Annotated in this window: 52 protein-coding genes (2 of these 52 running past the window's edge); 25 read left to right on the top strand and 27 right to left on the bottom strand. The window is 63.1% G+C overall.

The window, feature by feature from the left end; all coding sequences use genetic code 11:
- The 3 genes in view from BTHE68_RS27505 to BTHE68_RS27495 are tightly spaced (each overlapping or abutting the next) and all read left to right on the top strand, a layout consistent with a single transcriptional unit that may run on beyond the window.
- Window positions 1-615 carry the end of a sodium:solute symporter family protein gene (locus BTHE68_RS27505; RefSeq protein ID WP_162069470.1) on the top strand. The gene continues 789 nt to the left of window position 1, outside the view, so only the last 615 of its 1404 coding nucleotides appear in the window; its start codon lies beyond the left edge, outside the window; the stop codon is at window positions 613-615.
- Window positions 612-2264 (top strand): amidohydrolase, encoded by a 1653-nt coding sequence (locus BTHE68_RS27500; RefSeq protein WP_162069469.1) that lies wholly within the window; start codon window positions 612-614, stop codon window positions 2262-2264. Before BTHE68_RS27505 ends, BTHE68_RS27500 begins: the two co-directional genes overlap by 4 nt.
- Window positions 2261-3229: a CobW family GTP-binding protein gene (locus BTHE68_RS27495; protein WP_232078111.1), complete on the top strand. Its 969-nt coding sequence runs from the start codon at window positions 2261-2263 to the stop codon at window positions 3227-3229. The genes BTHE68_RS27500 and BTHE68_RS27495 overlap by 4 nt, the downstream gene beginning before the upstream one ends.
- On the opposite strand, the gene BTHE68_RS27490 is transcribed toward BTHE68_RS27495, so the two are convergent.
- Window positions 3152-4885: a cobaltochelatase CobT-related protein gene (locus BTHE68_RS27490; protein WP_162069468.1), complete on the bottom strand. Its 1734-nt coding sequence runs from the start codon at window positions 4883-4885 to the stop codon at window positions 3152-3154. The two genes, BTHE68_RS27495 and BTHE68_RS27490, sit on opposite strands and share 78 nt — an antisense overlap.
- The gene (locus BTHE68_RS27485; protein WP_174258124.1) at window positions 4882-5868 is read right to left on the bottom strand and encodes an AAA family ATPase; all 987 of its coding nucleotides are present in this window, start codon (window positions 5866-5868) and stop codon (window positions 4882-4884) included. Before BTHE68_RS27485 ends, BTHE68_RS27490 begins: the two co-directional genes overlap by 4 nt.
- Window positions 5869-6020: 152 nt before the next feature.
- Between BTHE68_RS27485 and BTHE68_RS27480 the strand changes: the two genes are divergently transcribed.
- From BTHE68_RS27480 to pdxR, 8 genes are all read left to right on the top strand, one after another.
- Window positions 6021-6773: an IclR family transcriptional regulator gene (locus BTHE68_RS27480; protein ID WP_162069467.1), complete on the top strand. Its 753-nt coding sequence runs from the start codon at window positions 6021-6023 to the stop codon at window positions 6771-6773.
- Window positions 6774-6890: 117 nt separating this feature from the next.
- The gene (locus BTHE68_RS27475; RefSeq protein ID WP_162069466.1) at window positions 6891-7742 is read left to right on the top strand and encodes an IclR family transcriptional regulator; all 852 of its coding nucleotides are present in this window, start codon (window positions 6891-6893) and stop codon (window positions 7740-7742) included.
- Window positions 7743-8036: 294 nt separating this feature from the next.
- A complete protein-coding gene (gene xsc, locus BTHE68_RS27470; RefSeq protein ID WP_162069717.1) occupies window positions 8037-9803 on the top strand; it encodes a sulfoacetaldehyde acetyltransferase in 1767 nt (588 codons plus the stop codon).
- A 61-nt stretch (window positions 9804-9864) separates the two neighbouring features.
- The gene (pta, locus tag BTHE68_RS27465; protein WP_162069465.1) at window positions 9865-10878 is read left to right on the top strand and encodes a phosphate acetyltransferase; all 1014 of its coding nucleotides are present in this window, start codon (window positions 9865-9867) and stop codon (window positions 10876-10878) included.
- Between the two features lie 9 nt (window positions 10879-10887).
- The gene (locus BTHE68_RS27460) at window positions 10888-11712 is read left to right on the top strand and encodes an IclR family transcriptional regulator (protein ID WP_232078110.1); all 825 of its coding nucleotides are present in this window, start codon (window positions 10888-10890) and stop codon (window positions 11710-11712) included.
- Window positions 11713-11929: 217 nt separating this feature from the next.
- Window positions 11930-13603, top strand: a complete 1674-nt coding sequence (locus BTHE68_RS27455) for a GMC family oxidoreductase (RefSeq protein WP_162069464.1) — start codon at window positions 11930-11932, stop codon at window positions 13601-13603.
- A gap of 31 nt (window positions 13604-13634) precedes the next feature.
- Window positions 13635-14948, top strand: a complete 1314-nt coding sequence (locus BTHE68_RS27450; protein WP_162069463.1) for an MFS transporter — start codon at window positions 13635-13637, stop codon at window positions 14946-14948.
- Between the two features lie 73 nt (window positions 14949-15021).
- Window positions 15022-16539: a MocR-like pyridoxine biosynthesis transcription factor PdxR gene (pdxR, locus tag BTHE68_RS27445; protein ID WP_162069462.1), complete on the top strand. Its 1518-nt coding sequence runs from the start codon at window positions 15022-15024 to the stop codon at window positions 16537-16539.
- Window positions 16540-16549: 10 nt separating this feature from the next.
- Here pdxR and BTHE68_RS27440 read toward each other — a convergent pair whose 3' ends face one another.
- Together BTHE68_RS27440 and BTHE68_RS27435 are read right to left on the bottom strand one after the other, a co-directional pair.
- Complete coding sequence (locus BTHE68_RS27440) at window positions 16550-17083, bottom strand: cytochrome b (RefSeq protein WP_162069461.1); 534 nt, start codon at window positions 17081-17083, stop codon at window positions 16550-16552.
- Window positions 17080-18141 carry a catalase family peroxidase gene (locus BTHE68_RS27435; protein WP_162069460.1) on the bottom strand — a complete coding sequence of 354 codons (1062 nt, stop codon included), beginning with the start codon at window positions 18139-18141 and terminating at the stop codon, window positions 17080-17082. Before BTHE68_RS27435 ends, BTHE68_RS27440 begins: the two co-directional genes overlap by 4 nt.
- Window positions 18142-18292: 151 nt before the next feature.
- Here BTHE68_RS27435 and BTHE68_RS27430 point away from each other — a divergent pair, with 151 nt between their 5' ends.
- Complete coding sequence (locus BTHE68_RS27430; protein ID WP_162069459.1) at window positions 18293-19213, top strand: alpha/beta fold hydrolase; 921 nt, start codon at window positions 18293-18295, stop codon at window positions 19211-19213.
- A 195-nt stretch (window positions 19214-19408) separates the two neighbouring features.
- Window positions 19409-20497 (top strand): acyltransferase family protein, encoded by a 1089-nt coding sequence (locus BTHE68_RS27425; RefSeq protein ID WP_162069458.1) that lies wholly within the window; start codon window positions 19409-19411, stop codon window positions 20495-20497.
- Between the two features lie 49 nt (window positions 20498-20546).
- On the opposite strand, the gene BTHE68_RS27420 is transcribed toward BTHE68_RS27425, so the two are convergent.
- Both BTHE68_RS27420 and BTHE68_RS27415 read right to left on the bottom strand, forming a co-directional pair.
- Window positions 20547-20864 (bottom strand): hypothetical protein, encoded by a 318-nt coding sequence (locus BTHE68_RS27420; RefSeq protein ID WP_162069457.1) that lies wholly within the window; start codon window positions 20862-20864, stop codon window positions 20547-20549.
- Between the two features lie 116 nt (window positions 20865-20980).
- Window positions 20981-21898: a LysR family transcriptional regulator gene (locus BTHE68_RS27415; protein ID WP_162069456.1), complete on the bottom strand. Its 918-nt coding sequence runs from the start codon at window positions 21896-21898 to the stop codon at window positions 20981-20983.
- Between the two features lie 175 nt (window positions 21899-22073).
- Between BTHE68_RS27415 and BTHE68_RS27410 the strand changes: the two genes are divergently transcribed.
- Window positions 22074-22823, top strand: coding sequence for an SDR family oxidoreductase (locus BTHE68_RS27410; protein ID WP_162069455.1), 750 nt, complete (start codon window positions 22074-22076; stop codon window positions 22821-22823).
- A gap of 6 nt (window positions 22824-22829) precedes the next feature.
- Here the strand turns inward: BTHE68_RS27410 and BTHE68_RS27405 are convergent, their stop codons facing one another.
- From BTHE68_RS27405 to BTHE68_RS27380, 6 genes are all read right to left on the bottom strand, one after another.
- Window positions 22830-23918 (bottom strand): ABC transporter ATP-binding protein, encoded by a 1089-nt coding sequence (locus BTHE68_RS27405; RefSeq protein ID WP_162069454.1) that lies wholly within the window; start codon window positions 23916-23918, stop codon window positions 22830-22832.
- 16 nt (window positions 23919-23934) lie between these two features.
- Window positions 23935-24726: an ABC transporter permease gene (locus tag BTHE68_RS27400; RefSeq protein ID WP_162069453.1), complete on the bottom strand. Its 792-nt coding sequence runs from the start codon at window positions 24724-24726 to the stop codon at window positions 23935-23937.
- Complete coding sequence (locus BTHE68_RS27395) at window positions 24723-25661, bottom strand: ABC transporter permease (protein WP_162069452.1); 939 nt, start codon at window positions 25659-25661, stop codon at window positions 24723-24725. Before BTHE68_RS27395 ends, BTHE68_RS27400 begins: the two co-directional genes overlap by 4 nt.
- Window positions 25662-25678: 17 nt before the next feature.
- Window positions 25679-26797: an ABC transporter substrate-binding protein gene (locus BTHE68_RS27390; RefSeq protein ID WP_162069451.1), complete on the bottom strand. Its 1119-nt coding sequence runs from the start codon at window positions 26795-26797 to the stop codon at window positions 25679-25681.
- Between the two features lie 134 nt (window positions 26798-26931).
- On the bottom strand, window positions 26932-28599 hold the full coding sequence (locus BTHE68_RS27385; protein WP_162069450.1) for a Na/Pi cotransporter family protein: 1668 nt from the start codon (window positions 28597-28599) through the stop codon (window positions 26932-26934).
- A 122-nt stretch (window positions 28600-28721) separates the two neighbouring features.
- Complete coding sequence (locus BTHE68_RS27380) at window positions 28722-29213, bottom strand: Rrf2 family transcriptional regulator (protein WP_232078148.1); 492 nt, start codon at window positions 29211-29213, stop codon at window positions 28722-28724.
- 141 nt (window positions 29214-29354) lie between these two features.
- On the opposite strand from BTHE68_RS27380, the gene BTHE68_RS27375 reads away from it, so the two are divergent.
- On the top strand, window positions 29355-30425 hold the full coding sequence (locus BTHE68_RS27375; protein ID WP_162069449.1) for an alkene reductase: 1071 nt from the start codon (window positions 29355-29357) through the stop codon (window positions 30423-30425).
- A gap of 57 nt (window positions 30426-30482) precedes the next feature.
- Here the strand turns inward: BTHE68_RS27375 and BTHE68_RS27370 are convergent, their stop codons facing one another.
- The 5 genes from BTHE68_RS27370 to BTHE68_RS27350 all read right to left on the bottom strand — a co-directional run bounded on the left by BTHE68_RS27370 (window position 30483) and on the right by BTHE68_RS27350 (window position 34045).
- Window positions 30483-30761 carry a phage tail protein gene (locus tag BTHE68_RS27370; protein WP_162069448.1) on the bottom strand — a complete coding sequence of 93 codons (279 nt, stop codon included), beginning with the start codon at window positions 30759-30761 and terminating at the stop codon, window positions 30483-30485.
- Between the two features lie 140 nt (window positions 30762-30901).
- The gene (locus BTHE68_RS27365; RefSeq protein ID WP_162069447.1) at window positions 30902-31231 is read right to left on the bottom strand and encodes a ribbon-helix-helix domain-containing protein; all 330 of its coding nucleotides are present in this window, start codon (window positions 31229-31231) and stop codon (window positions 30902-30904) included.
- Window positions 31232-31318: 87 nt separating this feature from the next.
- Window positions 31319-32902, bottom strand: a complete 1584-nt coding sequence (locus BTHE68_RS27360; RefSeq protein WP_162069446.1) for a GMC family oxidoreductase — start codon at window positions 32900-32902, stop codon at window positions 31319-31321.
- Between the two features lie 36 nt (window positions 32903-32938).
- Window positions 32939-33583, bottom strand: coding sequence for a twin-arginine translocation signal domain-containing protein (locus BTHE68_RS27355; RefSeq protein WP_162069445.1), 645 nt, complete (start codon window positions 33581-33583; stop codon window positions 32939-32941).
- A gap of 63 nt (window positions 33584-33646) precedes the next feature.
- Entirely contained in the window at window positions 33647-34045 is a 399-nt protein-coding gene (locus BTHE68_RS27350) for a VOC family protein (RefSeq protein ID WP_061176940.1), read from the bottom strand.
- Between the two features lie 301 nt (window positions 34046-34346).
- On the opposite strand from BTHE68_RS27350, the gene BTHE68_RS27345 reads away from it, so the two are divergent.
- The 3 genes from BTHE68_RS27345 to BTHE68_RS27335 are packed head-to-tail and all read left to right on the top strand — an operon-like array spanning window position 34347 to window position 39277.
- The gene (locus BTHE68_RS27345; protein ID WP_162069444.1) at window positions 34347-35633 is read left to right on the top strand and encodes an MFS transporter; all 1287 of its coding nucleotides are present in this window, start codon (window positions 34347-34349) and stop codon (window positions 35631-35633) included.
- 24 nt (window positions 35634-35657) lie between these two features.
- On the top strand, window positions 35658-38072 hold the full coding sequence (locus BTHE68_RS27340; protein ID WP_162069443.1) for a glycoside hydrolase family 31 protein: 2415 nt from the start codon (window positions 35658-35660) through the stop codon (window positions 38070-38072).
- Between the two features lie 20 nt (window positions 38073-38092).
- Window positions 38093-39277 carry a porin gene (locus BTHE68_RS27335; protein ID WP_162069442.1) on the top strand — a complete coding sequence of 395 codons (1185 nt, stop codon included), beginning with the start codon at window positions 38093-38095 and terminating at the stop codon, window positions 39275-39277.
- A 52-nt stretch (window positions 39278-39329) separates the two neighbouring features.
- Here the strand turns inward: BTHE68_RS27335 and BTHE68_RS27330 are convergent, their stop codons facing one another.
- Together BTHE68_RS27330 and glpK are read right to left on the bottom strand one after the other, a co-directional pair.
- Window positions 39330-40892 carry a glycerol-3-phosphate dehydrogenase/oxidase gene (locus BTHE68_RS27330; protein ID WP_162069441.1) on the bottom strand — a complete coding sequence of 521 codons (1563 nt, stop codon included), beginning with the start codon at window positions 40890-40892 and terminating at the stop codon, window positions 39330-39332.
- A gap of 1 nt (window position 40893) precedes the next feature.
- Entirely contained in the window at window positions 40894-42420 is a 1527-nt protein-coding gene (gene glpK / locus BTHE68_RS27325) for a glycerol kinase GlpK (protein ID WP_162069440.1), read from the bottom strand.
- Window positions 42421-42574: 154 nt separating this feature from the next.
- Between glpK and BTHE68_RS27320 the strand changes: the two genes are divergently transcribed.
- Window positions 42575-43348 carry a DeoR/GlpR family DNA-binding transcription regulator gene (locus BTHE68_RS27320; RefSeq protein ID WP_162069439.1) on the top strand — a complete coding sequence of 258 codons (774 nt, stop codon included), beginning with the start codon at window positions 42575-42577 and terminating at the stop codon, window positions 43346-43348.
- Here BTHE68_RS27320 and BTHE68_RS27315 read toward each other — a convergent pair.
- Together BTHE68_RS27315 and BTHE68_RS27310 are read right to left on the bottom strand one after the other, a co-directional pair.
- Window positions 43345-43806 (bottom strand): cupin domain-containing protein, encoded by a 462-nt coding sequence (locus BTHE68_RS27315; protein ID WP_162069438.1) that lies wholly within the window; start codon window positions 43804-43806, stop codon window positions 43345-43347. The two genes, BTHE68_RS27320 and BTHE68_RS27315, sit on opposite strands and share 4 nt — an antisense overlap.
- A gap of 7 nt (window positions 43807-43813) precedes the next feature.
- Entirely contained in the window at window positions 43814-44674 is an 861-nt protein-coding gene (locus BTHE68_RS27310) for a class I SAM-dependent methyltransferase (protein ID WP_162069437.1), read from the bottom strand.
- Between the two features lie 98 nt (window positions 44675-44772).
- On the opposite strand from BTHE68_RS27310, the gene BTHE68_RS27305 reads away from it, so the two are divergent.
- Window positions 44773-45696: a DMT family transporter gene (locus BTHE68_RS27305; RefSeq protein WP_162069436.1), complete on the top strand. Its 924-nt coding sequence runs from the start codon at window positions 44773-44775 to the stop codon at window positions 45694-45696.
- A gap of 4 nt (window positions 45697-45700) precedes the next feature.
- Here the strand turns inward: BTHE68_RS27305 and BTHE68_RS27300 are convergent, their stop codons facing one another.
- The gene (locus BTHE68_RS27300; RefSeq protein WP_162069435.1) at window positions 45701-47443 is read right to left on the bottom strand and encodes an IlvD/Edd family dehydratase; all 1743 of its coding nucleotides are present in this window, start codon (window positions 47441-47443) and stop codon (window positions 45701-45703) included.
- A 323-nt stretch (window positions 47444-47766) separates the two neighbouring features.
- Here BTHE68_RS27300 and BTHE68_RS27295 point away from each other — a divergent pair, with 323 nt between their 5' ends.
- From BTHE68_RS27295 to BTHE68_RS27275, 5 genes are all read left to right on the top strand, one after another.
- A complete protein-coding gene (locus BTHE68_RS27295; RefSeq protein WP_162069434.1) occupies window positions 47767-48879 on the top strand; it encodes a sugar ABC transporter substrate-binding protein in 1113 nt (370 codons plus the stop codon).
- On the top strand, window positions 48879-49889 hold the full coding sequence (locus BTHE68_RS27290; protein WP_162069433.1) for an ABC transporter permease: 1011 nt from the start codon (window positions 48879-48881) through the stop codon (window positions 49887-49889). The genes BTHE68_RS27295 and BTHE68_RS27290 overlap by 1 nt, the downstream gene beginning before the upstream one ends.
- Window positions 49889-50695, top strand: coding sequence for an ATP-binding cassette domain-containing protein (locus BTHE68_RS27285; RefSeq protein ID WP_162069432.1), 807 nt, complete (start codon window positions 49889-49891; stop codon window positions 50693-50695). Before BTHE68_RS27290 ends, BTHE68_RS27285 begins: the two co-directional genes overlap by 1 nt.
- 19 nt (window positions 50696-50714) lie before the next feature.
- A complete protein-coding gene (locus BTHE68_RS27280) occupies window positions 50715-51458 on the top strand; it encodes a FadR/GntR family transcriptional regulator (protein ID WP_162069431.1) in 744 nt (247 codons plus the stop codon).
- A 279-nt stretch (window positions 51459-51737) separates the two neighbouring features.
- Window positions 51738-52979 (top strand): glycoside hydrolase family protein, encoded by a 1242-nt coding sequence (locus BTHE68_RS27275; RefSeq protein ID WP_232078145.1) that lies wholly within the window; start codon window positions 51738-51740, stop codon window positions 52977-52979.
- Here the strand turns inward: BTHE68_RS27275 and BTHE68_RS27270 are convergent.
- The 5 genes from BTHE68_RS27270 to BTHE68_RS27250 all read right to left on the bottom strand — a co-directional run.
- Window positions 52972-53307 (bottom strand): Rieske (2Fe-2S) protein, encoded by a 336-nt coding sequence (locus tag BTHE68_RS27270; RefSeq protein ID WP_061176927.1) that lies wholly within the window; start codon window positions 53305-53307, stop codon window positions 52972-52974. The genes BTHE68_RS27275 and BTHE68_RS27270 overlap by 8 nt on opposite strands.
- The gene (locus BTHE68_RS27265) at window positions 53304-54122 is read right to left on the bottom strand and encodes an intradiol ring-cleavage dioxygenase (protein ID WP_162069430.1); all 819 of its coding nucleotides are present in this window, start codon (window positions 54120-54122) and stop codon (window positions 53304-53306) included. Before BTHE68_RS27265 ends, BTHE68_RS27270 begins: the two co-directional genes overlap by 4 nt.
- Complete coding sequence (locus tag BTHE68_RS27260; RefSeq protein WP_162069429.1) at window positions 54119-55174, bottom strand: maleylacetate reductase; 1056 nt, start codon at window positions 55172-55174, stop codon at window positions 54119-54121. The genes BTHE68_RS27265 and BTHE68_RS27260 overlap by 4 nt, the downstream gene beginning before the upstream one ends.
- Window positions 55175-55188: 14 nt before the next feature.
- A complete protein-coding gene (locus BTHE68_RS27255) occupies window positions 55189-56652 on the bottom strand; it encodes an aldehyde dehydrogenase family protein (protein WP_162069428.1) in 1464 nt (487 codons plus the stop codon).
- An 88-nt stretch (window positions 56653-56740) separates the two neighbouring features.
- Window positions 56741-56797, bottom strand: the final stretch of a protein-coding gene (locus BTHE68_RS27250; RefSeq protein WP_162069427.1) for a hydroxyquinol 1,2-dioxygenase. Its footprint extends 939 nt past the window's final position; only the last 57 of its 996 coding nucleotides appear in the window; its start codon lies beyond the right edge, outside the window; the stop codon is at window positions 56741-56743.

The raw sequence follows: 56797 nt of genomic DNA, 5'->3' as shown, positions 1-56797 counted from the left end.
GTGGTCATGCCGCTTTACATGCTGATGTATCCTTTTCTCGTGGTCGCGTCGTACTACGCGATCGCCCAGAACGTGCCGCTCGCCTCGCCCAACGAAGCGTTCTTCACCGCCGTCGTGCATCTGTTGCCGCCGTGGCTGGTCGGTCTCGTCGCGGCGGGCGCATCGCTTTCGGGCCTGCTCGTGCTCGCGGGCATCTGCCTCGCGATCGGGCCCGTGGTCACGCGCAATCTGCTGCCGAACATGCCGGAGACACGTCAGAAGGCCGGCGCCAAAGTGGTGATCGGGCTTTATCTGCTGCTCTCCATCGTCATGACGCTCGCTACGCCCAACCTGATGCTCACGCTCATCAACATGACGTATTACGGCGTCACGCAGTTCTTTCCCGGCGTCATGGCGATCGTGCTCGGGCTGCGCGTGAGTGCGCGCGCCATCGCAGCGGGGCTGCTCGTGGGGCAGGTGCTCGCGGTCATCCTGTATGCGTTCCATGTCGATATCGCCGGCCTCAATATCGGCCTCATCTGTCTCGCGGCGAACGTGCTCGTGGTGTTTCTCAGCAATCCGAGCGCGGGCCGCAAACATGTTCATGCAGACCTGATCCACTCGAACGACTCATGACCCGAACCAACGACAACGCAGTAAAAGTGCTCGCAGCACGCAAGATTCTGACGATGAATCCGCGTCAGCCGGTCGCGACGCACGTAGCCATCCGCGAAGGCAAAATCCTCGCGGTCGGCACGCTCGACGACATGCGGCAATGGACCGATGCCGAGCCGGACACGTCATTCAGCGACAAGGTGCTGATGCCCGGTCTCGTCGAAGGTCATTCGCATCTGATGGAAGGCGCGATGTGGAGCGCGGTCTATGTCGGCTATTACGAGCGGCGCGGTCCCGACGGCACGCGCTGGCCCGGCCTGCAATCGCTCGACGCGGTGATCGAGCGCCTGCAGGAAGCCGAACGCAAGCTCGATGACGCCAGCGCGCCGCTGCTCGCGTGGGGCTTCGACCCGATCTTCTTCGGCAGCGAGCGTCTGACGGCGGCGCAGCTCGATCGCGTATCGGCGACGCGTCCCATCGCGATCCTGCATGCGAGCGTGCATCTGATGAACGTGAATTCGCCGATGCTCGCACTCGCCGGCATCGACGAAGACACTGACGTCGATGGCATCGTGAAGGACGAGCGCGGCGGGCTCACCGGCGAATTGCAGGAGTTCGCGGCGATGTTCCCGGTGTATCGCGTGATCGGCGCGAGGCTTTCCCTTTCGGCGAGCGATAACCCCGCTGCGATCCGCGATTTCGGCAAGGTCGCGCAACTCGCCGGCGTGACGACGGCCACCGATCTGCTCAACGATCTGTCCGACAAGGGCATGCGCAATCTCGTCGAAGTCACGCGCGATGCGCGTTTTCCGATCCGGCTCGTGCCCGCGTTCGGGCCGCAGCGCAATCCGGAAGGCGGCCCTGCCCGCGTGCTCGAAGCCATGACGCTCAACTCGGAGAAGCTGCGCTTCGGGCCGGTCAAGTTCATCGTCGATGGTTCGATTCAGGGCTTTACCGCGCGCCTGCGCTGGCCGGGCTATGTGAACGGGCGGCCCAACGGGTTATGGCTGATTCCGCCGGAGCAGTTCGTCGATACCTTCTTGCCCTTCCATCTCGCGGGACTGCAACTGCACATCCACACGAACGGCGATGAAGCTACCGAACTGGTGCTGGATGCAATCGAAACGATCCTGAACCGCCACCCACGATCGGATCACCGGCATACGCTGCAGCATTGTCAGATGGCCGACAGACGGCAACTCGAACGCGCCGCCCGCCTCGGCATATGCGTGAACTTCTTCTCGAACCATATCTACTACTGGGGCGACGCGCACTACGCGCAGACGATGGGCGCCGATCGCGCGAACCGCATGAACGCGGCGGGCACGGCGAACGAACTCGGCATCACGTTCGGCCTGCATTCGGATGCACCGATCACGCAGCTCAATCCGCTGTTTACCGCGTGGTGCGCGGTGCAGCGGCGCACCGCATCGGGCCGCGTGCTGGGTGAAGCGGAACGTCTGAACGTTGCCGATGCCCTGCGCGCGATCACGCTCGGCGCGGCCTATACGATCGGCATGGACGATATGATCGGCAGCATCGAGATCGGCAAGTTCGCGGATTTCGCGGTGCTCGATGAAGATCCGCATGACGTGCCGCCGGAGCGTCTCGGTCAATTGCGCGTGTGGGGCACGATTCTCGGCGGCTGCGCGTTTCAGGCGCCTGCATGATGAAGCCGATTCCGCTTGCCGTCATCGGCGGCTATCTGGGCGCGGGCAAGACCACGATGATCAACGCGCTCCTGACCAACACGGATGGCCGGCGCGTCACGGTACTCGTCAACGATTTCGGCTCGATCAATATCGACGCAGCGCTGATTCGCGAACGCAGCGACGACGTGATCGGGCTGGAGAACGGCTGTGTGTGCTGTTCGATCGGCGGCAAGCTGATGGAGACGCTCATCGAGATCAGCGCGCGTGATGTGCGGCCCGACTTGCTGGTGATCGAGGCGAGCGGCGTGTCGGACCCGGTCCGCATTGCGCAGGTCGGCATGCTGGATCGCGCGTTCCGCTTGCAGGGCATCGTGGTTGCGGTCGATGCGGAGTGCATCGAGGCGACGCTCGCCAATGCGTATATCGGCGATATCGCGCGGCGGCAGATCGAAGGCGCGACTTGCATCGTGTTGACGAAGACCGATCTGCTCGGCATCGAGGAATCGCGTGCCGCGCGCGCACGCGTGATGGATATCGCGCACGCGCGCATCGTGTTCGAAGGCAGTCATGGCAACGTGCCGAATGCGATTTTTTTCAACGACGATGCATCATTGAGTGAGCGCGCCGCTGTACCGTCTTTTAGTTATTCGAATCATCTTCCAGCGGAATTGCGTAGCTTTACGTTTCAGTCCAATGAGCGATTCGATCGCATCACGCTTAAAGCCGCGTGCGCATCTTTCAGCGACAGACTGCTGCGCGCGAAAGGATTTGTGCGGCTTCTCGACGGGTCGTGTGCGGAGATTCATGTCGTCGGGAAGCGCTGGCATATCACGCAATGCCGCGACGTGGAGCAGACTCGGATCGTCTTTATCGGGCTCTTCGAACCGGACGATATCGCCTCTGCGTTAAGTGCTGCTTCTGCGCCGCGCGCCGAGCCATCCCGCGAGCCTGGCGAACAAGGTCATATCCGGCGGCACGGATAAATCCACCGCGAAATGATGCCGATAGTACGGGCTCAGATCCAGCCCGACACCGAGCCCAAGCACTTCCACGCTCCGCGCAGCGTCATGTTTCGCGACGACTTCGCGCAAATGCTGATCAAGATAGTTGGGATCGTTGGCCTGCGCGGTGGCGCTGTCCATCGGACTGCCGTCAGAGATGACCACGACGATACGCCGCGCTTCGCTTCGCGCAAGAAGCCGCCCGCACGCCCAATCCACCGCTTCCCCATCGATCCCTTCGCGAAACAGATCGGCCTTGAACAACGCCGCAATATCGCCGCGCGCCGCGCGCCAGCTCGCATCGCCTTCCTTGAAGATCATGTGGCACGCTTCGTTGAGCCGTCCCGGATAGCGCGGCCTGCCTTTCGCCAGCCAGTCGAGCTTCGCGCGTCCGCCATTCCATGCGCCGGTCGTGAAGCCGAGCACTTCGGTCGCCACACCCGCCATGCCGAGCGCGCGCACGAGCACGTCGATCATCACCGCGACCGGCTCGATGCTCGCCTTCATCGACCCGGAGCAATCGATCAGAAAGCTCACCACGCAATCCGCGTGCGGCCGTTCGCGCTCCCGCCTGAAGACGCGACGCTCATCCGGCGATGCGACCACTTGCGCAAGCCGCCGTCCGTCGATGCGTCCGTCCTCCTCGCCGAACGACCAGCCGTCGCGCCGTGGCACGGTCAGCGCGGTCTGCAATAGTCGAGCGAGACGCGGCACGTTGATATGCCGCGCGGCGATCAGATTGTCGAGGCGTTCGCGATAATCACGCAACAACGCGGCGCGTATCAGCGTCGCCGGACGAAGCGTCCTGTCATGGCGCGTGGTGAAGATGCGATAGTCCTCGCCCGACGCCTCTCGCACACTACTGTCCGCACTCGCGGCGAGCGCGAGCCGTTCGATGTCGCCTTCTTCATCGTCGATATCGAACCACGTTCCGAGCATGGTGCGCGCAGCGTCTTCTTCTTCATCGTCGGACGACGCGTTGCTCTCGACAAACGCGTGACGCACGTCGCGCACCATCGCGCCGATCCGCTCGGCGATATCCAGCGCATGAGCCGCGTAAGCTCGCTGGTCGTGACAGTTACGCCGCATGCCCGCGAGCGCATGTCCGAGCGATGGCGCGAGCGCCGCGCGCGTGGCTTCGATGATGCCTTCCGTTGCTTCGAGCACCGCGCGGCCTGAAAGACGCGACGCGGCCATTTGCGCGACCGTGTAGATCAACAAGCCGATGTCGCTGTCGAGCAACCCGGTTTCATAACAAGCGAGCGACCACGCATCGAAACGATGCCGGATGTTCTGGCTCACACCGTGCAGGCCGGCAGGCGCGCGCGTTTCGCAGCGCAATTGTTCGAGCATGTCGAAGACCATGCGCGCCACGGAATCGTCGGGGGCGAGTGCGTGATGCAACGCGGCGTCCGAATACGCGATGCGCAACGCCGAGGCATCGGCGGCGCCGCGCGTCGAATCGATGTCCTCGTCTTCGCTGCGCTCGCCGCGCAAATGCGGCGCACGCAGCGGCACGGGCCGCAAGTGGCGATACAACCTGCCGCCCCGATAGTGCAGCGCGTCATCGCCAGTCAGCGCGCGCACGGTCGCAGCGCACAGCGCATCGCGGCGCGCGAGTTCACGCGAGTTGCTCATCGCGCCGACTCGTCATGCCATTGCGACGGCGTCTCCAGTTCGTCGCCGAACGCGCGCTGAAAATATTCCGCGACGATCGGCCGTTCCGCTTCATCGCATTTGTTCAGGAAAGTGAGACGCAATGCGAGCTTCGGGTCGTTGAAGACCTCGCAATTTTCCGCCCAGTTGATCACGGTACGCGGCGACATCAGCGTCGACAGATCGCCGGCCTGAAAGCCGCGTCGCGTGAGACCGGCCATGCTCACCATCGCATCGACGAGCGCGTGGCCCGCGTCGTGATCGAGTTGCGGCACGCGCGCGAGCACGATGCGCGCCTCTTCCTCGCGCGACAGATAGTTCAGCGTCGCGACCACGTTCCAGCGGTCGATCTGCGCGTGATTCAACATCTGCGTGCCGTGATACATGCCGTTCAGATTGCCGAGGCCGATCGTGTTGGTCGTCGCGAACAGGCGAAAGAAACGATGCGGCTGGATCACGCGGTTCTGGTCGAGCAGCGTGAAACTGCCGTCGCGCTCCAGAATGCGCTGGATCACGAACATCACGTCGGGGCGGCCGGCGTCGTATTCGTCGAACACGAGCGCAATCGGCCGTTGCAGCGCCCATGGCACGATGCCTTCCTGAAACTCGGTGACCTGTACATCGTCGCGCACGACGATCGCATCCTTGCCGACGAGATCGAGCCGGCTCACGTGGCCGTCGAGATTCACGCGCATGCACGGCCAGTTCAGGCGCGCCGCCACCTGCTCGATATGCGTCGACTTGCCGGTGCCGTGCAGGCCCTGCACCATCACGCGCCGGTTGAACGCGAAACCCGCGAGTATCGCCATCGTCACTTCGGGGCTGAAACGATACGCTTCGTCGATTTCCGGAACGTGCGGATCGCGCGTGCTGAACGCCGGCACCTGCAAATCCGAGTCGATGCCAAACAGCGCACGCACGGACACCTTGCGGTCCGGCTCGTCCAACCATGTGTCGCGCATCATGATGCTTCGTCTCCCATAGCAGAGGCTCCAGCATAACAATTATCTTTTTCCGGAACAATTCATTTCGTTTATTTTTATCCGAACGGCCTATACGGCGAGGATCGGCACCTCATTTAAAATAATGTCGAACGAATTCACATGGAAGCATGCCGATGGACAAGCCCGACACGCCCACGCTGCGAGCCTTCGCGCTGCTGGAATACCTGGTGCAGGCGGGCAACCCCGTGTCGCTGACGGACATGGCCGATGACATGGGCATGCCTAAGCCTTCGCTGCACCGCATGCTGGCGTCGCTCGAAGCGGGCGGTCTGGTGATCCGCGAGCCCGGCGACAAGAACGCGTATGTCGTCGGTCCGCGCCTCGCGCAGCTCGGCCTCAACGTGATGACCCATGCGGGCGCGCGGCGTCTGCGGCACGCGATCCTCACGCGGCTCGTCTCCGATCTCGGCGAAACCTGCAATCTCACGATGCTGCACGAGAACGAAGTGCTGTATCTGGATCGCGTCGAGGCGCCGTGGCCGCTCCGGCTGGACCTGAAGCCCGGCTCGCACGTGCCCGTATGGTGCAGCGCGAGCGGCAAGCTGCTGCTCGCGTTGCAGCCCCGCGAGGAGCGCAATGCGCTCGTGCGGGCGATGAAGCTCGAGCGCTACACCACCAACACCATCACCGATACGGAGATGCTGGAAGCGGAACTCGATCGCATCGCGAAGAAAGGTGTCGCGATCGACAACGAGGAGTTCGTGCAGGGCATCGTGTGCGCGGCCGCGCCCATCGTCGATGCCGAAGGCACGTGTATCGCCGCGATCGCGGTTCATGCGCCGGTGTCGCGCACGCCGCTGTCGCGCGCGCTGGAAATGGTGCCGCGCCTGAAGGAAGCTGCGACCGATCTGGGCAAGACGTTCTAAACGAACGCCACGCGGAACAATAAAACTGCAACCGCTTGTTCCGAAAATTGTAGCGCGTCGGCCCCGAATCGCCGTAAAGTGACGTTAATTTGAAACCAAACGTTCCGTTTTCGGCTCATGCGCGACGTCACCCATCCCGATCCCGCCGAGCATTCCGGCGATGAAGCGCGGACGCTCCGTCCGCTTGCCGTGCTCGAACAACTGGCCGCCGCCGGCCACCCCTATACGCTGTCCCAGCTCGCGGCGCGCGTGCGTATTCCGAAGGCGACGCTATTGCGGCTGATCGATTCGCTCGAAGCGCAAGGCTACGTCACCCACATGCCCGACTCGCGCGGCACCGACCGCGGCATCGCGCTCGGTCCCCGCGCCGCCCAACTCGCGCTCGCCACGCTCGCCAACAACTCGTTCACGCGCGCGTGCCGCTCGATCCTGCGTTCGCTCGTCGACGTGATCGGGGAAAGCTGCAATCTCACCGCGCTCGACGGCGATACGGTCCTGTATATCGAACGCGTCGAAACCGCCGAGCCATTGCGATTGCACATGCAGGCCGGCATGCGCGTACCGCTGCATTGCACCGCGAGCGGCAAGCTGTTCCTCTCACAGATGCCGCTCGCCGAGCGCCGGCAGATTCTCACGCGCCTCACGCTCACGAAGCGGACTCATCGCACGCTGATGGACCGGGCGCTGCTCGAAGGCGAACTCGACCGGCTCGCCGCGCGCGGCATCGGCATCGACAACGAAGAGTTCGTGCTCGGGATGGTGGCCGTCGCGGTACCGATCACCGACGCCGCGAGCGGGCGCGTGCTCGCATGCCTGGCCGCGCATGCGCCGACCGCCCGCGCGAACCTCAACGATCTCCTGCAAGCCGTCCCGCAACTGCGCGACACCGCCGTGAAACTCGCCACGCTCATCGATGCGTCGGACGGACTGACGCTCATGACGCGCCATCGCCCGGGCCCGACACGCTAGATCCCGCTCCATTTCGATGTAGCCGTCGACGCCCGCCACGCAGGCCCCGGCGGCGATTCGCCATCGCGTCGCCCGAAAAATTCCGAATTTTTTAGAGACAAAACATTCCATTTATTTGAAAAACAAGTTGACGGCGAATTCGCTCCGTCCTACGATGTCTTCACGATACATATTCCGGAACTAAATGTTCCGTTTTATTTTCACCCGGAGACACTCATGAGCGAGCACGACCAAGCCCGTCCTTCCCAGACCACTCTCGCCGCCGCCAGCGCGGCGCCCGCCGGTCCGCAGTCGATGACCCCGTCCGAAGCATTCGTCGAAACGCTCGCCGCCAATGGCGTGACCGAGATGTTCGGCATCATGGGTTCGGCCTTCATGGACGCGATGGACATCTTCGCGCCCGCCGGCATCCGCCTGATTCCCGTGGTGCACGAACAAGGCGCGGGCCACATGGCCGACGGTTACTCGCGCGTGTCGGGCCGTCACGGCGTCGTGATCGGCCAGAACGGACCGGGCATCAGCAATTGCGTGACGGCCATCGCGGCGGCGTACTGGGCGCACAGCCCGGTCGTGATCGTGACGCCGGAAGCGGGCACGATGGGCATTGGTCTCGGCGGCTTCCAGGAAGCCAAGCAATTGCCGATGTTCCAGGAATTCACGAAGTACCAGGGTCACGTCACGCACCCGGCGCGCATGGCCGAATTCACGGCGCGTTGCTTCGATCGCGCGATGTCGGAAATGGGTCCGACGCAGCTCAATATTCCGCGCGACTACTTCTACGGCCAGGTGAAGGTCGAGATTCCCAAGCCGCAGCGTCTCGATCGCGGCGCTGGCGGCGACCAGAGCCTGAACGAAGCGGCCGATCTCCTCGCGCAGGCCAAATTCCCCGTCATCATTTCGGGCGGCGGCGTGGTGATGTCCGACGCCATCGAGGAATGCAAGGCACTCGCCGAGCGTCTCGGCGCGCCGGTCGTGAACAGCTATCTGCACAACGACTCGTTCCCGGCGAATCATCCGCTGTGGTGCGGTCCGCTTGGCTATCAGGGCTCGAAGGCCGCGATGAAGTTGCTGAGCCAGGCCGATGTCGTGATCGCGCTCGGTTCGCGTCTCGGGCCGTTCGGCACGTTGCCGCAGCACGGTCTCGATTACTGGCCGAAGGAAGCGAAGGTCATCCAGATCGACGCGGATCACAAGATGCTGGGCCTCGTGAAGAAGATTTCCGTCGGCATCTGCGGCGATGCGAAAGCGACCGCGATCGCACTGACGCAACGCCTCGCGGATCGCAAGCTCGACTGCGACGCGAGCAAGGACGCCCGCGCGAAGACCATCGCATCTGAAAAGGCCGCATGGGAGAAGGAGCTCGACGACTGGACCCACGAGCGCGACGCGTACAGCCTCGACATGATCGAAGAGCAGAAGAACGAGAAGCCGTTCAGCGGCGGCCAGTATCTGCATCCGCGCCAGGTATTGCGCGAACTCGAAAAGGCGATGCCGGAAGACGTGATGGTGTCGACCGATATCGGCAACATCAACTCGGTCGCGAACAGTTATCTGCGCTTCAACAAGCCGCGCAGCTTCTTCGCGGCGATGAGCTGGGGCAATTGCGGCTACGCGTTCCCGACGATCATCGGCGCGAAGGTCGCGGCACCGCATCGTCCGGCCGTTTCGTATGCGGGCGACGGCGCGTGGGGCATGAGCCTGATGGAAACCATGACCTGCGTGCGCCATAACATTCCGGTGACGGCAGTCGTGTTCCATAACCGTCAATGGGGCGCGGAGAAGAAGAATCAGGTCGACTTCTATAACCGCCGCTTCGTCGCGGGCGAACTCGATAACCAGAGCTTCGCCGAGATCGCCAAGGCGATGGGCGCGGAAGGCATCGTCGTCGACAAGCTGGAGGATGTCGGTCCGGCACTGAAGAAGGCCATCGATCTGCAGATGAATCACGGCAAGACGACGATCATCGAGATCATGTGCACGCGCGAGCTCGGTGATCCGTTCCGCCGCGATGCGCTCTCGAAGCCGGTGCGCACGCTCGACAAGTACAAGGACTACGTGTAAGTCCCGTCCACGCCGCTCCGAGCCCGGAGCGGCGTTTTCTTTCCGTCACAACAGGCCCGCCATGAAAGCCATGCATCGCATCATCGATCAGGCACGCGACCTGCCGATGCGTATCGTTCTCTCCGAAGCCGAAGACACGCGCGTGCTTCAGGCGGCGGCACGCGCGCAGCAGGAAGGCATCGCGCGCATCGTGCTCGTGGGCGCACGCGCACGCACGTATCAGGTCGCGGATGGCGCGGGCATCGATCTCGAAGGCATCGAGTTGATCGATCCTTCTCATTCATCGCTTGGCGAACGTTTCGCCGGGGAACTCTTCGCGCTGCGCGAGAAAAAAGGCATGACGCCCGAGCAGGCGCGCGCCGCCGTGCTCGATCCGCTGTGCTTCGCGAACCTGATGGTACGCACGGGCGAGGCGGACGGCTCCGTGTCGGGCGCGGTCAACACGACGGCGGATGTGGTGCGCAACGCCATTCAGATCATCGGCGTAAGGCCGTCGTTCAAGCTCGTTTCCAGCTTCTTCCTGATGATGCTGTGCGAGCCTTTTCATACGATGAAAGGCGGCCTCATCTTCTCCGATTGCGCACTCGTCGTCGAGCCGAACGCGGAGCAACTCGCGGAAATCGCGATGGCCGCCGCCGACAGCGCGCGCAACCTGCTGATGGAAGACCCGCGCGTCGCGATGCTGTCGTTCTCGACGAGCGGCAGCGCGCATCACGCGGCCGTCGACAAGGTCATCGACGCGACGCGGCGCGTGCAGGAAGCGCGCCCCGGCCTCGCGATCGACGGCGACGTGCAGCTCGACGCCGCCATCGTCGCTGAAATCGCCATGCGCAAGGTTCATCACTCGAAGGTCGAAGGGCATGCGAATACGCTGATCTTCCCGAGTCTCGAAGCGGGCAATATCGGCTACAAGCTCGCGGAGCGCATCGGCGGCGCGAAGGCCATCGGTCCGCTGCTGCAGGGGCTTGCGAAGCCCGCCAACGATCTGTCGCGCGGCTGCAGCGCCGACGATATCTATCACGTGATCGCCGTGACCTGCGTGCAGGCGCAAGCGGCACGGCATCAGACGATGTGAGAGCACATCATGGATACGCGAGCCGAAACCGAAGCGTTCGTTCAGTCCGAAGCGACGGAAAGCGCGCCGCTCATCGATAGCGCCGCGCGTGCCGACACGCCCACGCTGCGCGCATTCAGCGTGCTCGAACATCTCGTGGCGGCAAAAAGCGCGCTTTCGCTCGCGGAACTCGCGAACATCATCGAGCAGCCGAAGGCGTCGCTGCATCGCATGCTGCAATCGCTCGAAGCGGGCGGCTTCGTCGCGCGCGAGCCGGGCCAGAAGAACGCCTACGTGATCGGCCCGCGCCTCGAACGGCTGGGTGTCGACGTGATGATGCACAGCGGCGCGCGACGGCAGCGTCATGCGATTCTGGAGCGCCTCGTCGCCGATCTCGGCGAGACCTGCAACCTCAGCACGCTGCACGACACGCAGGTGCTCTATCTCGACCGCTGCGAATCGCCGTGGGCGCTGCGGCTGGAACTCAAGCCCGGCTCGCATGTTCCCGCGCATTGCAGCGCGAGCGGCAAGCTGCTGCTCTCGACGATGCCGCGCGAGGAACGCGCCGCGCTGATCCGCGCGATGCGGCTGGAACGCTTCACGCCCAATACCCTCGACGATCCGAACCTGCTGGAAGCGGAACTGGATCGCATTGCGCACAAGGGCATCGCCGTCGATAACGAAGAGTTCGTGCTGGGTATCGCGTGCGTCGCCGTGCCGGTATTCGATTCGCGCGGTAAATGCATCGCGGCCATCGCCGTGCATGGGCCGGTGTCGCGCATGGCGCTGTCGCGCGCGCTCACGTTCGTGCCGCGCCTTCAGGAAGCCGCAGGCGAACTCACGGCCACATTCTGACGCGCCGCAACACCGATCGTTCGGATATCGAATCAATAAAGTAGACTCAGGGACAACCCGAATCACCCTCTCAATTCTGAATCGGAATTCGCATTTTCCGTTTCACTTTCGCGAGCTTCCGCGTTTTTCTCTTGGCATCCTTGCCCGCTTCTTCCACATTGAACGAAACGCAAACGAAGCGATTCGTTCCATAAGAAGACTTCAGGAGACAGGTGTCATGCAGCAGGAAGTCGATTACGTGATCGTCGGTGCGGGCTCGGCAGGATGCGTGCTCGCCAACCGGCTGAGCGCCGATCCGGGCAATACCGTGCTGCTGCTCGAAGCGGGCGGCGCCGATACGAATCCGTGGATTCACATTCCCGTCGGCTACTTCAAGACGATGCACGATCCCGAGCTCGACTGGTGCTATCGCACGGAGCCGGACGACGCTGTCGCCGGACGCAGCATCGACTGGCCGCGCGGCAAGGTGCTGGGCGGCTCCAGTTCGCTCAATGGGCTGCTCTACGTGCGCGGCCAGCGCGAGGACTACGACCGCTGGGCCGAACTCGGCAACGCGGGCTGGAGTTACAGGGATGTGCTGCCCTACTTCAGGAAGTCGGAAGATCAGGAGCACGGCGCGAGCGAATATCACGGCGCGGGCGGGCCGTTGAAGGTATCGGACCTGCGCTTGCGTCGTCCGATCGCCGATCACTTCATCGCGGCGGCGCAGGAGATCGGCATTCCGTTCAACGCGGACTACAACGGCGCGACGCAGGAAGGCGTTGGATACTTTCAGCAGACGGCTTACAAGGGCATGCGCTGGAGCACCGCGAAGGGTTTCCTCAAGCCGGTGCGCGATCGGCGCAATCTGGTCGTGCAGACGCGCGCGCAGACACGCAAGGTGCTGATCGACGGCAAGCAGGCCGTCGGCATCGAATACATGCATGAGGGCGTCGTGAAGACGGTGCGTGCGCGTGTCGAAGTGATTCTCGCAGCCGGTGCGATCGGTTCGCCGCAGATTCTGCAGAATTCGGGCGTGGGACCTTCGAGCGTGCTCAGCGATGCGGGCGTTCAGATCAAACATGAACTGCCAGGTGTCGGCCGAAACCTGCAGGATCATCTGCAAGTGCGACTCGTCTTCAAGACGCGCGAGCGCACCCTGAACGATGAGGTCAACAATCCGCTCAAGAAGGCGCTCATCGGCCTGCAATACGCGATTTCGCGCACCGGACCGCTCACGCTCGCGGCGAGCCAGGTTGCGATCTTCACGCGCTCGTCGCCGGATGTCGCGCGTCCCGACATTCAGTTCCACATGCAACCGCTTTCCGCCGACAAGCCCGGCCAGGGCGCGCATCCGTTTTCGGCGTTCACGTCGTCGGTGTGCCAGTTGCGGCCGCACAGCCGCGGCAGCGTCGAGATTCGTTCGAACGATCCGCTGCACTATCCCGCCATTCACGCGAACTACCTTTCCGACGAACGCGATCATCCTGTCGTGATCGGCGGCATCAAGGTGGCGCGCCGCATTGCCGCTGCGCCGTCGCTTGCGAAGCATATCGTGTCGGAATTCATTCCCGGTTCGGGCTATCAGTCCGACGCCGATCTGCTCGACGTCGCGCGCAAGTTCAGCCAGTCGATCTATCACCCGGCAGGCACCTGCAAGATGGGCAGCGACGCGCTCGCCGTCGTCGATGCGCGCCTGAAAGTGCGCGGCATCGGACGCCTGCGCGTAGTCGATGCGTCGATCATGCCGGAACTCGTATCGGGCAATACGAACGCGCCCGTCATCATGATCGCGGAAAAAGCCGCCGACATGATTCTCGAAGATCAGCGTTATCAGCACGTCACGCGCGTGGAAGACGTGCCCGAAGTCGTTGTGCAAAAGCCCATGGCCCATGCAGGCCACAGAGACTGATCACAAGTCTCACACATCACGGAGACAAACCATGAACGCACTGCCCCGAACCGATGGCAAGCAGATGAGACGTGTCGTCGTCGCGAGTCTGATCGGCGCGACGATCGAGTGGTACGACTTCTTTCTATACGGCGTGGTCGCCGGGATTGTCTTCAACAAGCTGTATTTCCCGAGCGGCGATCCGCTCATCTCGACGATGCTCGCCTATGGCACCTTCGCCGTCGGCTTTCTGAGCAGGCCGCTCGGCGGCGTGATCTTCGGCCACTTCGGCGATCGCGTCGGCAGAAAGAGCATGCTCGTGATGACGCTTTCGATCATGGGCTTCGCGACGGTGTTGATCGGCATGGTGCCGACCTATGCGCAGATCGGCATCTGGGCGCCGTCGCTGCTGCTGTTTTTGCGCGTGCTGCAAGGCATCGGTCTTGGCGGTGAATGGGGCGGCGCGGTGCTGATGGCATTCGAATATGCGCCCGAGAACAAGCGCGGCTTCTACGCGAGCATTCCGCAGATCGGCCTCGCGCTCGGCCTGTGCCTGTCATCGGGCGTGGTCGCGGGCCTGTCGCTCACGCTGACGGATGCGCAGTTCCTCGCCTGGGGCTGGCGGCTCGCGTTCTTCCTGTCGTTCGCGCTCGTCGCAATCGGCATGTATATCCGCCTGAACGTGATGGAAACGCCCGAGTTCGCGCGCATTCAGCGAACCGGCAGCGAATCGCGCATGCCGATCGTCGAAGTGATCTCGAAGTATCCGGGCAACACGATTGCGGGCATGGGCGCGCGTTTCATCGACGGTGTGTTCTTCAACGTGTTCGGCGTGTTTTCGATTTCCTATCTGACGGGCACGCTGCATCTGCAACGCACCGATGCGCTGCTCGGCGTGATGGTCGCGGCCTTCGTGATGATCTTCACGATTCCGTTTTTCGGGCGCCTGTCGGATCGCGTCGGGCGTGCGCGCATCTACTTCTGGGGATCGCTCGCGACGGGGCTTTCCGCGTTCTTCGGCTTCTGGCTCATGAAGAACAGCGGCGGCAATACGATGCTCGCGTGGCTCGCGGTCGTGATTCCGCTGGGCGTGGTGTATGCATCGATCTATGGTCCTGAAGCCGCGCTCTTCTCCGAACTCTTCGATGCGAAAGTGCGCTATTCGGGCATCTCGTTCGTGTATCAGTTCTCGGGCATCTTCGCGAGCGGCATCAGCCCGATCGTCGCAACGTGGCTCTTGCAGCGCAACGGCGGCGATCCGTGGATGATCGCGACGTATTGCCTCGCGGCGGGCATCATCAGCGCGCTGTCGGCGGCGTGGGTCGGGCTGAGGCAGCGGCGCGAGATGGCGTTCTCGGTGGGCTGATCGTCTGCGCTGGCCTTGCGTGCAAGCCGCACGTAATATCTCAACATCGACAGAACTTCAGCAGGAGACATGCATGCCGACCCGCCCAACCGCCACGCTTTGGGCGCAGCTCTTCGAGCGCTCGCGGGTCTCGGGGATGAGCTTGCAGAACCAGATCCGCCAGATGATCGTCAATGCGATCCTGAGCGGTCATATCGCGCCCGATTCCGCTCTGCCTTCGAGCCGCGAGCTTGCCGATCAGCTCAACGTGTCGCGCAATACCGTGGTGCTCGCGTATCAGCAGCTCGTCGAGGAAGGGTATCTCGTCTCGCGCGAGCGCAGCGGTCATTTCGTGAATCCGGCCACGGATGAATTGCAGCGCGGCTTCACCGCGACAGGGCTGTCCGACACGCCGGTCATCGAGACGCAGCAAGGTCATCCCGACTGGAGCGCGCGCATCAGACACGCACCATCGAACCAGCGCAATATCGTCAAGCCGTCGAACTGGCAGAGCTACGAATATCCCTTCATTTACGGGCAATTCGATACCGAGCTCTTCCCGACGAGCGACTGGCGCGAGAGCTGCATGCACGGTTTGTCGGTGATGGAAATCCGCAACTGGGCGCCCGACCTGATCGAGCGCGACGACGAGACACTCGTCGAGCAGATTCGCACGCGCGTGCTGCCACGTCGCGGCGTGTTCGCGATGCCGGACGAGATCGTCGTGACGAACGGCTGTCAGCAGGCGCTGTATCTGATCGGCGACCTGTTATGCGGCGCGCAGACGAAAGTGGGCATGGAGAACCCCGGTTATCCCGATGCGCGCAATATCTTCCAGCATCACAACGCGCAGATCGTGCCGCTGGATATCGATGAAGACGGCGCGGTCATCGACGATGAAAACGCGATCGCGTCGTGCGATTACGTGTATGTCACGCCGAGCCATCAATGCCCCACGACCGTGACGATGCCGATCGAGCGGCGGCGCAGGTTGCTGGATCTTTCGGTGAAGCATGATTTCATCGTCATCGAGGATGACTACGAAAGCGAGAACACGTTTTCGGGCACGCCGCATCCGGCGTTGAAGAGCCTCGATACGGCGGAGCGCGTGGTGTATATCGGCTCGTTGTCGAAGACGCTCGCGCCGGGTTTGCGGCTCGGGTATATCGTCGCGCCGCGCACGTTGATGCGCGAATTGCGCGCGCTGCGCCGCTTGATGATCCGGCATCCGGCAGCGTACATTCAGCGCGCGTTCGCGACTTTTCTCGCGCTCGGTCATCACGACACGCTGTTGCGCAAGCTGGGGCGCGTCTATAAGGAACGCGCGGAAGTACTGATGGATGCGCTCGCAAAGCATTTGCCGGAGTTGCGCGCATCGAAAGTGACGGGCGGCGCTTCGTGCTGGGTGGAAGGCCCGCCCTGGCTCGACGCGACACGGCTCGCCAAGGACGCGCAGGCGCTCGGCGTGCTGATCGAACCGGGCAGCGTGTTCTTCGCCGATCCCGCCGATGGTCAGCGATGCTTTCGCATGGGCTTTTCAGCGATACGCGCGGAGTTGATCGAGCCGGGGGTGCGGGCACTCGCTCAGGTCGTGCAGCAGCGGCGCCCTTGAAGCATCGCGCTTACTTCCACGGCGCCATCGCATGAAAAACGCCGTCGCGCCGCACGAGCGCATGAAACAGCGCAGCGGCAAGATGCACGACGATCAACGCGAAGAAACACAACGCGAGAAAGCGATGCGCGTTCCACAGCAGCGTGTGCAACGCATTGCTATGCGGCAACAGCGAAGGCACGTGCACGCCGAGCAGCACGATCGGATAATCCGCGGCGGACAGCATGCCGTAACCGAGCAGCGGCAACGCGATCATCAGCGCATAGAACGCCAGATGCGACAGGTACGCGGCGAGTTTCATCGGCGCGGGCATGTCGGCGGGCAGCGGCGGCGCGCCGCGCGTGATTCTGACGACGAGACGAATCAACGCAAGCACGAGTATCGCGGCGCCGAGCGGCTTGTGAATCGACACGAGCGTCAGATAATCCGGCCGTACCGTCGACACCATGCCGACGCCGATGAACAGCATCGCGAGGATGCAAATCGCCATGATCCAGTGCAGGGCGCGTTGCAGCGGCGAGAATCGCCCGGTGATCGCGTTCATTGCGTGGCTCCTTGCGCAGGCGTGTGCGGGTAATCCTTGTCCTCTGCGGTGCGCCGGTTGAACGATACCGAGTAGGCGGCCGAGCGCGCGGCGGGGAATGGATCGTCGGAAACGCGCATGCCGGATGGCAACACGGTCGGGTCGAAATTGATATCGCGGCACGGTCCGTCAGGCTCCGGCTCGATGGTCTTGACAACGAGCGTGCCCACTTCCACCGTGTGCCGGTCTTCCGGCCAGGCCTTGCTCGGGTCGGCGGTGGGATCGCCGGGATTCGCGACGGTGACGACCATCGCCCAGCGTTGCGGCGCGCTCTGCACGCGCTGCGTGATCTCGGCATCGAGGAAATTCGCGCCCTTCTGCTTCAGCTCATCCGGCGTCAGGTTCTCAGGCTTCGCAGCCGGAATGAAGGACCAGCGCACCGTCTGGCTCTGCCCTTCCGCGTTCGTGAAGACGAAGCTGTTGAGGCTGTTGTAACGCTCGTCCGCATACGAGGCCGTCCACGGCGCGCTGCCCGCCCACGCGCCGAACGCACCGATCTCCGGGTGCGCGGTGGCGAATTTCTGCATCGACTCGGGATCGTTCTTGTTCGCGAGCGCGCGTTGCAATTCGTAAAAGGCTTGCGGTGTCGCGACGGGAAAGAACGGGGCATCGATCATCGCGGAGCGCCATTCGCTTCCATCGGGCAACGCGATGCGCAGGCTGAGGCCGCGCACGCGCGCCATCGCGTCGGATGCTTTCGGGTCCGGCGTCGCGAGATTGAAGCGGCCCGTGACGGGATACGTGCCCGACGCGAACATTTTGGCCTTGGAAAGCGCTGCGCCCGAGCCATTCGATTCGAAATCGCCGCTGAAGCAGATGCCCTTGGCGTGATTGCGCCTGAAGCCCGGCACCGCGCCGCCGGGCGGCGCAAGACTGCCGACGATTTTCGCGGGCGTGAGACGATGCGGCGTGAGCCAGCCGGCCGTATAGGCAAAGGCCGCAACCAGCGCGGCGACGATGGCCGCGATGAGGATCAGCGCAGGAAAGGGCGACCGCGGGGAAGCATGTTTGTCAGTCATCGTAGTCTCTCGATCAACGATTCTGTTGCACGGTAATCTAACAGCGTGGTTGGAATCGTGCCAGCAATGCGCAAAATTCGCAGATACCCCGGATATTCGCTTACTTCGAATACCCCAGACGATTCGCCTTCGGTCAATTGGAGAACGCCTCGTGATCAAGAGCACGACCACGCGCGGCAGTCAGATAACGCTCTTTTACGATGAGTTTGGAGACAGCGAAGCACCACCGGTCCTGCTCGTGATGGGCAATAGCGCGCCCGGTCTCGTCTGGCCGGATGCCTTTTGCAATCTGCTTTCTTCAACGGGATTGTTCGTCGTCCGCTTCGATGCGCGCGACACCGGGCTGTCGACCTACCTTGATTTCGGCACATCGCCCTATACGCTCGACGATCTGGCTGCAGACGCCTTCGCCGTGCTCGACGGCATTGGAATCGCGAAGGCGCATGTCGTCGGGCTCTCGCAAGGCGGTGTTGTCGGTTACGGGATGGCGCTGTCGAAACCCGAACGGGTAACGACGCTCTGCACCATCATGTCTTCGCCCGACATGCGGCCGAAGAACGATGCCTTCGCGGGAGCACCGGAGAGACCGGGAGAGTTGCCGCGTCCCGCTGCGGATTACATCGCGAATGTCATCGCACTGAACGCACACCCGCCGACAAGCGTCGAAGAAGTCGCGACACGGTTTATCGAAAATTTTCGGTTGGCAGCAGGACCAAGGTCACCTTTCGACGAGAGCGCGTGGCAACGCCTGGGAAAAGCATTTGCCGAGCGTCCGCTGCTGCGCTCCGATGGATTGCAGCCGACACTGGCCAACAACAGCAATCATGCGTTGGCTCAGAAAGCAACGCCGGCGCTGACGAGGGAGCAACTTGGATTGATCGACGCGCCCGTGCTGATCATTCAAGGTAGCGACGATCCGATCTTTCCGGTGGAGCATGGCCGATGGGCCGCGGCCGCCGTGCCGCGTGCGACGCTGCGAGTCATCGATTGCATGGGGCACGCTCTCGACCCGGTTTTCTTCGATTCAATCGTACGGGAGTTGTCCGCGTTCTACTTTGGGGATTCGTATTGAAGCCGCGCCTCCAGTGGAGGCGTCGCGCACTGTTGCCACTACATGCCAATTCCTTGGCGTAATCCGTCAGGAGCGATGCAAGCCTGGCCGCTCGACATAATCTGGAAGGGTACGCGCTAAACGATAGTCATCGGTGCGATCGTCATAACGGCGACGCGAGAAATATCGCACCGGGAATCTGCAAAGAGGTTATCCATGACCAAACTGGATTCTCTGCAAGGACTGAGAGGCATCGCCGCCGGCCTTGTAGTGGCGTTTCACTCTGTCGCCTCCCTGAAAATGTCCGGCTGGGCGCCCGAATATACATCGGGGTTTGCCGTCTGGGGCATGGCGGGCGTCGATATCTTCTTCGTGATTTCCGGCTTCGTGATGGTACTGACTACGGCCAACAGACCGCGAGGCATCGAATCCGCTCAAAAATTCATGCTTGCGCGATTGATGCGCATTGCGCCGATGTACTGGATTCTGACCACGTTGATGGTAATGCTGCTACTGCTCGCGCCTTCGGCATTCAACAAGGAAAAATTCAGCATCGCCCGAACCATTACGTCCTATCTCTTTCTTCCTTACGAAGTCAGGGACGCAGGTCATTCATATCCTGTCCTGTATGTTGGATGGACGCTGACGTATGAAATGTTCTTCTACGTAGTCTTTGCAATTTCATTGTGTTTCGCTGAACGTCCGATGCGCTATTGCGTGGTGGCCATCTTCATGACACTGGGCATTGGATCACTTCTGATTCAGCCGGATGCGTTTTACTTGCGGTTCATCACGAACCCAATGATGCTCGAGTTTGTTTTCGGCTGCATGATCGGCTGGATTTATACGCGTGGAATGAAGTTTCCCAAGCTGCTTTCTGCCGCCTTGGTCGCGGCCGGGATTTTTGGACTCGCCATGTCACCCATTACGGCCGAAATGGAGAACCGATTCATACTCGCCGGCATTCCTTCTGCCTCGCTGGTGGCAGGACTCGTTTTTTGGGAATCGGCAAATGGGTGGATTCCAAAATTCGTTCTTCTTTCCGTCGGAGATGCGTCTTATTCGATATATCTGACTCACACCCTCACAGTACCGATATTTGCTCGCGCCCTCGGACATTTCGACAAATCCAGAGCTTTGCAAGGGGATATCGCATGTCTTTTTCTGGTGATTGCATCGACGCTGGTCGGCTATGTTGTCTATCGCGCGATGGAGCGCCCTCTGAGCAAGGCTCTCCGGGCACTCGTGGGAAGAATGGCGGCCACGCGTCACGATAACAGCGCGACCGCGCTGGTCGAAAGATAATCGGTACGACTGGGACGCAATAGCTTTGCGTCCCTCGTCTTGCAGGCCGCTATTGCGCGGCCGGCGACTTCACGCTCGGCGTCGCCAGCGTGTTATTGCTCGAAGGTGCAGCGGTGGTGCCGGTCACACTGCCGTTGTTATTGCTCGGCAAACCCGAATTGGGCGCCTTCATGCCCATTCCGCTTTCGGAATTGGTGGTGCCCGGCGTGCCGTAGCCGCCCGTCGGGGCTTGCATTTGATTGGACGGACTGGCCGTGCTTCCTGAAGTACCGCCACCGTTCGCGCCGCCAGCCGTCTGTGCGAAAGCGCCGCCCGACAGTGTGAGAGCCGCGACTCCCGCAACGAGTGTGGTGATCAACTTGCTCATGATACGTCCCTCCTTGTTTCGGACTGAAATGGACGCAGACGGACGCCGCCTGCCCACTGACCAGCAGCGCAAACACCGTGCCGCGCCCTTTCATCTACATAAACAAGTGATCTCCGCTAGCGCTCCCCGGCCCCGCGGACTCTGGCGGGAAAACGCTCCAGCAACCAGTCGATAAACACGCGAAGCCGATGCGTCAAATGACGGTTTTGCGGATATACGACATGGAACGGGTACGGCGGCGGTCGCCATTTCTTCAATATCTCGACGAGCGAACCATCGCGCAGAGCGGAATTGGCCGCGTAAGCAAATGTTTGCACGATGCCGAGTCCTGCAATGGCCGCCGCCAGATGCGCGTTGCTTTCGTTGATACCTATGCGATGTTCGGCCTTTATTTCGATCCTGTCGCCGTCGTGCTCGAAACGAAACGGCATCGCCCGGCCGTTTTGCGGCGACATGTAGTTGATCAACCTATGCCCGTTCCTGAGTTCCTCGGGGTAGGCGGGAACGCCGAACTGTTTCAGATATTGCGGCGTGGCGCACGTGACCATCACGGCATCGCCGATATGCCGCGCGATCAGCGACGAGTTATCCAATGGACCGCCGCGAATCACACAGTCGACGTTGTCGCTGATCAGGTCGACCGGGCGATCGGCTACGCCCAGGTCGATCCTCACTTCCGGGTAACGCGCCATGAAGTCCGGGAGCAGCGGGATCAGCACATCCCTTGCGGGCGATCCACCTACATCGATCCGAAGATGACCGCGCGGATTGCCTTGCGCGACGTTGAACGACGAGTCGATGTCTTCGAGGTCTCTGAGAATGCGCGTCGCCTTTGCATAGTAATCCTGACCCTCCGGCGTCACGGTGACGCGTCGTGTCGTGCGTTGCAGAAGCCTTGCGCCCAGATGCGCTTCGAGTTCCTGAACCAGCTTGCTCATCGTGGCGTTGGGCAGGTCGAGCGAGTCCGCTGCGCGCGTGAAGCTGCCCGCTTCCACGACACGTGCAAAAGCGCGCATTGCCAGCAACTGATCCATTGCGTTCGCCCCCGAGATTAACCGGACGATTATACACATGCGTGAATAGTCATTTCATTGAACACTATTTATCAACAAACGACCAGCCACTAAAGTTCACCCATGCCCAACGCGACACGCAGTCCTCGCGGGCAGATTCCAACACTCATCGACCATTCACGATATGGAGCAAGTCATGAACAAGCCACTGAACGGAAAGATCGCACTCGTCACGGGCGGCAGCACGGGCATCGGCCTGGCTGCGGCGAAGGAACTCGCCGAGCAAGGCGCGCGCGTATTCATCACGGGCCGGCGTCAGGCCGAGCTGGACGCGGCCGCGACCGCCATCGGCCCGGCCGCCACGGCGATTCGCGCCGACGCGTCAGTCTTGTCGGATCTCGATGCCGTCTACGCGCAGATCGCCGCGACGGCAGGCAAGCTGGATATCCTGTTCGCCAATGCCGGCGGCGGAGACATGATGCCGCTCGGCGCGATCACGGAAGAGCACTTCGATCGCATCTTCGGCACCAACGTGCGCGGCGTGCTGTTCACCGTGCAGAAGGCGCTGCCGCTGCTGGTCGATGGCGCGTCGGTCATCCTGACTTCGTCCATCACGTCCGTGACGGGAACGGCCAATTTCAGCGTCTACAGCGCGAGCAAGGCGGCGGTGCGCAATTTCGCGCGTTCGTGGTCGCTTGATCTGAAAGACCGTGGCATTCGCGTCAATGTCGTCAGTCCGGGGCCGATCCGTACGCCCGGCCTCGGCGGTCTCGTGCCCGATGAAGCCCGTCAGGGCCTCTACGACGCGCTGGCGTCGCAGGTGCCGCTCGGTCGCCTCGGCGAACCCGAGGAAATCGGCAAGGCGGTAGCGTTCCTCGCGTCCGGGTCGGCCAGTTTCATCAACGGCATCGAGCTGTTCGTCGATGGCGGCATGGCCCAGGTCTGACCGCCCCTAGTTCGTCCGAATCTGCTCGTGGGGGCTCTCGTCCAGCACGAGCAGATTGTCGTGCGAAAAGCCGAGCGCGACCGGCTGGCCGCGTTCCGGCAAGACGCGGCTGGGATCGTTGAAGACATCGAGCGAAACGATCGCCTGATTCACGCGCGCGCGTATGCGTACCACGGCGCCGAGAAAGCTGATCTCCTCCACCGTCGCCGCGAGCGAATTCCGGCCATTCGACGGCGCTTCCAGCAGGATCGCCTCGGGCCGCAGCGCCAGCACGCGATCCTTGCCGGCGTCGTCGGGCGCGAGCGGCCTGGACGTCACGAGTTCCTGTCCGTCCACTGCGATGCGCCCTGTCGCCGGATCGATCACACGCCCGGCGAGGATATTGAGCGTCCCCACGAACGACGCGACGAAGCGTGTGCGCGGCACGTTGTAGATATCGAGCGGCGAGCCGATTTGCTCGACGCGCCCGTCGTTCATCACGACGACACGGTCCGAGATCGACAGCGCCTCTTCCTGATCGTGCGTGACGAAAATCGACGTGATGCCGAGTTCACGTTGCAGCGCGCGGATGTCCTCGCGCAGCGACACGCGGATCTTCGCATCGAGCGCGGAAAGCGGTTCGTCGAGCAACAGCACGTGGGGCTTGCTCGCGAGCGCGCGCGCCAGTGCCACGCGCTGTTGCTGTCCGCCCGACAACTGCCACGGATAACGTCCGGCGAGATGCGGCAGCTTGATGAGTTCGAGCATCTCGGCGACGCGCGCGTCCATTTCCTTCTGCGAGCGCTTTGCGACCTTCAACGCGAAGCCGATGTTTTGCGCCACCGTCATGTTCGGAAACAGCGCATACGATTGAAACACCATGCCCACCGCGCGATCACGCGTACGCATGTGTGTGACGTCACGTCCGCCGAGGCGGATCGTGCCGTGCGTGGGCGTTTCGAATCCGGCGATCATGCGCAGCACGGTGGTCTTTCCGCAGCCCGAAGGCCCGAGGAACGTGATGAACTCGCCTTGCTCGATCTGCATGTCGAACCGGTGCAGCGCGATGTTCGGCCCGAACGCCTTATGGAGATTGTCGATCTCGAGAAATGCCATCGGTCGCGGCCTCGGCTCAGGTTTTATGGCCGGCCAGCGCGCGCGCCGAGCCGAACACCTGGATCAACCCCATCGATGCCCACGTCACGACGAACGCGATGATCGCCAGCGCCGAAGGCTCGTAGGCGCGGTTCGCGCCGATCAGTTGCAGGTACGGTCCGAACGCGGGCCGGTCGAGCAGGCTCGCCAGCGTGAATTCGCCGATGACCACGGCGAACGTCAGAAACGCGCCGGACAGAATCCCCGAGCGCACGTTCGGGAAGATCACGCGCACGAGGATCGTCGCCCAGCCCGCGCCGAGGCATTCGGCGGCCTCGGTCAGCGTGCGGACATCGACGGCGCGCATGCCTGCATCGACGGCGCGATACATGTAGGGCAGCGAGAGCGTGACGTAGCCGAACACGAGCAGCAGATCGGTCGCGCGCTCGTTGCCGGTGAGCGGCAGAATCGAACTGCTGTTGTAGATGCGCAGATAGCCGAAGACGATCACGATCGCCGGTATCACGAGCGGCAGCAAGGTGATGAACTCGACGACAGGCCGCAGCCTCGGAAGACGCAATTGCACCCAGTACGCAGTCGGCACGACGAGCAGCGCGCCGATCACGATGGTGAGCAAGCCCATCAGCACCGAATAGCCGAACGATGCCTGAAAATGCGGATCGCCGAGGACGACACGGTAGGCATCGAAACTGTATGCGTCGCGGCGCATGCGCAGACTGAACTCGAAGGTCGCCGCGAGTGGTATGAGGAAATACAGTGCACCGACGATCATCGCGATCCAGGCGCCCGCGCGCGACTGCGTTTTCATCGGCGTCCCCTTTCGGCTCGCGCGCGCAGCCAGATGTAGCCGCCGTTCGACAGTCCCGTGACCACGATCATGCCGAGCGCGAGCGCGTAACCGAGATTCTGGTTGTGCAGCACGTCGCCGCGAATCTGCGCGTACAGCAGGATCGGCACGATGTTGAGCGAGCTGCCGGTCAATGCATACGCCGTGGCCACCGCGCCGAATGCGTTGGCGAACAGAAGCAGCGTCGCCCCGAGGAGGCTCGGCCACAACACCGGCAAGCCGATATGGCGCCAGTACTGCGCCGCCGTGCCGCCCAGGCAGTCGCACGCTTCGCGCCACTCGCGTTTCAGACCATCGAGCGCTGGCGTGAGAATGAGCACCATCAACGGAATCTGGAAATACAGGTATGTGATGGTCAGCCCGAGGAAACTGAGAATGCTGAAGCCGGTGGAATAGAGGTTGAAGCCGAGGTATTTTCTTGCCAGCACTGTGACAAGCCCCACCCGCCCCAATGTGCAGATGAACGCGAAGGCGAGCGGCACGCCCGCGAAGTTGGACGCGACGCCTGAAAAGGTCATGAGCGTCGGGCGCATCCACGCGGGCAAGCGGCCCTGCACCGCGGCCCACGCGAGCAATGTCCCGAAGAGCGCGCCGCCCGCTGCGGAAGCAACGCTTACTTTCACGCTGATCCAGTAGGCATCCAGCACGGCTGGCTGAAACAGTTCGCGCAGGTTCGCCAGCGTGAAGTGGCCCTGCGCGTCCTGAAACGCGCCGATCATCAGAAAGGCGGTGGGCAGCAAAAGAAACAGCAGCGCGAACGCGAAAAAAGGCAGGACGCCCGCATACGTCAGCCAGCTCGTTTCGGCGCCCGCGCGCGCGGGTCCGGACTTCGGCGCGGGCGCGGCCGGCGTCAGCAAGTCCGGGCCCGACGCGCCCGGTTGCGGCGATGCGCTCATCTCGGCGGTCTCGCGCGCTACTTCACATTCGCGCCTACGACCTGATCCCAGCCTTTGGTCACGGCGTCTTTCGTGGCGTTCTGCTGCTCGAGCGTCGGAAAGACGGCGTTGCTATAGGCCGATGCGGGCGGCAGCTTCGCGAGCAGCGCCTGCGGCACCTTCTTCTGCGCGACGAGTTCGTTGTAGCGCATCGGATGGCAATATCCGGCGAGCCAGCCGAGCTGCCCTTCGTCGGAGTAGAGGAATTCCATCCACAGTTTCGCGGCATTCGGATGAGGCGCATAGGCGCTGATCGCCTGCACATAGACGCCGGCCACGACGCCTGTCTTCGGCACGATCACCTGCACTTTCGGATTGCTCTTGAGCGTGTCCCGATCCGCAAGCGCGTTGTAATCCCAGCGCACGATGACCGGTGTCGTGCCTTGCGCGAGCGACGCCGCCTTGCCGATCACCGGCACGAAGTTGCCGCTCTTGTTCAGATCGGCGAAGAACTTCAGGCCCGCCTGGTCGGCCTTGGTCGCATCGCCCTTGCCTTGCGACAGGCCTGCAGCGTAGACCGCCTGAATGGCCTGATTGGCCGAGCGCGGATCGCCGGCGAGCGAGACCGCATTCTTGTACTCCGGCTTGAGCAGATCGCCCCAATCGGCCGGTGGCTTGTCGATCATGTCGGCGTTGACTTCGAAGGCGAGCACGCCGTAGTAGTCGCCATACCAATAGCCGTCGGCATCCTTGGACGCAGTCGGGATCGAATCCCACGTCGCGACCTTGTAGGGCTGCAACAAGCCGTCCTTCTTGGCGGACGGGCCGAACGACAGACCCACGTCGATTACATCCGGCGCCTGCGGACCCTTGTTGCCCTTGTTCGCCTTGATGGCTTCGATCTCGTCGCCGGAGCCCGCGTCCGGGTTGAGTTCGTTGACGTGAATGCCGTACTTCTTCTCGAATGCGGCGATCAGCGCGCCGTAGCCGCACCAGTCGTGCGGCAATGCGATCGTGGTCAACTGCCCTTCCTGCTTCGCGGCGGCGACGAGCGCGTCGGGTGGGGCAGCCGATGCAGCGTCGATGCCGCCCCCGGTGAGTCCCGCCGCTGTGGTGATCGAAAGGACACGGCACGCCCAGATACGCTTCATCGTCATCGCTGTTCCCGAAAGGAAGATAGTGCGTTGAAGAGATCCGCCGATTGCCGATGCAGGCTAAATTCAATTCCCCGGATTTGCAAGCTGCCAAAAAAGTACGAGCGCGCGTTTTGGCGAATGTAAGCTGGGTGCGGTCACTCCTTGACGTGCAGCGTGTCTAGAGAACGCTTGCGCAGGCGGGTATCGTGCAGCGCGCCGGCTGCTTCGAGCACCGGATACGCCGTCGAGCAGAAGAGCGAATTCAATCGCTTCATATTGCTGATGAGATCGAGGTGCAGCGCGCTGGTCTCGATGCTGCGCAAGGTCTGCCCCGCTAGACGGTCCAGATGCTTGTGCGAATACGCCCGTTCGAGATCGCGGAAGCGCTCCTTTTCCGCCAGCAATTGCTCGGCGCATCGCAGGTCGTTGTTGAGGAACACCGAAAGTCCGAGCCGCAGATTGCTCACGAGTCGCGCATGCAGATCGTCGAGTTCGCCGAGACCCTGCTCCGAGAAGGCGAGACGCTGGGAAATCTTCTTCTCTTCGATATCGCTCACGATTCGTTCGATGATGTCTCCCGCATGTTCGAGATTGATCGTCAGCGAAATGACGTCGGTCCAGCGGCGGCTTTCCGCCTGGTCGAGTTGCTCGCGAGAGATCAGCGTCAGATAGCTTTTCACTTCCGCATAGAGCTGGTCGACGTCGTCGTCCATCCGCATCGTTTCGCGCGCGACGGCGAGATCATTGCTTCTGAAGAGATTCGACACGTTGTCGAGCATGACGCGCACGATGTCGCCGATGCGCAGCACTTCCCGCGACGCGTTCGCGAGCGCGAGGCTCGGCGTCGCAAGCCCGGCAGGATCGAGGTAGAGCGGACGCAGCTCGCCTGTCGCGACTGCGCGATCGGGCAGCAGGCGTCGGCTGATCGCGGCGACGCGATCGACCAGCGTGACGCAGGCGCAGCAGCGCACCACGTTGTAGATCACATGAAATCCGACCACCGCTTCGCGCGGATTCGATATCACGACCGACAGGCCGCGCGCGAGCAGCGATGCGAACGGCAGGATAAGGATCGCGCCCGCCAGTTTGAACGCAAAGCTGCCTGCGGAAAGACGCCGCGCCGCCGCGTTTTGCGGCAAGGCGTTGAGCAGGGCCAGCAGTCCGCTGCCGAGATTCGCGCCGACGACCAGACACAGCGCGACCTTCAGCGAGATCACCCCTGACTGGGCCAGTGTCGCCGTCAGCAAAACGGCGGCGAGACTCGAGTACGAGAGCATCGCGAAACCGGCGCCCACGAGCGCATCGAGCATCGTGTCGCCGGTGAGGGCCCCGAACATCACGCGCACGCCGGCGCCCTGCGTCATCGGCTGCGCTGCCTCGACGATCAGATGAAGCGCGAGAAGAATCAGTCCGAGCCCGATGATCGTGCGCCCGATCTGTCCGGCCCGGGTCTGCTTGCGCGTGAGGAACAAGGGCACGCCGACGAGGATGAGAATCGGCGAAAGCCACGACAGATCGAGCGTGAGCACGCGCGCCATGAGCGCGGTGCCGACATCCGCGCCGAGCATGACGGTCAGTCCGGCCGTCAGCGGAACGAGCCCTTGCGCGGCGAACGACGTGATGATGACGGCCGTGGCATTGCTGCTCTGAACGAGGCTGGTTACGCCGATGCCCGCAAGAAAAGCGCGCATTCTGCTTCGGGTGCTACGCCCGAGAATCGCGCGGAGATCGGCTCCGAGCACCCGGAGAATGCCAGTACGGACGATATGCGAGCCCCACACGAGAAGGGCGACGCCGGAGAGCAGATTGAGAAGAACCAGCACGGCAGATCGATTTCCTCACAACAGGATGTGACGCTGACGCCAGGCGGTTGAAAACTGATGTATGACAGTAGTGTTACATAGTTGAGCGGCTTTTGAGTGAAGTTATCTACCGACCGCGCGTGTTATCGCTCGGATGCAAGCGTCTCGGTCAGAATCGCCTTGATTGTTTTTCTGGCCAGTGTCGTACGCATGCCATGGTCGATGGAGTCATACACACGGCTCAGCGGCGCACCGATGCCCTTTCCCACCGGACATCGTTGACTGGGTTTCGAAGCATGAAGCGCGAACTGCGCGCCCTCTTCGAGTGCATCGAACACATCGAGCAAGGTAATCTCGTCGGCCCGTCTGGCGAGGCGCCACCCCGCGTTGACGCCTCGATAGCTCTCGACCAGACCCGCCCTCGCCAGATAACCGAGCATGCGGCGAATGACCACTGGATTGGTGTTCACACTCGCCGCGATGCGGTCGGACGTGACCGGATCGGTTTCCCTGCGCGCGACGAGCGCCATCCAGGTGAGAATGTGTGTTGCAATCGTCAGGCGGCTATTTGCGCTCATATCGTCATGATCTTCGTCTTCAGATATAACTATATTGGTTACATCTGAAAGCGTCAAACGGGCTCATCGGTGTGACGCTGGCTGTTTGCACAATGCTTTTCGACAATAGAGCATTCCAGCCTCGACATTGTTCGTGAGCCGAGAGATGGCTACGATGTAACTAATCTTGTTACATCACGTACCAGCGAGGATTTTCAGATGTCGACACTCTTTGACCCCGTCCAGATCGGCGCGCTCAGGTTGCGAAACCGTATCGTCATGGCGCCGCTCACGCGCATGCGTGCGTTCGACGAACGCGCTCCGGGCCCGCTCAATGCAGATCACTACGCGCTGCGCGCGACGGCCGGTCTGATCATTACCGAAGCGACGTCGGTGACGCCGCAGGGCGTCGGATATCCGAACACGCCGGGCATCTGGAGCGAGAAGCAGGTTGAAGGATGGACCAAACTCGTTTCCGCCGTTCACGATGCGGGCGGCTTGATCGTGTCGCAACTCTGGCATGTCGGTCGAGTGTCGGACCCGGTCTACCATGACGGGCAGCCGCCGGTTGCGCCGAGCGCAATCGCACCGCAAGGTCATGTCAATCGCGTTCGGCCCGTGCGTCCCTACGCCGTTCCGCGCGCGCTTATGACTGAGGAGATTCCCGGCATCGTCGAGGATTTTCGCCGTGGCGCTGAAAACGCAAAACGGTCCGGCTTCGATGGCGTCGAGCTGCATGCGGCGAACGGCTATCTTTTCGATCAGTTTCTTCACGACGGATCGAACCAGAGAACGGATCGCTATGGCGGATCGATCGAGAACCGCGCACGCTTTCTGCTGGAGGCGGTCGATGCGCTGCTGACCGTCTGGCCCGCCGATCGCATCGGCGTGCATCTGAACTTGATGTCGAGTTCATATTCGATGCATGATTCCAATCCCCGCGCGCTGTTTGCCTATGTGGCGGAGCAGCTCGATAAGCGTCACATTGCTTTTATTTTTGCTCGCGAATCGATTGAGCGCGGGGATGAGCGCATTGGGCGTGAAGTGCGGCGCATCTTCAAGGGTGCGTTCATCCTCAACGAGGGGCTGACGAAGGAGAGTGCCGAACGGGCCATCGCACGCGGAGAAGGAGATGCCGCGGCGTTCGGTCGTCACTTCGTGGCGAATCCGGACCTGGTCGAGCGCTTTAGACGCGGCGCACAGCTCAACGAGGTCGATGTGGAAACGATTTATCGGGACGACGAGGCTGGGTATAACGATTATCCGTTGCTGGGGGAGGTTGCTGCGTGAGCGGAGCAGCAGGTGCGGCGCGACGACTGGGAACATGAATCGCCGGGCCGTATACGCTTAGTCCCTGCTCGGGAAGATGCCGTTTATGCAGATTGCAAAGTTGATCGGCGGGTTGGACTTTTCGTTTGCCCCGCCCCCGCCACCAGCCACCGGCATTGGCGTTAAATTTGGCAAATGGAAGGTGCTTGTCCCGTCGCCACCGTAGAAGTTGCCAATCAAGGAAAACAGCGCCTGGTAATGCGCGATCTGCAGCGTCTGGCCCTGACACAGCATCCAGCCCTTGGGCGCCCAGCTGAAGCTGAACATGCGGATTTCACCGATAAACGCGTCATCCATTGACTTCTCCTCGGTTGTCATTGATAAACGGCGTGTGTCCCTCACGTCGATCGCGAAGGACGGGACTATTTCGACGCACTCATGCACTTTCCCGAGGCACACGCGCTATCGCCCGAAAAGCGGCTGATCGCGCTATCCAGCTACCCCGCCTTCAAAACCCGCAACGCCACCGCCCCCGCCATCTCACTCTCCGCGTTCTGCTTAGCCTCCCGCATCGACAGATATCGCAGACAGCACACACGCAGAAACGATGCGAAGTTGGTCGGCACTTCGCCGCGCAGCGCGATCAACTCATCATAGAGCTTGACGGCGAACTGGCTCGTGGTCAGGTTCTCGCGCCCCGCGATTTCCTGCAGCACGTCCCAGAAGAGATTTTCGAGCCGGACCGTGGTGATCACGCCATGAATGCGCAGCGAGCGCGTGCGCGATTCATAGAGGATCGGATCGGCGTTGATATACACCCCACACATGACGATAGCCTCCGGAAACGGGCCGTCATGCTCGCGCACGACGGCCGTGAACCAAGCTACTTCCCTACGCGCAAGCCGGCAATTGCATCAAACCCTGCGTTGCTTCATCTGCTGCGCGATGTAATCCGCCTGGCGAATCGCGAGCGTGACGATCGTGAGCGTCGGGTTTTCGGCGGCGCCCGTCGTGAACTGGCTGCCATCCGAGATGAACAGGTTCGCCACTTCGTGCGTCTGGCCGTGCGGATTACACACGCCGTCGCCGGCCTTGGCGCTCATGCGCGCAGTGCCCAGATTGTGCGTCGACGGATACGGCGGCACGATATACGTCGTCTTCGCGCCCGCCGCTTCATACACCGCGCTGCCCTGCTTGAACGCGTGCTCGCGCATCGCTTCGTCGTTCGGGTGATCGTCGAAGTGAACGTTCGGCACCGGCAGGCCGTACTGATCCTTCACGCTGGTATTGAGCGTGATGCGGTTCGATTCGCGCGGCATGTCCTCGCCGACGATCCACATGCCCGCCGTGTACTGATACTGATCCAGCGCCGACGTGAAGTTCGGGCCCCACGCGCCCGGATCGAGAAACGCGGCGTAGAACGGCAGTCCGAGCGAGATCGTCTCCATGTGATAGCCGCCCGCGAAGCCGCGCTTGGGCTCGAACACCGCTTCGTCCTCGATGATGCCGGCCATCGTCGTGCCCTTGTACATCTCGACCTTGTCGTTGAACACGCCGTAGACCGAGCCCGTGGTGTGCCGCATATAGTTGCGACCGAGCTGGCCCGAACCGTTCGCGAGTCCATCGGGGAATTTGCTCGACTGCGAATTGAACAAGAGCCGCGGCGTCTCGATCGCATTGCCCGCGACCGCGACGACGCGCGCGCGTTGCCGTTGCAGCTTGCCGCTCGCATCGTAGTAGACGACGCCCGTCACCTTGCCGCGCGCATCGTGCTCGATCTTCACGACGTGCGCCTCGGTGCGCAATTCCATGTGACCCGTCGCCTGCGCGCGCGGCAGCTCGGTATAGAGCGTCGACCACTTCGCGCCCATGCGGCAGCCCTGAAAGCAGAAGCCGCGCTGGAAGCAGTGCGTGCGATCGTCGCGCACCGTGCTGTTGATCGCCATGTGGCCGGTGTTGCAATCCTTGTAGCCGACCTTCGCCGCGCCCGCCGACATCACCTTGAAGTTGTTGTTGCCCGGCAAGCCCGGCAGCCCGTTCGTGCGCGTCACGCCCATCTTCTTTTCGGCGCGGTCGTAGTACGGGTCGAGGTCCGCGCGCGTGATCGGCCAGTCGAGCAGATTGGCGTCCTGCACATCGCCGTAAGTCGTCTTCGCCTTGAACTCGTGCGGCTGGATGCGCAGGCTCGCGCCCGCCCAGTGCGTGGTCGTGCCGCCGACCGTCTTGCAGACCCACGCCGGCAGATTCGGAAAGTCCTTCGCGACGCGCCACGAACCCGAGGTCGTGCGCGTGTCGAGCCACGAAAGCATCTTGAAGGCGTCCCACTCCGATGTAGAGAAATCACCTTGCGTATGCAGCTTGCCCGCTTCGAGCACGACCACGTCGATGCCCTTTTGCGCGAGCTCGTTCGCGAGCGTGCCGCCGCCCGCACCCGATCCGATGACGACGACCACGTTGCCGTCGCTGTGCTTGAACTGCACCTTGTTACCCTGATCCATGTCGGTCTCCGCTTGTCGCTTGATGGGCTCGCTTGCTCAACTGTCGGTCGGAATGGGACCGCTCGCACCCGCGGGCGGATCCGGCAGCCACGACAGGCTGTTGAAGCCCTGATGCAGATAACCGCCATCGCCTCTCGACGCCCCGTAGCCGAAGTGCTCGTAGGCCATCGGATTGCTGTACAGCGAAACGACCGCGGTGCTGCGGACCGTGTTGAAGAACGGCGTGCCCGCGAGCGCGGCGACGTCCTGCGCCTTGTCGTTCGCGCCCCGCCTGGTCCAGTCGGAGCCGGCCTTGGCGTCGAGCTGGGCGACGCCGTCGGCGAGTTGCTGACGCACGGCGGGATCGGCTTTCGCCTTGGCGTCGAGATCCTTGACGACGAGCGCGTAGACGGCGTCATCGAGCGTCGCGTGCGGATAGATCTGCCGCGTCACTTGCAGCAGCACTTCGCCCTGATGCGTGCTCAAGCCCTGCATTTCGAGCGCCCAGACGCGGCTCGGCGCGAGGCTCGCGAAAATCGACGTCGCCGCGATGGTGCCGACCAGCACGCCGGTGCCGCGCAGGAATTCACGCCGGGTCAGTGCGATCTTCGGGGGGGCGGCGGCAATTTCGTCGTGGTCGTGATGATGTCCACCGTCGTGCGCGCGCCGCTGCGCGACGATCGGGATGATCGTGTCTCGCATGTCTCTCTCCTTGTGGGGCACTGCAACCGCTTATTTATGTGGTCCTGCGTGGTGCCGCTGTGACTACTCGTAATGTCCGTGACGTTCGAGCACTTCGACCTTGTAGCCGTCCGGGTCTTGAATAAAGAAGTACCGCGCGATCAGCGAGCCGTCGTCGTTCTTGAATTCGCGCACGTCATTGGGCGTGAGGCCGAGGCCGATCAGGCGCTCGCGCTCGGCCTTCACATCCGGCACGCTCACCGCGACATGACCGTAGCCGTCGCCATGCGTATAGGGCTCGGTGCGCCCCTTGTTCCAGGTGAGTTCGAGTTCGGCATGCGTCTCGTCGTTGCGCAGATAGGCGAGCGTGAAGTCCGGAAAGTCCAGCCGATGCGCGACGCCCAAATCGAAAGCCTTCTGATAGAAATCGAGCGAGCGCTGCAGATCCTGCACGCGAATCATCGTGTGAATGAGTTTTGACATGGGCGCCTCCTCCTGATGAGAGAAGTGTAGGAAGCCGCGCGGGCAAAGGGTAATGGCCGGTTAAATCGGGCCTAGGCATTTCCCCGAGGCGCACGGGTGCATCGTGGTCATCGTGCGCGCAAACGAACATCTATAAACAAAAACGAAATTATTTGTCGCATTTGCGATAAATTCGCGCGCGAGTAGTACGATAAACGACGGTTTCCGATGATCGAATATTCGAATTCGATCATTGAGAAATCCGCTAACGGGGACAGCGCGCTGCCGCTCGTCGCCCGCCAAGAACAACGGAGACTCCATCTTGAAAACAGTCATCGGCTTGCGCTGGTGGATCATCGCGCTCGTCTGCGCGGGCACGATCGTCAACTATCTTTCGCGCAACGCGCTCGGCGTCATGGCCTCCGAGCTGAAAACGCTCATGAACATGAGCACGCAGCAATACTCCTATGTCGTCGCCGCGTTCCAGGTCGGCTATACGATCATGCAGCCGGTGTGCGGGCTCATCATCGACATCATCGGGCTGCGGCTCGGCTTCGCGCTGTTCGCGTGCCTCTGGTCGGCCACGGGCATCGCGCACGCGTTCGCCACGGGCTGGATGTCGCTCGCCGCGATGCGCGGGCTCATGGGCCTGTCGGAGGCCGTCGCGATTCCGGCGGGCATGAAGGTGGTCGCGGAATGGTTTCCGAATCGCGAGAAGTCGGTTGCGGTCGGCTATTTCAACGCGGGCACGTCGTTGGGTTCCCTGTTCGCGCCGCCGCTCGTCGTCTTTCTTTCGCTGCGCTACGGCTGGCAAAGCGCGTTCGTCGTGACCGGCGCGATGGGCTTTGTCTGGGCCGCGTTCTGGTACTGGCTCTATCGCGCGCCGGGCGAACATCCGCGCATCGGCGAGCATGAGCGCAATGCGATCGTCGATGGGCAGACGCCCGTGGCGCAGCGTTCGCAAGGGCAGCGCCGCATCCGCGAAGTGCTCGGCACGCGCCGCTTCTGGGCAATCGCGCAGGCACGCTTCTTCGCCGAGCCCGCGTGGCAGACCTTCAGCTTCTGGATTCCGCTCTATCTCGCCACCGAGCGCCACATGGACCTCAAGCAGATCGCGATGTTCGCGTGGCTGCCGTTCCTCGCCGCCGATCTGGGCGGGCTGTTCGGCGGCTATCTGTCGCCGTTCCTGATGAAGCGCTTTCGCCTGCCGCTCATTGCTTCGCGCATCGCGGGCGTCGTGCTCGGCGCGTTCATGATGATCGGGCCGGCGTGCATCGGGCTCGTCGCGTCGCCGTATGAAGCCATCGCGCTGTTCTGCGTCGGCGGCTTCGCGCATCAGATGATCTCCGCGCTCGTCAACACGCTCGCCGCCGATGTCTTCGAGCCCGGCGAAGTCGGCACCGCCGCCGGCTTCGCGGGCATGGCGGCGTGGATCGGTGGACTGGGCTTCTCGCTCGTGGTCGGCGCGCTCGCCGATTCGATCGGCTATACGCCGCTGTTCGCCGCGCTCGGCGCGTTCGACCTGATCGGCGCGGCGTTGCTCGTCGTGCTGATGCGCGGCGTGAAAAGCGATGCGAATCCGCTAGAAACGGCGCAACGGGCGGCCTGAGATCGAATCAACCGGAGACACATCATGGCAAACTTGAAGAATCGACCGCGTTTCGCGCTATCGGAACGAACGGACAACCGTGTCGCGCTGCGTTGCGCTGAAGGCGCGCGCATCGAACTGTTCGTTCTCGCCGACGACATCATCCGCGTACTGGTGCTGCCGCATGGCGAACTGCGCGGCCCGCGCACATGGGCGATCGCGCCTGGTCAGGAAGACGCGCCGCTCGAAGGACGCGACCGCTACGATACGAGCGGCTTCACGGCCACGCCGTTCACGTTGTCGGAGGAGGCGGGTCGTGTCGTCATCGAAACGTCGCAAATCCGCGTGACGGTCGCGTTCGATGGCGGCTTTTGCGCGTGGCAAATCCGGCGCGACGGACGCTGGCACGACGTGATGAACGATCGCAAAACGCAAGCGTACAACTTCGGCTGGTGGGACGAACGCGTGTACCACTATGTCGAGCGCAAGCCGGACGAAATTTACGTCGGACTCGGCGAGCGCGCGGGCTCGCTCGATCGCGCGAATCAGAGCTACGAAATGCGCAATGTCGATGCCATGGGCTACAGCGCCCGCACGACCGATCCGCTCTACAAGCACATTCCGTTTTACGTGACGTGGCAGCCGCAGACGTCGACAGGCTTCGGCCTCTTCTACGACACGCTCGCCGATTGCCGCTTCGACATGGGCCGCGAACTCGACAACTATCACGGGCACTATCGGCACTTCGTCGCCGAGCATGGCGATCTCGACTACTACTTCATCGCCTCGCCCGATACGCCGCTCAACGCCGTGCGCCGCTTCACGTGGCTGACTGGACGGCCCGCGTGGATGCCGAAGTGGGGCCTCGGCTACTCCGGGTCGACGATGAGCTACACCGACGCTCCCGACGCGCAACAGCGCATGGCCGAATTCATCGAACGATGCCGCGAGCACGACATTTTGTGCGATTCGTTCCATCTGTCGTCGGGCTATACGTCGATCGGCGGCAAGCGCTACGTGTTCAACTGGAATCGCGACAGGTTTCCCGATATCGATGGCTTCGTCGAAAGCTATCTGCGCGAAGGCGTGCGCCTGTGCCCGAACATCAAGCCGTGTCTGTTGCAGGATCATCCGCTGTTCGAATCGGTTGCCGATGCGGGCCTGCTGATCGAAGCGCGCGACGGCGAGCCCGCGTGGGTGCAGTTCTGGGACGAAGTGGGCGCGTATCTCGACTTCACGAATCCGCGAACCATCGACTGGTGGAAGGCGCGCGTGAAGGATAGCCTGCTGCGCCACGGCATCGCCGCGACATGGAACGACAACAACGAATTCGAGATCTGGAGCCCCGACGCCATCGCACGCGGCTTCGGCAAGGCGTTCCCCGCGCGCGAGGCCAAGGTCTTGCAGACGCAACTGATGATGCGTGCATCGCGCGACGCGCAGCTCGAACATGCGCCCAGCGTGCGGCCGTTTCTCGTGTCGCGTTCGGGCGGCGTCGGCATGCATCGCTATGTGCAGACGTGGTCGGGCGACAACTACACGTCGTGGGAAACGCTGCGCTTCAATCTGAAGATGGGCCTCGGTCTCGCGATGTCGGGCGTGTCGAACAGCGGCCATGACATAGGCGGTTTTGCGGGTCCGGCGCCCACGCCCGAGTTGCTGTTGCGCTGGGTCGCATTCGGCATCTTCCTGCCGCGCTTTTCGATTCATTCATGGAATGACGACGGCACCGTCAACGAACCCTGGATGTACCCCGAGACCACGGACGTCATCGCCGGGCTCATCAAGTTGCGTTACCGGCTCATTCCGTACCTGTACGAACTGCTTTGGCAATCGCATCGGGACTATGAACCCGTGTTGCGGCCGATATTCGCGGAGTTTCCGAACGATCCGCTTTGCCTTGCCGATGGCGACGACATGATGCTCGGTGCGTCGCTGCTCGTCGCGCCAGTCGTCGAGGCGGGCCGCACCGAGCGAGAAGTCTATCTTCCGGCGGGCGCGCGCTGGGCGTCGTACTGGAGCGGCGAAGTCTTCGACGGCGGCCAGCACGTGACCTTGCCCGCGCCGCACGATCGCCCCGTCATGCTGATTCGCGAGGGTCATGTGATCGCGCTAAACGTCGCGGGACAGCACTTCGCGCGCCCGGCCGATGAGCGCGCGTTCATCGCGTTGCCGTGTGCGGGCGTCGGCATCGCGCGGGGCGAATGCATCGAGGACGACGGCGAGAGCGAAGCCTGGCGCGACGGCGTGCAAGGGCGCTGGGGCGTCGTCATCGAAAGTGACGCGCAGCATTTGCGCATTGCAATCGAATGGCACGGCGAGATGCCGCGCGCGCAGAACGAAGTCCGCGTGAGCGTGCCCGCGACGGACACGCGAAGCGTGACCTGCGCGACCGGCGAGCTGACCAGCGAGCGCATCGCCGATGGCTGGCGCCATTTCACAGTACGTCTCGTGCACTGACCCAAAGGAAACAACCAGCAATGAAGTCTTTGAATCGCGCCCGGACGCGCGCATGCGTCCTCACGTCTTTTACTCTTGCAACCGGAGCGTTGTGCGGCATGGCGTCGGCGCAAAGCAGCGTTACGCTGTATGGCGTCGTCGATAACGCGTTCGCGTATGTCAGCGATCAACGCGGGCATTCGAACATCTACATGAGCCAGGGCAATCTGCAGGCGAGCAAGTTCGGCCTCGTCGGTAATGAAGACCTTGGCGACGGCACCAAAGCCATCTTCCGTCTCGAAAGCGGTTTCAATTCGCTGACGGGCGCGCAATCCAGCGCAGGCACGATCTTCAACCGGCAAGCCTATATGGGCTTGAGCAACGACCGCTACGGCACGCTGACGCTCGGCCGCCAGTACACGCCCTACTTCAGCATGGTCGGCGCGCTCGGGCCGACGGGCGTGCTCACCGGCGCGACCGGCGCGCATCCCGGCGACGTCGATGCACTCGACACCACGCTGCGTTTCAACAACGCGGTCACGTATGCGTCGCCGGTCATCGCGGGTCTGGCGTTCAGCGCGCAGTACGGGCTCGGCGGCGTGCCGGGCAGCATCGCGAGCGGAAGCAATTTCAGCGCCGCGTTGCGCTACGACTACACGCCGGTGTCGATCGCGGCGGGCTACGTAAAGCTGAAGGACATCGCGACGAGCCCCGCGCTCGGTTCATACGCGATCAACTCGCCGGTGAACAACGGCTATGCGAGCGCGCAGAGCGCCCAACTGATCGCGGCGGCCGCGCGCTACGCGTACCACGATCTGATGGTCGGCCTCAACTACTCCAACGTGCAATACGCGCCGGGCTCGCATTCGCTTTTCGCGGATGAAGCGGTCTTCAACAGTTACGGCGTTGTCGCCACGTATCGGTTCACGCCGGCGGTGAATGTCGCGGCGGGATACAGCTACACGCGCGCGAGCAAGGCGAACGGCATCGCCGATCCGGCGCAGTACCATCAGGTTTCGTTCGAGGAAACGTATAGCGTGTCGGCACGGACCACGTTCTACGCACTGCAGGCTTATCAGCATGCGCGTGGCAAGTCGCTGGTCGCAGCGGGCGGCGGTTTGACTATCGCGAATGCAGTGGCGGTCGTCGGTGATTCGCAGAATGCGTCGCCTTCCTCGGGACCTTCGCAGTTTGTTGCGATGGTGGGCCTGAGGCACGCGTTCTGACTTCAGGTTTTCTCGCCGGATCTCGTTAGCGGGATCCGGCGAAAGCCAGACGTTACGACAACATCCACGTCCGCGCGAAAGCCTCGAAACGCGTTACCTCTTCGGCTTGCCACTGCACAGGTTTCCCAAGCTCTTCCGCCACGATTCTCGCGACTTCCGGCGCCGCGTCGCGCGCAGCAGCGGCATCGAGAAACAGCGCGCGATTGCGCCGCGCCAGCACATCCTCGACACACCGCGCAAGTTCCGCCCGAACCGCAAAACGCGTCTGCGCCTCAGTCAAACCGCTCGCCTTCACCAGCACGTTCTGCGCGCCGGGCAAACGCCCGACCCGCGCCGCATCGGAGCCGTAATAGCCGTGCTGCTCCGCCGTCGCGCCATGCAACGGCAACGACGCCGTCCGGCACGGCGCATCCGGCACCAGGCGCTTCGCCACAGCGAGATCGATGACCTGCTGCGCCATCAGCCGATAAGTCGTCCACTTGCCGCCCGTCACGGTGATCATGCCCGTCGCGTTCATTTCGATCGTATGTTCACGCGATAGCGCCGCCGTCGATGCCTGCCCATCGGCCTTCACGAGCGGACGAAGCCCCGCCCAGACGCTCAGGACGTCATCGCGCGTCGGCTTGACGGACAGATAATCCGACGCCGTCGCGAGAATGAAGTCGATATCCTCGTCGCTTGCGCGCGGGTCGAGCGGCAAGTCCTGACGCGGCGTATCGGTCGTCCCGACGATCGTGTGGCCGTGCCACGGCACCATGAACAGCACGCGGCCGTCTTTCGTCTTCGGCACGAGAATCGCGTCGTTGCTTTGCAGGAAGCGGCCCGGCAACGTCAGATGCACGCCCTGGCTCGGCGCCACGATCGGGCGCACGCCGGGTTCGGCCATTGCGCGGATCGAGTCGACCCAGACGCCCGTCGCGTTGACGAGGCAGCGCGCGCCGACGCTGAAGCTGTCGCCCGTTTCGACATCCGTCACCGACAGCCGATGATGCCCCGCCGCGCGATCAAAACCGATGCCATGCACGGCCGCATTGTTGAGCGCGACGCCGCCGAGATCGAACAGCGTACGCATCAGCGCGATAGCGAGACGCGCGTCGTCGAACTGACCGTCGAGGTAGAGCGTGCCGCCGCGCAACGCGTGGCCGTCGAGGCTGTCGGCGAGCATCGGCGATTTCGCGCGCGTTTGCGCGAGATTGAGGCTGCGGCTCGCGCCGAGATTCAGCGAGCCCGCGAGCCAGTCGTACATTTTGAGTCCCGCGCCGTAGACGAACTTGTCTCCGAAGCGATACGCCGGCACGACGAAGCCAAGCGCATGCACCAGATGCGGCGCGTTGCGCGCAAGCAGGCCGCGTTCGCGCAGCGCCTCGCGAACCAGCGGGATGTTGCCCTGCGCGAGATAACGCACACCGCCATGAACGAGCTTGGTGGCCTTGCTCGATGTGCCTTTGGCGAAGTCGCGCGCCTCGAGCAGCAAGGTTCGATAGCCGCGCGACGCCGCATCGACGGCCGTGCCGAGACCGCTCGCGCCGCCGCCGATCACGACGACATCGAAGAGCGGCGTCTGGTCCACTTCGCGCAGCAGCGATGCGCGGTCGGGAGGAGTGTTGGCGTGCATGTCAGACCGTGACGCGAGTGGATTGAGCAGAGGGTATTTCCCAGCCGCGGGCGCGCTCGATCGCGCGATGCCATCGTTCGATATGCGCTTCGCGTGCGTGCGCGGACATCGTGGGTTCGAAGCGCCGCGCGGCCGGCCATGCGCGCGTGATTTCGTCGAGACCGGACCACAAGCCCGAGCCGAGCCCCGCGAGGCAGGCGGCGCCGAGCGCGGTCGTCTCGGTGACGTGCGGGCGCACGACGGGCCTCGCGAGCAGATCGGCCTGGATCTGCATCAACAGGTCGTTTCGCGACGCGCCGCCGTCCGCGCGAAGCTCGCTCACGGCGATGCCCGCGTCGGCCTCCATCGCGGTGAGGACATCGACGGTCTGAAGCGCGATGGCTTCGAGCGCCGCCCGCGCGATATGTGCGCGCGACGTGCCGCGCGTCATGCCGAGCAGCGTGCCGCGCGCATACGGGTCCCAATACGGCGCGCCGAGTCCGGCGAACGCCGGCGCGAGCACGACGCCCTCGCTCGATTCGCACTGCGCCGCCAGCGCGCCGATATCCTGCGCGCTTTCGATGATGCCGAGGCCATCGCGCAGCCATTGAACGATCGCGCCGCCCATGAAGACCGCGCCTTCCAGCGCATACGTGAGACGCCCGTCGAGTTGCCAGCCGATCGTCGTGAGCAGCCGATGCCGCGATGCGACGGGCTGCGCACCCGTGTTCATCAACATGAAAAGGCCGGTGCCGTACGTGTTCTTGACGAGACCCGGCTCGACGCATCCCTGCCCGAAGGTCGCGGCCTGCTGATCGCCCGCGACGCCCGTGATCGGAATGGCCGCGCCGAACAACGCGGCATCCGTATGCGCGATGAAGCCGCTCGACGGCATCACCTCGGGCAACACGGCGCGCGGGATATCGAAGAGCGCGAGCAGTTCGTCGTCCCATTGGCAGGCGCGGATATCGAAGAGCGCGGTGCGCGCGGCGTTCGATACATCCGTGACGTGGACGCGGCCACCGGTCAGATTCCAGACGAGCCAGCTATCGACGGTGCCGAAAACCAGCTCGCCGCGTTGCGCACGCGCGCGCAGCCCCGGCGCGCTGTCGAGCAGCCACGCGAGCTTGGTCGCGGAAAAATACGGATCGATACGCAGGCCCGTCTTGCGCTCGATCAGCGGCTGCGCGCCGCTTTCGATCAGGCGCGCGCAGTGCGCAGCGGTGCGCCGGTCCTGCCAAACAATGGCGGGCCCGATGGGCGCGCCCGTCCGCCGGTCCCACAAAAGCGTCGTCTCGCGCTGGTTCGCGATGCCGATCGCCGCGATCTCCGAGCCTTGCGCACCGGCCGTCCGCATGGCCTCCCGTGCGACATCGAGCTGCGATTGCCAGATATCGTCAGGATCGTGCTCGACCCAGCCGGGCTGCGGATAATGCTGCGCGAATTCGCGCTGCGCGCTCGCGACGACACTGCCCGAGCGGGCGAAGACTAGCGCGCGGGAACTGGTCGTTCCCTGATCGAGCGCGAGGATGAAACGTTGCTGGCTCATGCCGCCGACTCCCTGCTGCCGGTTGTGATTATGTTCGCAAACGAATGCTTATATTCGTTTTCAATCATCCTAACACCGAGTACGGGCGCGGTATATTTCGTCGTACACTCGCGCATCCGGCAATTTTCATTTTTTTGCGATTCTGCTCACTTCGATGACATCCGATCCAGCACTCAACGGCAGGCAGCGGGCGCTGCTCGACCGTGTCGCACGAGACGGCTTCGCCACCATCGAAGACCTGGCCGCGCAATTCCAGGTCACGCCGCAGACCATCCGCCGCGACGTGAACTGGCTGTCCGACCAGAACCTGCTGCGCCGCTATCACGGCGGCGCGAGCGCGCTGACGAGTTCGGAGAACACCGCCTACACGGCGCGCCAGCACATGTATCTTGAAGAGAAGCGGCGCATCGCGAGGCTCGTCGCGTCCGAGATACCGAATCAGGCGACGCTCTTCATCAACCTCGGCACGACGACCGAGGAAGTCGCCCGCGCGCTGCGTCAGCACACGGGCTTGCGCGTCATCACGAACAACCTGAACGTGGCGAACATTCTCGCGGACGAATCCGACGCCGAGCTGCTGGTCGCGGGCGGAAAGGTGCGCGCGCGCGACAAGGGCGTCGTCGGCGAGCAGGCGGTCGACTTCATCCGGATGTTCAAAGTGGACTTCGGGATCATCGGCATTTCGAGCATCGAAGAGGACGGCACGCTGCGCGACTTCGATATCGCCGAGGTGCGCGTGGCGCAGGCGATCGTCGAGCAGTCGCGCACGGTGTTTCTCGTCGCCGATCACTCGAAGTTTGGCCGCGCCGCGCTCGTGAAGCTCGGTCATCTCAGTCAGATCGATGCGCTTTTCACGGATGCTTCGCCGCCTGAGTGGATGGCAGAGAGTCTTGCTGCGGCGGATGTGGTCGTGCGTGTGGCGGATTAGGGGCGCGGGATCGGCGTGCCGTCCTTGTGGACGAAACGGCCGTCGGCATTGGCGCTTTTCATATCGACATCCGAGCAGGTCGTAAGGTCTTCATACACGCGGCTGCCTACTTCGAGATACACCGCCGCCTTCCCCGACCGGTTGATCATGTGATGACCGTTGCCCGTTCCCTTCCGAAACGCCGCGCAATCGCCCGCGCGCAGGATCGTCTCGCCTTCGTCCTCTATCAGCACGAGTTCGCCTTCGAGCACATGAACGAACTCGTCCTCGTGCGAATGCCAGTGACGCTGGCTCGACCAGCCGCCCGGCGGCAGGCGCATCAGATTCACGCCGAAGTCGCTGAGACCGCCCGCATCGCCGATACGCTGGCGAATGCGATCGGCGCAGGGCGCATCGAACGGCGGCGGATAACCCGAGCCGGTTATCTCCGGCACAGCGGCGAGGTCGATCTTGGGCATGGCAAACCTATGTATTCGCGATCAGCAGTTCTTCGGCATTGTGCGGCGGACGCAGGCCATCGCTTCGATCCGCGAAATAGCGCTGCGTCAGATCCGCCGCGCAAACGTGACGCGCGTCGCTGAAGCCCGCATCGCGCGCGAGTGACTGAATCTCGCCCGGCGTGAAGAAGCTGATGAACGGCGTGCCGCTCGCCCGCGCGCCCTTCTCCGCCATCTCCAGTCCCGGACGCACATCGGGGTCCGCGAGTTCGAACGGCAGCAGAAAGGTCATCGCAAAGATCGATCCCGACGCGAAGCCCGCCACTTCCCGCAACGTGGCCGCGTTCGCTTCCTTCGTGAGATACATGCTGACGCCCGTCGACACGACGATTGCAGGCCTGCTTTCATCGAAGCCGTTGTTCACGAGCTTCTCGCGCCACGATTCTCCCGCTTCGAAATCGACGGGCACGAAACGCAGCCAGTCCGGCACCCCATAGCCGAGCTCGATCAGACGCCGACGCTTCCATGCTTGCGGCCCCGGCGGATCGACTTCGAAAATCTTCAGCCGTGAAGCGATCTCCGGCCTGCGTTGCGCGAAGCTGTCGAGACCCGCGCCGAGGATCACGTATTGCGTCACGCCCCGGCCCGCTTCTTCGACGACGAGATCTTCGATGAAGCACGCACGCGCGACGATCGACGCACGGAAAGGCCGCGTGAACTCCGGATTCATGTCGCCACGTTCGCGCCAGTTCGCATCGGGCGCGAGCAATTCGAGGCCGATCGTGTCCGCGAGCACGTGCGGCGGCGCATCGGCTTCGACATGCAGTGCGCGCCACATCGCGACGCGCGCAGCCGTGCTGTCCGGCGCGGGATTGGTGTTGTCGTTCATGATTCGCAGCGAAGGCAATGGAAGCAAAGAATGTCTCACACTTCGCCCGGCGTCGTCTTGAACACTACAATCAGGTAAAACAAGCAAAGGACGCGAACATGGCGCAAGCGCCGCATATCGACGTTAAAGAAGATACCCGCACGCAAAACGAACGCCGCTGGCTCACGGTCGGCGGGCCGATCCTCTTTCTGCTGCTCTGGTCCGCGGGATTCCCGATTGCGAAGACCGGTCTGCACTACGCGTCGCCATTGACGTTTCTATCGATACGCTTCGCGTTGAGCGTCGGCGTGCTGCTCGCCGTCTGCGCAATCAAACGCCCGCAATGGCCGCGCAACGCGCGCGCGTGGCTGCATCTCGGCGTCGTCGGCTTTCTCGTGCAGGTGATGTACTTCGGCCTCAGCTATCTGTCGATGACGGCGGGCATCGCGACTTCGGTACTCGCGTTGATCGTGTCCTTGCAGCCGATTCTCGTCGGCGTGCTCGCGCCGAAGTTCGTCGGCGAGCGGATAGGCGTTCGACGCTGGATCGGCCTGACGCTCGGGCTCGTGGGCGCGGCGGGCGTGATCGTCGCGCGCGGGCCAATGCACGCGGAATCGCTCGGGCCGGTGCTGCTCGCGATCGGCGCGCTCATCGGCATCACGAGCGCGATGCTGTATGAAAAGCGCCTCGGCACGGCGCAAGACCCGATCACATCGAACCTCGTGCAATACAGCGTCGGCTTCGTGTTTTGCGCGCCGATGGCGCTCGCGTTCGAGCACACGCAAGTGCAATGGACACCCACCTTCATCGCGACGCTAGCCTATCTCGTGATCGGCAATTCGCTGATCGCGATCACGCTGCTGCTCGCGATGACGCGCGCGGGCAAGGTATCGCAAGTGGCGTCGCTGTTCTTTTTCATCCCGCCCGCGGCCGCCGTGCTGTCCTGGTTCTTTCTCGGCGAAGTTCTGCCCGCAGCCGCATGGTGGGCCATGGGCGTCGCGGTGCTCGGCGTCGCGATCGCGACGTGGAGCCCGCGCAAGTGACATCTCAATGCGAATGCTTCGGCACGTCCGCGCCACGGCAGCCGACGAGAAAGTCGAAGTCGCAGCCTTCGTCGGCCTGCAATACGTGATCGACATACAGCTTGCGATAGCCGGTGCGATCCTCGGGAATCTCGCGCTTCGCCGCCGACCACGCATCGAGGCGCGTGCGGATTTCATCATCGTCGATATCGATGCGCAGCAGGCCCTTGTCGCAGTCCAGTTCGATCCAGTCGCCGTCGCGCACGATCGCAAGCGGCCCGCCCGCGCGCGCCTCGGGCGCGACGTGCAGCACCACGGTGCCATACGCCGTGCCGCTCATGCGCGCGTCCGACACGCGCACCATGTCCGTCACGCCTTGCGCCAGCACCTTCGGCGGCAGGCCCATGTTGCCGACCTCCGCCATGCCCGGATAGCCCTTCGGCCCGCAGTTCTTCATCACGAGCACGGAGTCCGCGGTGACATCGAGATCGGGATCGGCGATGCGGCGCTTGTAGTCGTCGAAGTCCTCGAACACGACCGCGCGGCCCCGATGTTTCAGTAACGCGGGCGTCGCCGCCGACGGCTTCAGCACCGCGCCGTTCGGCGCGAGATTGCCGCGCAGCACGCACAATCCGCCATCAGCGACGAGCGGTTTCTCGATCGGACGGATCACTTCGTCGTTGTACAGCGGCGCCTCCTTCACGTTCTCCCAGAGCGTGCGGCCGTTTGCCGTGAGCGCATCCGGATGCGGAATCAGGTTCGCCTCGCCCAGCCGCCGCAGCACCGCCGGCAAACCGCCCGCGTAGTAGAACTCTTCCATCAGGAAGCGCCCCGAGGGCTGCAAATCGACGAGCGTCGGCGTACCGCGCCCGATGCGCGTCCAGTCGTCGAGTTCGAGCTTCACGCCGATACGCCCCGCGATCGCCTTCAAATGAATTGCCGCATTGGTCGAACCGCCGATCGCCGCGTTGGTGCGGATCGCGTTTTCGAACGCCTCGCGCGTGAGCAGCTTCGAGAGCCGCAAGTCTTCCAGAGCCATTTCGACGATACGCATGCCCGACAGATGCGCGAGCACATAGCGGCGCGAATCCACAGCCGGAATCGCCGCATTGTGCGGCAGCGTGACGCCGAGCGATTCCGCCATGCACGCCATCGTCGATGCGGTGCCCATCGTGTTGCAGGTGCCCGTCGAGCGCGACATGCCCGCTTCCGCCGACATGAACTCGTGTATCGATATCTTGCCCGCCTTCACCTGCTCGCTGAGTTGCCACACGACCGTGCCCGAGCCGATATCGCGCCCTTCGTGCTTGCCGTTGAGCATCGGGCCGCCGGAGACGACGATCGCGGGCACGTCGCAACTCGCCGCGCCCATCAGCAGCGCGGGCGTCGTCTTGTCACAGCCGACGAGCAGCACGACCGCATCGACGGGATTGCCGCGTATCGCTTCCTCGACGTCCATGCTCGCGAGATTGCGCGTGAACATCGCGGTGGGCCGCAGATTCGACTCGCCGTTCGAGAACACCGGAAACTCGACCGGGAATCCACCCGCTTCATACACGCCGCGCTTCACGTGCTCCGCGAGCTTGCGAAAGTGCGAATTGCACGGCGTTAGTTCGGACCACGTATTACAAATGCCGATGATCGGCTTGCCCGCGAACTCGTGATCCGGAATGCCCTGATTCTTCATCCAGCTCCGGTACATGAAACCGTTCTTGTCGGCGGTGCCGAACCACGCTGCAGACCGAAGCCTGGATTTTGGGGCGCTCATGGCTTGCTCGTTTGGGGGGAAAACCTATAAATAGCATGACTATATGCAGGGCGCGTACCGGGAAAACGCTAATCGAAACGTCAAAACACTGTGCATATAGTTTGTCTATTGAAGTCAGCGCGCGGGCTTCGCATATCCCAATTACTCGTTCAAAACGCCGCGCTTTCGAATCGCCTCTCGCACACCTCGCATCGTCATTTGCAATGGCGGGCGCTTTCATGCTTGAAAGCCGCGCGCGCATGACGTGCCGTGAAACCCAGTATCTGAACGTGATCGACGATGAGTCGACCCATCGACCAACGAAGAAGAGACCGGAGGAAGACATGGCAGAGAATGAAGAGAATCGGGATGACGACGCACAGCACGGCAGCCTCATCAATGCGGGCCGGCGCGGCATCATGCAGGGCGCGGGACTCGGCGCGGCGCTGTCGCTGCTGGGCGGTGTGACCGGCGGCGGCTTGATTTCGACTGCGCAGGCCGCCGAAGCGGCGTTTCCGCAGCACAAGAAATGGAAGATCGTGTTCGTCAATCACGTGACGACGAATCCGTTTTTCGTGCCGACGCAATACGGCATTCAGGACGCGTGCGCCATGTTCGGCATGGACTATCAATGGACCGGCTCGGCTACGTCCGACGCGGGCGAAATGGTGCGCGCGGTGAACTCCGCGATCGCCGCGAAAGCCGATGCGATCGCCGTGCCGATCGTCGATCCGAACGCCTTCGACAAGCCCATCCAGGCTGCGCTCGACGCCGGCATTCCGGTGTTCGCTTACAACGCCGACGCGCCGCGCGGCAAGAGCAATCCGCGGCTCGCGTATATCGGGCAGGATCTGTATCTGTCGGGCTATCAGATGGGCGAACGCATCGCGAGCCTGATCGACAGCGGCATGGTCGCGCTTTTCATCGCGACGCCGGGGCAGTTGAACATCCAGCCGCGTCTCGATGGCGCAAGCGATGCGATCAAGAAGTCCGGCAAGAAGATCGACATTCAGACCGTCGCGACTGGCGCAACCGTCAACGAAGAGCTTTCGAAGATCAAGTCGTTCTATCTCGGCCACCAGGACCTGAAAGGCATGTTCGCCGTCGATGCGGGCAGCACGCAGGGCGTCGCTCAAGTGATGAAGGAATCGAACCTGCCTTCGAAGGGCGTGCATGGCGGCGGCTTCGATCTGCTGCCGCAGACCATCCAGCTCATCCACGAAGGCTTCCTCGATTTCACCATCGACCAGCAGCCGTACGTGCAGGGCTTCTACACGGTGATGGAAGCGTTCGTGTTCCTCGCGTCAGGCGGGCTCGTCGGGCCGGCGAACATCAACACGGGTCTCAAGTTCGTGACGAAGGACACGGTCGAGCCTTATCTCAACACCTCGACGCGTTATGAAGGCAAGACCACCAAGCCGCAAATCGTGCCGATGAAAGGCGCGATCAAGTCCTGATGAACACGGTGAACGAACCTACTAAAGCAACCACGCCCGCACGGATCGACAGTCCGCGCGGCGCGTGGGCGTCTCACTGGGCGCCCGAGTTGCGCATCCTGCTGGTCGCCGCGCTGCTCGCGGCGTACTTCCAGTTCGTCAATCACGACTTCCTGCTCAGCAACGCGAGCCTCGTCAATCTCTCGCAGTACGTGGCGCCCGTCGCGATCATCGCGTTCGGCGAGATCATGCTGATGATCGGCGGCGACATCGATCTGTCGGCGGGCATGGTGTTCGCGTTCGCGCCGTTCATGATGGTGTTCGCCAACGAGGCGGGCGCGCCGATGTGGCTCGCGGTGATCGCGGGCCTCGTCGCGGCCGCGATCATCGGCTTCATCAACGGCGCGGTGACGGTCTACCTGCGTCTGCCTTCGTTCGTGACGACGCTCGGCACGCTCTTTCTGATCAACGGCATCACGCTCACGGTTTCACGCGGCACGCCCGCCGCGACGCCCGGCTCGCCCGAGTTCGCCGCCGTGATGGGCGCGTGGGGCTATAGCGAGATCATCTGGACCGTGGCGATCGCCTTCGTCATGCATGTGCTGCTGCGGCATACGCGCTGGGGTCTGCACACGCAGGCGGCCGGTGCGAATGCGCTCGGCGCGAGCGAGGCGGGCATCCACGTGAACCGGCTGCGGCTCGGTAACTTCGTGATCGCCGCCGTGCTCGCGGGATTCACCGGCGTCGTCGAAAGCTTTCGCATCACGTCGATCGATCCGCAAGCGGGCGGCAATCAGATCATGTTCCTCGCGGTCGCCGCAGCGGTGATCGGCGGCACGCCGTTGACGGGCGGTTCGGGCACGATCGTCGGCGGCCTGCTCGGCGCGGCGGTGCTCGGCATTCTGAGCGACGGCTTCACGCTCATCGGCATCAACGCGTTCACGTTCAACATCATTCTCGGGGCTGCGATTCTCGCAGCGATGATCTTCAACATCCACGTCGGGCGCATTCGCCGCAGGGGAGCACGGTGATGGCAGAACCGCAAACGGCTCCCGTCGATGCCGCCAGTCTCGCGCTCAGCGGCGACAACCTCGTCAAGCGCTTCGGCGCCGTGACCGCGCTCGACGGCGTCTCGCTCCAGCTCGGCAAGGGCGAGATTCTCGGCATTCTCGGCGACAACGGCGCGGGCAAATCGACGCTCGTCAAGATACTCACGGGCTTTCATCAGCAGACGAGCGGCACGCTGCGCGTACACGGCGAGGAGACGCTGCTCAAGTCCGTCGATCATGCGCGCGCGCTCGGCATCGAATGCGTGTATCAGGATCTCGCGCTCGCGAACTCGCTGTCGATCTATCACAATATGTTCCTCAATCGGGAGATCGTGCGGCGCGGGCCTGCCCGCATCTTGCGTCTCGTCGATCACAAGCAGATGCGCGAGCGCGCCGCGCAATGTCTGGAGGATATCGGCGTGCATGTGCCTTCCGTCGATCTGCCCGTCGAACGTCTGTCGGGCGGTCAGCGTCAGGCCATCGCCGTCGCGCGCGCGGTGCATTCGAACGCGAAGATCCTGCTGCTCGACGAACCGCTCGCCGCGATGGGCGCGCGCGAGGCTGCGCTCATCATCGATCTCGTGATGCGCCTGAAGGAGAAAGGCGGGCTCTCGATCATCATGATCATGCACAACTATGCGCAGACGCTCGATATCGCGGATCGCATCATGTTGATGCAGCGCGGGCGCGTGACGTATGAACAGCGCAGCGCGAATACGTCGGTCGCGGAGTTGATGGATATCGTGAGGCGGGAATATCGGGCGATGCGCGCGACGACCGCAAGTTAGCCGCCGCGCGAGCCGCATCATGGATTACCGCAATCCCAGGCAGCGCAAGAGCATGCACGGACGCATCGTGCAGGAGCTCGGCATGCAGATCGTCAGCGGCCGCATCAAGCCGGGCGAGCGTCTGCCCGCCGAGCCCACGCTCTGCGAAAGCTATGGCGTGAGCCGCCCGGTGCTGCGCGAAGCGACACGCGTGCTGGTTGCAAAGGGGCTCGTCGTGTCGAAGCCGCGCGTGGGCAGCGTCGTGCGCGCGCGCGACGAATGGCACATGCTCGACCCCGATGTGCTCGTGTGGACCATCGGTTATCTTCCCGAAGGCGAATTCTTTCGCTCGCTCATGACGGTGCGCCAGATCTTCGAGCCTGCTGCCGCCGCGCTCGCGGCGATCTCCGCGACGGACGACGATATCGCGCGCATCGGCGCTGCGTATGAACGTATGGAGAGCGCGAAAACAGCCGCCGATCTGCTCGATCCGGACCTCGAGTTTCATCGCGCGATCATGATGGCGACGCACAACGACATGCTCGCGTATATCGGCAACATGCTGTCGCTCGCGCTCGGCGAATCGATCAGGCTCACGAGTCGTCATCCGAACACGCACGCGCTGTCCCTCCCGCGCCACAAGGCGATCTTCACCGCGATCGCGAACCGCGATGCGCTCGCCGCGCGTCAGGCGAGCGTCGTGCAGCTCGACAATGCGCGCGCCGACGCCAACTCGATCCTCGGCGGCGCGGCGCTCGAACTGGACCGGCCGCTCTCCGGGTAAGAACTCCCGAATTCGCGCGATCGAAACGTTTGCCTGAGCAGAACGCGCCTCAAGTCCCGCCCATCCCCGCCGTAAACCCTATCAAGACCAGCTTCATCGCGGTCCTGTCTTTACCCCTTCCTTCCCTTTGGGGTCTTTCGACGAGCATTCCACACGTCCTTGCGTCCGGCGCGGGATGAAGGTCCGTCACCGGTCCGTCCGCCCTCGCCCGGACGACTCGCGGAACGTGCGCCTACTTCGTGGACACGGATATCTGACCATTTAGTAGTGCGCATCGACATGACGAGCAACATTCAAATTCGATTCAGGACCATCGCGCTTGCCGCCGCCATGAGCGTGCTGCTTGCCGCATGTGGCGGTGGCGGCGGTGGCGGCGACACAGCGTCGTCCGCGAACGCCACGCGCAGCGGCAGCGCGTCCGCCGTGAGCGTTCCGGCGACGGATACTCCGGCTTCGGACACGGGAACGACGAAGATCACGACGAGCCCTCCTGCCGCGAACAGTACCGCGACCGTGCCGGCGAGCGGCGCGTCCTCGCCCGCCGCCAGCGCGCCCGATCCTGCCTCCAACGCCAACAGCAGCCCGACGCCGCCTCAGTCTGTCCGGCCCTTCTATGGCGTGAACGGCCACAACAACGAAGGCGGCGCCTACGACATCTCCAGCACGGCGCTGCAGCTTTCGCAATTGCAGGACCTGGGCGCGAAGCTGTATCGCAACGAGGTCTACAGCCAGGGCACCGCGAACAAACTCGCGGGCATCGCGCAGACGATGGCGGCCGGCGGGGTCACCGTGTATCCGGTGATGCTCATGAACATCGACATATTCAACAACGAGACCGAAGGGTATAACGCCGGCTTCGCGCTCGGACAGCAGACGGCGACCTCGCGCCACTATCCGTATTACGAGGTTACGAACGAGATGGAAGCGCAACTGCTCATCGGTAACGTGGATGGCGTGTATCCGCAGCAGTTCGATATCGCGAAGTTCAGGAAGCTGCGCGGCGTGATCCGCGGCATGATCGCGGGCATCAGGTCGGTGGATGCGTCGGGCAAGATCATCATGGGCGGCGGAACATGGCTGCACTACGGCTTCCATCAGATGCTCGCAGCCGGGATGGAACCCGATGGCAGCATCGGGCATCCGGTCGTCGACTGGGACATCACCGCGTGGCACTGGTACTCGGAACAGGGCGATATCACCAACGCATGCGGCGGCACCGGCTGTCATAACGTGCTCGCAGCGCTCAAGGCGCTCGGCAAGCCGATCTGGATCAACGAGTTCGGCGTGCGCCCGAACTACGGCACCGATCAGCAGATCGCGGCGTATCTCGTCGGCAACACGATGATGGCGCAGTTCGTCGCGCTCGCATCGACATACGATATCGAATCGATCCAGAGCTACGAGTTATACGACGATCCGGTGGGCGGAGAAGGCCCGTTCGGCTTGCTGAAGAACGACGGCTTCACGCAAAAGCCCGCCTACACCGCGTACAAGAATTTCGTCGCGGCACATCCTATGTGATGTCCGGGCCTTCGATCACGACGCGGCCATTTTCGATGCGGATCGGAATGCGCCGGAGGCTCGCGCCGAGACAAGGCCCATCGACGCACACGCCGTCTTCGAAGCGGAACATCGCGCTGTGATGCGCGCACATCAGCAAGCTGCCTTCGTAAGTCCAGAACGCATCCGGCTCGTAGTTGAGCGGAATCGAGAAATGCGGGCACACGTTGCGATACGCCCACGCTTCGCCGCCGCGTCGCAGCACGAGAATCGACGGCGCGGCTTCGACGCCGCCGCCATCGGGTACGTCGTGGAGCGCGCAGATATCGTTCGATGTCGGATGGCTCACGCGCGCTCCTTCGCGATCAGCACGAAATCGCGCGCTGCGTCGTAACCGCCCTCCTTGCTCACATACTCGATCACGAGCGAAGGCTTCACGCCGAACACCGCATCCGAGTTCACGTAGGGATCGTCGGACGAATACAGCGCGGTCGTCAGCGACTGGTAGCCAGCCGCGTCGATACGAAAGTGAATGTGCGCGGGACGCATCGGATGACGGCCCGTCGCAACGAGCATCTGGCCGACGGGGCCATCGGTCGGAATCGGATAGCTCGTCGGCTTGATCGAATGAAACGCGTACGCGCCGTCCGCGTTGGTGCGAAAACGCCCGCGCAGATTGCCTTCGGGCTGGTCCGGGTCCTGTCCTTCGTACATTCCGTTCGGCGCGGTCTGCCAGACTTCGATCAGCGCATCGGGGACTGGCCGGCCGTCGACATCGCGCACGGTGCCATGAAACAACACTGGCTCGCCATCGCTTTGCGCGATGTTCGCGCCGAACGCCGACTCCTTCACGCCATCGCGATAGAACGGCCCGAGCAGACTGCTTTCGGTCGCGGCTTCATCGTGATGCTGGTTGATGTCGTCGAGAACGATCGAAAGCCCCAGCGTATCCGAAAGCAGAATGAACTCCTGCCGGATGCCATCGCATTTCTTGCCGGTGGCGGTGAGGAACTCGATGCCGCGTCGCCATTCGTCGTGCGTGAGATTCACTTCGCGCGCGAACGCGTGCAGGTGGCGCACGAGCGCGGTGACGATTTCCTTCGTGCGCGCATCGGCGCACTGGCCGAAGGATGCGGTGACGTTTTGCGTGAGCGATTCGTTCATGGTCGTCGTCCTTCGTATGCCGCTTCGATCAATGCGCGCAGCGGCGCGCGTTCGACCGGTCGCGGATTCCAGTACGGGCTTTTCATCGCGACATCGACGGCGATATCGATATCGCTTTCCTTCATGCCGATGTCCTTCAGCGCGGTCGGCGCGCCATTCGCCTGCGCGAGTTCGAATGCGCCGCGAGCGGCATCGTCCGTGCCCAGCGCGCGGGCGATGCGCTTCATCGCTTCCGGCACGGCATCGCGGTTATAGGCGAGCGCGTGCGGCAGCACGATAGTATGCGTTTCTGCATGCGGCAGATTGAACGTGCCGCCGAGCGTATGACACAGCTTGTGATGCAACGACATGCCGACGCTGCCCAGCACCGCGCCGCACAGCCACGCGCCGTAGAGGCAATCGCCGCGCGCATCGAGATCGTCCGGCTTCGCAGCCACCTTGCCGATGCCCTGCGCCAGCGCGCGAATGCCCTCCTCCGCCATCAGGCTCACGACCGGGTTCGCGTCCTGCGCATACAGCCCTTCGGCCGCGTGCGCGATCGCGTTGATGCCGCTCGTCACCGAAAGCGACGCGGGCAACGATACCGTCAGTTGCGGATCGTAGATCACCGTTTTCGGCAGCACGCGCATGTCGCGGCCGGTCTTCTTCAATCCCGCTTCGGTGAGGCCGTAGATCGGCGTCATCTCCGAGCCGGCATAGGTGGTCGGCACGGCGAGTATCGGCAGCGAGGATGTCAACGCGATCGCCTTGCCGAGGCCCGTCGTGGAGCCGCCGCCGATGGCGATCGCGCAATCCGCGCCGATGCGCTGCGCATACTCGCGCGCCTCACGCGCCGTTTCGACCGGCACGTGCATCACCGCTTTCGCAAACACACCCGCCGCGCGATGGCCGATGCGTTCGGCGAGCGCTTCCGCCTGATCGCGCTGTGGCGGCGTCGAGAGAATGAGCGCGCGTTGCGCGCCGAGAAGCTCGATCTCGCGTTCGAGATGCTCGATGCTTCCCGCACCGAACACCACGCGCGACGGCATGCCCTGATAGATGAACGATTGCATGATTCCCGATGCGCTCAGCGCGGATAGTAAGGCGGAATATTGGCGTCGACATTCACCCACACCGACTTGGCCTGAGTATACTCGCGCATCACTTCGAAGCCCATCTCGCGCCCGTAGCCGCTCGCGCCGACGCCACCGAACGGCGACCCCGGACTCACGCGTTTGTAGCAGTTGATCCACACCATGCCGCTCTTCAACTGCCGCGCGACGAGATGCGCGCGTTGCAGATCGCGCGTCCAGAGGCCCGCGCCGAGGCCGTATTCCGTGCCGTTGGCGATCGCGAGCGCTTCCTCATCGCTCTTGAACGTGCTGACGGTGACGAACGGACCGAACACTTCTTCCTGCGCGACACGGTCGGTCGGCTTAGCCTGCACGATGGTGGGCTCGACATAGCAGCCGTTCGCGAGCGCCGCGGCATCCGGCGCCTTGCCGCCCGCGAGCACGCGGCCGCCCTGCTCGCGCGCGACATCGACATAGGACAGCACGCGGTCGCGATGCATCTGCGACGTGAGCGGGCCCATCTCCGTCGACGGATCGAGCGGATCGCCGATACGGATGGAGCGCGCGAGCGACGTGAAGCGCTCCAGCAGTTCATCGGCGATGGATTCATGCACGATCAAACGCGATGCCGCGATGCACGCCTGCCCCTGATTGTGAAAGATGCCGAATGCGGAGCCTTGCACGACTGCATCGAGATTCGCATCGCTGTACACGACGTTCGCGCCCTTGCCGCCGAGTTCGAGCTGCACCTTCTTCAGATTGCCGCTCGATGCCTGCACGATCTTGCGGCCGATTGCCGTCGATCCGGTGAACGCGACCTTGCCGATCTCCGGATGCTCCGCGATGTATTGCCCCGCGACGTGCCCAAGCCCCGGCAGCACGTTGACCACGCCCGCCGGAAAGCCGACTTCGGCCATCAGTTCCGCGATGGCAAGACTCGACAAAGGCGTGAGTTCGGCCGGCTTCATCACGACGCAATTGCCCGCCGCGAGCGCGGGCGCCATCTTCCAGCTCGTGAACATCAGCGGAAAATTCCACGGCACCACTTGCCCGACGATACCGACCGGCTCGCGCGTCAGATAGTTGAGAAAGCCCGCTTCGACGGGAATCACCGAGCCTTCGAACTTGTCCGCCATGCCGCCGAAGTAGCGAAACGTCGCGGCCGTGCGCGGCACGTCGAGGTTGCGTGTGTCGCGGATCGGATGGCCCGTGTCCATCGATTCGAGACGCGCGAGGGCATCGGCGTTGGCTTCGATGGCATCGGCGAGTTTCAGCAGCAGACGTCCGCGATCGGCGGCGGCCATGCTGCTCCAGGCCGGGAACGCTTTTTTCGCGGCCTGCACCGCGCGATCGACGTCTTCGGGGCCGGCCATCGAGACCTGCGCGATCTCGCTGTTGTCGTGCGGATTCAGGGTCGCGAGCGTTTCGCCGGACAGGGCGGGCACGAAGCGGCCATCGATGAAGAGTTGCGTTTGCATGAGTTGCTCGTGTCGAGAATGAAAGGCGAAACGTTCCCCGCGACGCCTGACGAAGGCGTCGTCGTGTCGAAGAGGAAACAGGAGGTGTTTAGAGTGCGACCGGATACGGCGGCAGTTCGCCGCTTTCGTAGCGCTTGGGCAGATC

The sequence above is a fragment of the Burkholderia sp. THE68 genome (assembly GCF_009938265.1).
Taxonomy (GTDB): Bacteria; Pseudomonadota; Gammaproteobacteria; order Burkholderiales; family Burkholderiaceae; genus Caballeronia.
This window is presented reverse-complemented; position numbering and strand designations above follow the sequence as displayed.

What these genes read in the sequence shown, in the direction of transcription:
- BTHE68_RS27495 (WP_232078111.1), top strand. Translation starts at nt 2,261, where the DNA reads ATGATGAAGCCGATTCCGCTTGCCGTCATCGGCGGCTATCTGGGCGCG.
- BTHE68_RS27255 (WP_162069428.1), bottom strand. Translation starts at nt 56,652, where the DNA reads ATGCAAACGCAACTCTTCATCGATGGCCGCTTCGTGCCCGCCCTGTCC.
- BTHE68_RS27350 (WP_061176940.1), bottom strand. Translation starts at nt 34,045, where the DNA reads ATGTCAAAACTCATTCACACGATGATTCGCGTGCAGGATCTGCAGCGC.
- BTHE68_RS27275 (WP_232078145.1), top strand. Translation starts at nt 51,738, where the DNA reads ATGACGAGCAACATTCAAATTCGATTCAGGACCATCGCGCTTGCCGCC.
- BTHE68_RS27375 (WP_162069449.1), top strand. Translation starts at nt 29,355, where the DNA reads ATGTCGACACTCTTTGACCCCGTCCAGATCGGCGCGCTCAGGTTGCGA.
- BTHE68_RS27320 (WP_162069439.1), top strand. Translation starts at nt 42,575, where the DNA reads ATGACATCCGATCCAGCACTCAACGGCAGGCAGCGGGCGCTGCTCGAC.
- BTHE68_RS27340 (WP_162069443.1), top strand. Translation starts at nt 35,658, where the DNA reads ATGGCAAACTTGAAGAATCGACCGCGTTTCGCGCTATCGGAACGAACG.
- BTHE68_RS27305 (WP_162069436.1), top strand. Translation starts at nt 44,773, where the DNA reads ATGGCGCAAGCGCCGCATATCGACGTTAAAGAAGATACCCGCACGCAA.
- BTHE68_RS27425 (WP_162069458.1), top strand. Translation starts at nt 19,409, where the DNA reads ATGACCAAACTGGATTCTCTGCAAGGACTGAGAGGCATCGCCGCCGGC.
- BTHE68_RS27370 (WP_162069448.1), bottom strand. Translation starts at nt 30,761, where the DNA reads ATGGATGACGCGTTTATCGGTGAAATCCGCATGTTCAGCTTCAGCTGG.
- BTHE68_RS27405 (WP_162069454.1), bottom strand. Translation starts at nt 23,918, where the DNA reads ATGGCATTTCTCGAGATCGACAATCTCCATAAGGCGTTCGGGCCGAAC.
- BTHE68_RS27475 (WP_162069466.1), top strand. Translation starts at nt 6,891, where the DNA reads ATGCGCGACGTCACCCATCCCGATCCCGCCGAGCATTCCGGCGATGAA.
- xsc (WP_162069717.1), top strand. Translation starts at nt 8,037, where the DNA reads ATGACCCCGTCCGAAGCATTCGTCGAAACGCTCGCCGCCAATGGCGTG.
- BTHE68_RS27355 (WP_162069445.1), bottom strand. Translation starts at nt 33,583, where the DNA reads ATGCGAGACACGATCATCCCGATCGTCGCGCAGCGGCGCGCGCACGAC.
- BTHE68_RS27330 (WP_162069441.1), bottom strand. Translation starts at nt 40,892, where the DNA reads ATGCACGCCAACACTCCTCCCGACCGCGCATCGCTGCTGCGCGAAGTG.
- BTHE68_RS27415 (WP_162069456.1), bottom strand. Translation starts at nt 21,898, where the DNA reads ATGGATCAGTTGCTGGCAATGCGCGCTTTTGCACGTGTCGTGGAAGCG.
- BTHE68_RS27285 (WP_162069432.1), top strand. Translation starts at nt 49,889, where the DNA reads ATGGCAGAACCGCAAACGGCTCCCGTCGATGCCGCCAGTCTCGCGCTC.
- BTHE68_RS27265 (WP_162069430.1), bottom strand. Translation starts at nt 54,122, where the DNA reads ATGAACGAATCGCTCACGCAAAACGTCACCGCATCCTTCGGCCAGTGC.
- BTHE68_RS27360 (WP_162069446.1), bottom strand. Translation starts at nt 32,902, where the DNA reads ATGGATCAGGGTAACAAGGTGCAGTTCAAGCACAGCGACGGCAACGTG.
- BTHE68_RS27300 (WP_162069435.1), bottom strand. Translation starts at nt 47,443, where the DNA reads ATGAGCGCCCCAAAATCCAGGCTTCGGTCTGCAGCGTGGTTCGGCACC.
- BTHE68_RS27280 (WP_162069431.1), top strand. Translation starts at nt 50,715, where the DNA reads ATGGATTACCGCAATCCCAGGCAGCGCAAGAGCATGCACGGACGCATC.
- BTHE68_RS27290 (WP_162069433.1), top strand. Translation starts at nt 48,879, where the DNA reads ATGAACACGGTGAACGAACCTACTAAAGCAACCACGCCCGCACGGATC.
- BTHE68_RS27435 (WP_162069460.1), bottom strand. Translation starts at nt 18,141, where the DNA reads ATGACTGACAAACATGCTTCCCCGCGGTCGCCCTTTCCTGCGCTGATC.
- BTHE68_RS27500 (WP_162069469.1), top strand. Translation starts at nt 612, where the DNA reads ATGACCCGAACCAACGACAACGCAGTAAAAGTGCTCGCAGCACGCAAG.
- BTHE68_RS27365 (WP_162069447.1), bottom strand. Translation starts at nt 31,231, where the DNA reads ATGTGTGGGGTGTATATCAACGCCGATCCGATCCTCTATGAATCGCGC.
- BTHE68_RS27480 (WP_162069467.1), top strand. Translation starts at nt 6,021, where the DNA reads ATGGACAAGCCCGACACGCCCACGCTGCGAGCCTTCGCGCTGCTGGAA.
- BTHE68_RS27260 (WP_162069429.1), bottom strand. Translation starts at nt 55,174, where the DNA reads ATGCAATCGTTCATCTATCAGGGCATGCCGTCGCGCGTGGTGTTCGGT.
- BTHE68_RS27460 (WP_232078110.1), top strand. Translation starts at nt 10,888, where the DNA reads ATGGATACGCGAGCCGAAACCGAAGCGTTCGTTCAGTCCGAAGCGACG.
- BTHE68_RS27335 (WP_162069442.1), top strand. Translation starts at nt 38,093, where the DNA reads ATGAAGTCTTTGAATCGCGCCCGGACGCGCGCATGCGTCCTCACGTCT.
- BTHE68_RS27410 (WP_162069455.1), top strand. Translation starts at nt 22,074, where the DNA reads ATGAACAAGCCACTGAACGGAAAGATCGCACTCGTCACGGGCGGCAGC.
- BTHE68_RS27390 (WP_162069451.1), bottom strand. Translation starts at nt 26,797, where the DNA reads ATGACGATGAAGCGTATCTGGGCGTGCCGTGTCCTTTCGATCACCACA.
- BTHE68_RS27450 (WP_162069463.1), top strand. Translation starts at nt 13,635, where the DNA reads ATGAACGCACTGCCCCGAACCGATGGCAAGCAGATGAGACGTGTCGTC.
- BTHE68_RS27295 (WP_162069434.1), top strand. Translation starts at nt 47,767, where the DNA reads ATGGCAGAGAATGAAGAGAATCGGGATGACGACGCACAGCACGGCAGC.
- BTHE68_RS27455 (WP_162069464.1), top strand. Translation starts at nt 11,930, where the DNA reads ATGCAGCAGGAAGTCGATTACGTGATCGTCGGTGCGGGCTCGGCAGGA.
- pdxR (WP_162069462.1), top strand. Translation starts at nt 15,022, where the DNA reads ATGCCGACCCGCCCAACCGCCACGCTTTGGGCGCAGCTCTTCGAGCGC.
- BTHE68_RS27315 (WP_162069438.1), bottom strand. Translation starts at nt 43,806, where the DNA reads ATGCCCAAGATCGACCTCGCCGCTGTGCCGGAGATAACCGGCTCGGGT.
- BTHE68_RS27490 (WP_162069468.1), bottom strand. Translation starts at nt 4,885, where the DNA reads ATGAGCAACTCGCGTGAACTCGCGCGCCGCGATGCGCTGTGCGCTGCG.
- BTHE68_RS27440 (WP_162069461.1), bottom strand. Translation starts at nt 17,083, where the DNA reads ATGAACGCGATCACCGGGCGATTCTCGCCGCTGCAACGCGCCCTGCAC.
- BTHE68_RS27310 (WP_162069437.1), bottom strand. Translation starts at nt 44,674, where the DNA reads ATGAACGACAACACCAATCCCGCGCCGGACAGCACGGCTGCGCGCGTC.
- BTHE68_RS27485 (WP_174258124.1), bottom strand. Translation starts at nt 5,868, where the DNA reads ATGATGCGCGACACATGGTTGGACGAGCCGGACCGCAAGGTGTCCGTG.
- BTHE68_RS27395 (WP_162069452.1), bottom strand. Translation starts at nt 25,661, where the DNA reads ATGAGCGCATCGCCGCAACCGGGCGCGTCGGGCCCGGACTTGCTGACG.
- BTHE68_RS27420 (WP_162069457.1), bottom strand. Translation starts at nt 20,864, where the DNA reads ATGAGCAAGTTGATCACCACACTCGTTGCGGGAGTCGCGGCTCTCACA.
- BTHE68_RS27400 (WP_162069453.1), bottom strand. Translation starts at nt 24,726, where the DNA reads ATGAAAACGCAGTCGCGCGCGGGCGCCTGGATCGCGATGATCGTCGGT.
- glpK (WP_162069440.1), bottom strand. Translation starts at nt 42,420, where the DNA reads ATGAGCCAGCAACGTTTCATCCTCGCGCTCGATCAGGGAACGACCAGT.
- pta (WP_162069465.1), top strand. Translation starts at nt 9,865, where the DNA reads ATGAAAGCCATGCATCGCATCATCGATCAGGCACGCGACCTGCCGATG.